General features: G+C 60.8%; 59 protein-coding genes (1 of these 59 cut by a window edge). 46 read left to right on the forward strand and 13 right to left on the reverse strand.

The genetic code is table 11. The annotated features are described in order from the left end of the window. Window positions 1-258 precede the first annotated feature (258 nt). The 5 genes from rpoB to V6765_RS06885 all read left to right on the forward strand — a co-directional run bounded on the left by rpoB (window position 259) and on the right by V6765_RS06885 (window position 13,082). Window positions 259-4,398: a DNA-directed RNA polymerase subunit beta gene (rpoB, locus tag V6765_RS06865; RefSeq protein WP_448427387.1), complete on the forward strand. Its 4,140-nt coding sequence runs from the start codon at window positions 259-261 to the stop codon at window positions 4,396-4,398. 193 nt (window positions 4,399-4,591) lie between these two features. Further along, the gene (gene rpoC, locus V6765_RS06870; protein WP_448427388.1) at window positions 4,592-8,806 is read left to right on the forward strand and encodes a DNA-directed RNA polymerase subunit beta'; all 4,215 of its coding nucleotides are present in this window, start codon (window positions 4,592-4,594) and stop codon (window positions 8,804-8,806) included. Between the two features lie 146 nt (window positions 8,807-8,952). Beyond that, window positions 8,953-9,570 carry a LysE family translocator gene (locus tag V6765_RS06875; RefSeq protein WP_448427389.1) on the forward strand — a complete coding sequence of 206 codons (618 nt, stop codon included), beginning with the start codon at window positions 8,953-8,955 and terminating at the stop codon, window positions 9,568-9,570. Window positions 9,571-10,157: 587 nt separating this feature from the next. Beyond that, window positions 10,158-11,723, forward strand: coding sequence for an EAL domain-containing protein (locus V6765_RS06880; RefSeq protein WP_448427390.1), 1,566 nt, complete (start codon window positions 10,158-10,160; stop codon window positions 11,721-11,723). 240 nt (window positions 11,724-11,963) lie between these two features. Next, window positions 11,964-13,082 (forward strand): linear amide C-N hydrolase, encoded by a 1,119-nt coding sequence (locus tag V6765_RS06885; RefSeq protein ID WP_448427391.1) that lies wholly within the window; start codon window positions 11,964-11,966, stop codon window positions 13,080-13,082. An 80-nt stretch (window positions 13,083-13,162) separates the two neighbouring features. Here V6765_RS06885 and V6765_RS06890 read toward each other — a convergent pair whose 3' ends face one another. Beyond that, complete coding sequence (locus V6765_RS06890; RefSeq protein ID WP_448427392.1) at window positions 13,163-13,459, reverse strand: transcriptional regulator; 297 nt, start codon at window positions 13,457-13,459, stop codon at window positions 13,163-13,165. A gap of 206 nt (window positions 13,460-13,665) precedes the next feature. Here V6765_RS06890 and V6765_RS06895 point away from each other — a divergent pair, with 206 nt between their 5' ends. Beyond that, window positions 13,666-14,313, forward strand: coding sequence for a glycoside hydrolase domain-containing protein (locus V6765_RS06895; protein WP_448427393.1), 648 nt, complete (start codon window positions 13,666-13,668; stop codon window positions 14,311-14,313). A 220-nt stretch (window positions 14,314-14,533) separates the two neighbouring features. On the opposite strand, the gene V6765_RS06900 is transcribed toward V6765_RS06895, so the two are convergent. Further along, window positions 14,534-16,564, reverse strand: coding sequence for an acyltransferase family protein (locus V6765_RS06900; RefSeq protein WP_448427394.1), 2,031 nt, complete (start codon window positions 16,562-16,564; stop codon window positions 14,534-14,536). A 486-nt stretch (window positions 16,565-17,050) separates the two neighbouring features. Here V6765_RS06900 and V6765_RS06905 point away from each other — a divergent pair, with 486 nt between their 5' ends. The 32 genes from V6765_RS06905 to rplQ all read left to right on the forward strand — a co-directional run bounded on the left by V6765_RS06905 (window position 17,051) and on the right by rplQ (window position 38,464). Next, the gene (locus tag V6765_RS06905; protein ID WP_448427395.1) at window positions 17,051-18,643 is read left to right on the forward strand and encodes an ABC-F family ATP-binding cassette domain-containing protein; all 1,593 of its coding nucleotides are present in this window, start codon (window positions 17,051-17,053) and stop codon (window positions 18,641-18,643) included. 428 nt (window positions 18,644-19,071) lie between these two features. Then, a complete protein-coding gene (gene rpsL, locus V6765_RS06910; protein WP_018065617.1) occupies window positions 19,072-19,443 on the forward strand; it encodes a 30S ribosomal protein S12 in 372 nt (123 codons plus the stop codon). Window positions 19,444-19,518: 75 nt separating this feature from the next. Next, window positions 19,519-19,989 (forward strand): 30S ribosomal protein S7, encoded by a 471-nt coding sequence (gene rpsG / locus V6765_RS06915; protein ID WP_018065616.1) that lies wholly within the window; start codon window positions 19,519-19,521, stop codon window positions 19,987-19,989. 27 nt (window positions 19,990-20,016) lie between these two features. Further along, window positions 20,017-22,116, forward strand: a complete 2,100-nt coding sequence (gene fusA / locus V6765_RS06920) for an elongation factor G (protein ID WP_448427396.1) — start codon at window positions 20,017-20,019, stop codon at window positions 22,114-22,116. Window positions 22,117-22,182: 66 nt separating this feature from the next. Next, the gene (gene tuf, locus V6765_RS06925; protein WP_448427397.1) at window positions 22,183-23,358 is read left to right on the forward strand and encodes an elongation factor Tu; all 1,176 of its coding nucleotides are present in this window, start codon (window positions 22,183-22,185) and stop codon (window positions 23,356-23,358) included. A 154-nt stretch (window positions 23,359-23,512) separates the two neighbouring features. Then, a complete protein-coding gene (gene rpsJ / locus V6765_RS06930) occupies window positions 23,513-23,821 on the forward strand; it encodes a 30S ribosomal protein S10 (RefSeq protein ID WP_018065614.1) in 309 nt (102 codons plus the stop codon). A 126-nt stretch (window positions 23,822-23,947) separates the two neighbouring features. Further along, a complete protein-coding gene (gene rplC / locus V6765_RS06935; RefSeq protein WP_448427398.1) occupies window positions 23,948-24,643 on the forward strand; it encodes a 50S ribosomal protein L3 in 696 nt (231 codons plus the stop codon). Continuing rightward, complete coding sequence (rplD, locus tag V6765_RS06940) at window positions 24,643-25,263, forward strand: 50S ribosomal protein L4 (protein WP_448427399.1); 621 nt, start codon at window positions 24,643-24,645, stop codon at window positions 25,261-25,263. Before rplC ends, rplD begins: the two co-directional genes overlap by 1 nt. Beyond that, the gene (locus V6765_RS06945) at window positions 25,260-25,553 is read left to right on the forward strand and encodes a 50S ribosomal protein L23 (protein ID WP_018065611.1); all 294 of its coding nucleotides are present in this window, start codon (window positions 25,260-25,262) and stop codon (window positions 25,551-25,553) included. The genes rplD and V6765_RS06945 overlap by 4 nt, the downstream gene beginning before the upstream one ends. A 41-nt stretch (window positions 25,554-25,594) precedes the next feature. Continuing rightward, window positions 25,595-26,431, forward strand: a complete 837-nt coding sequence (gene rplB / locus V6765_RS06950) for a 50S ribosomal protein L2 (RefSeq protein WP_448427400.1) — start codon at window positions 25,595-25,597, stop codon at window positions 26,429-26,431. Between the two features lie 15 nt (window positions 26,432-26,446). Further along, window positions 26,447-26,725 carry a 30S ribosomal protein S19 gene (gene rpsS / locus V6765_RS06955; protein ID WP_018065609.1) on the forward strand — a complete coding sequence of 93 codons (279 nt, stop codon included), beginning with the start codon at window positions 26,447-26,449 and terminating at the stop codon, window positions 26,723-26,725. 2 nt (window positions 26,726-26,727) lie between these two features. After that, on the forward strand, window positions 26,728-27,111 hold the full coding sequence (gene rplV, locus V6765_RS06960; protein ID WP_448427401.1) for a 50S ribosomal protein L22: 384 nt from the start codon (window positions 26,728-26,730) through the stop codon (window positions 27,109-27,111). After that, a complete protein-coding gene (rpsC, locus tag V6765_RS06965; RefSeq protein WP_448427402.1) occupies window positions 27,111-27,824 on the forward strand; it encodes a 30S ribosomal protein S3 in 714 nt (237 codons plus the stop codon). Before rplV ends, rpsC begins: the two co-directional genes overlap by 1 nt. A gap of 36 nt (window positions 27,825-27,860) precedes the next feature. After that, entirely contained in the window at window positions 27,861-28,274 is a 414-nt protein-coding gene (gene rplP / locus V6765_RS06970) for a 50S ribosomal protein L16 (RefSeq protein ID WP_018065606.1), read from the forward strand. A 12-nt stretch (window positions 28,275-28,286) separates the two neighbouring features. Beyond that, window positions 28,287-28,487: a 50S ribosomal protein L29 gene (gene rpmC / locus V6765_RS06975; protein WP_448427403.1), complete on the forward strand. Its 201-nt coding sequence runs from the start codon at window positions 28,287-28,289 to the stop codon at window positions 28,485-28,487. Between the two features lie 21 nt (window positions 28,488-28,508). Next, the gene (gene rpsQ / locus V6765_RS06980; protein WP_018065604.1) at window positions 28,509-28,754 is read left to right on the forward strand and encodes a 30S ribosomal protein S17; all 246 of its coding nucleotides are present in this window, start codon (window positions 28,509-28,511) and stop codon (window positions 28,752-28,754) included. Window positions 28,755-29,104: 350 nt separating this feature from the next. After that, complete coding sequence (gene rplN / locus V6765_RS06985) at window positions 29,105-29,473, forward strand: 50S ribosomal protein L14 (RefSeq protein ID WP_230722716.1); 369 nt, start codon at window positions 29,105-29,107, stop codon at window positions 29,471-29,473. A 13-nt stretch (window positions 29,474-29,486) separates the two neighbouring features. After that, window positions 29,487-29,798, forward strand: coding sequence for a 50S ribosomal protein L24 (gene rplX / locus V6765_RS06990; protein ID WP_448427404.1), 312 nt, complete (start codon window positions 29,487-29,489; stop codon window positions 29,796-29,798). Next, the gene (gene rplE / locus V6765_RS06995) at window positions 29,791-30,348 is read left to right on the forward strand and encodes a 50S ribosomal protein L5 (protein WP_448427405.1); all 558 of its coding nucleotides are present in this window, start codon (window positions 29,791-29,793) and stop codon (window positions 30,346-30,348) included. The genes rplX and rplE overlap by 8 nt, the downstream gene beginning before the upstream one ends. Window positions 30,349-30,381: 33 nt before the next feature. Further along, entirely contained in the window at window positions 30,382-30,687 is a 306-nt protein-coding gene (gene rpsN, locus V6765_RS07000; protein WP_448427406.1) for a 30S ribosomal protein S14, read from the forward strand. Between the two features lie 12 nt (window positions 30,688-30,699). After that, window positions 30,700-31,098: a 30S ribosomal protein S8 gene (gene rpsH, locus V6765_RS07005; protein ID WP_448427407.1), complete on the forward strand. Its 399-nt coding sequence runs from the start codon at window positions 30,700-30,702 to the stop codon at window positions 31,096-31,098. Window positions 31,099-31,140: 42 nt separating this feature from the next. Then, on the forward strand, window positions 31,141-31,674 hold the full coding sequence (gene rplF, locus V6765_RS07010) for a 50S ribosomal protein L6 (RefSeq protein WP_448427408.1): 534 nt from the start codon (window positions 31,141-31,143) through the stop codon (window positions 31,672-31,674). A 12-nt stretch (window positions 31,675-31,686) separates the two neighbouring features. Further along, window positions 31,687-32,049 carry a 50S ribosomal protein L18 gene (rplR, locus tag V6765_RS07015; RefSeq protein WP_448427409.1) on the forward strand — a complete coding sequence of 121 codons (363 nt, stop codon included), beginning with the start codon at window positions 31,687-31,689 and terminating at the stop codon, window positions 32,047-32,049. Between the two features lie 158 nt (window positions 32,050-32,207). Beyond that, window positions 32,208-32,777, forward strand: coding sequence for a 30S ribosomal protein S5 (gene rpsE / locus V6765_RS07020; RefSeq protein WP_018065596.1), 570 nt, complete (start codon window positions 32,208-32,210; stop codon window positions 32,775-32,777). An 11-nt stretch (window positions 32,778-32,788) separates the two neighbouring features. Beyond that, a complete protein-coding gene (gene rpmD, locus V6765_RS07025; protein ID WP_230722723.1) occupies window positions 32,789-32,992 on the forward strand; it encodes a 50S ribosomal protein L30 in 204 nt (67 codons plus the stop codon). Window positions 32,993-33,006: 14 nt separating this feature from the next. Then, window positions 33,007-33,483: a 50S ribosomal protein L15 gene (gene rplO / locus V6765_RS07030; protein ID WP_448427410.1), complete on the forward strand. Its 477-nt coding sequence runs from the start codon at window positions 33,007-33,009 to the stop codon at window positions 33,481-33,483. Between the two features lie 219 nt (window positions 33,484-33,702). Continuing rightward, window positions 33,703-35,040, forward strand: coding sequence for a preprotein translocase subunit SecY (secY, locus tag V6765_RS07035; RefSeq protein WP_448427411.1), 1,338 nt, complete (start codon window positions 33,703-33,705; stop codon window positions 35,038-35,040). After that, window positions 35,037-35,687 carry an adenylate kinase gene (locus V6765_RS07040; RefSeq protein WP_448427412.1) on the forward strand — a complete coding sequence of 217 codons (651 nt, stop codon included), beginning with the start codon at window positions 35,037-35,039 and terminating at the stop codon, window positions 35,685-35,687. The genes secY and V6765_RS07040 overlap by 4 nt, the downstream gene beginning before the upstream one ends. Before the next feature lie 231 nt (window positions 35,688-35,918). Then, window positions 35,919-36,287 (forward strand): 30S ribosomal protein S13, encoded by a 369-nt coding sequence (gene rpsM / locus V6765_RS07045; protein WP_018065591.1) that lies wholly within the window; start codon window positions 35,919-35,921, stop codon window positions 36,285-36,287. 204 nt (window positions 36,288-36,491) lie between these two features. Next, window positions 36,492-36,881, forward strand: coding sequence for a 30S ribosomal protein S11 (rpsK, locus tag V6765_RS07050; RefSeq protein ID WP_018065590.1), 390 nt, complete (start codon window positions 36,492-36,494; stop codon window positions 36,879-36,881). 98 nt (window positions 36,882-36,979) lie between these two features. Beyond that, window positions 36,980-37,990, forward strand: a complete 1,011-nt coding sequence (locus V6765_RS07055) for a DNA-directed RNA polymerase subunit alpha (RefSeq protein WP_018065589.1) — start codon at window positions 36,980-36,982, stop codon at window positions 37,988-37,990. A 45-nt stretch (window positions 37,991-38,035) separates the two neighbouring features. After that, window positions 38,036-38,464, forward strand: coding sequence for a 50S ribosomal protein L17 (rplQ, locus tag V6765_RS07060; protein ID WP_230722728.1), 429 nt, complete (start codon window positions 38,036-38,038; stop codon window positions 38,462-38,464). 230 nt (window positions 38,465-38,694) lie between these two features. On the opposite strand, the gene V6765_RS07065 is transcribed toward rplQ, so the two are convergent. The 7 genes from V6765_RS07065 to V6765_RS07095 all read right to left on the reverse strand — a co-directional run bounded on the left by V6765_RS07065 (window position 38,695) and on the right by V6765_RS07095 (window position 43,782). Beyond that, window positions 38,695-39,948 (reverse strand): RNA polymerase sigma factor, encoded by a 1,254-nt coding sequence (locus V6765_RS07065; protein ID WP_448427413.1) that lies wholly within the window; start codon window positions 39,946-39,948, stop codon window positions 38,695-38,697. 75 nt (window positions 39,949-40,023) lie between these two features. Further along, window positions 40,024-40,431 (reverse strand): YciI family protein, encoded by a 408-nt coding sequence (locus V6765_RS07070; protein WP_448427414.1) that lies wholly within the window; start codon window positions 40,429-40,431, stop codon window positions 40,024-40,026. Between the two features lie 108 nt (window positions 40,432-40,539). Further along, complete coding sequence (gene msrQ / locus V6765_RS07075) at window positions 40,540-41,208, reverse strand: protein-methionine-sulfoxide reductase heme-binding subunit MsrQ (RefSeq protein WP_448427415.1); 669 nt, start codon at window positions 41,206-41,208, stop codon at window positions 40,540-40,542. An 11-nt stretch (window positions 41,209-41,219) separates the two neighbouring features. Continuing rightward, window positions 41,220-42,197, reverse strand: a complete 978-nt coding sequence (msrP, locus tag V6765_RS07080) for a protein-methionine-sulfoxide reductase catalytic subunit MsrP (protein WP_448427416.1) — start codon at window positions 42,195-42,197, stop codon at window positions 41,220-41,222. Between the two features lie 148 nt (window positions 42,198-42,345). Next, complete coding sequence (locus tag V6765_RS07085; RefSeq protein WP_448427417.1) at window positions 42,346-42,885, reverse strand: helix-turn-helix transcriptional regulator; 540 nt, start codon at window positions 42,883-42,885, stop codon at window positions 42,346-42,348. Continuing rightward, on the reverse strand, window positions 42,882-43,520 hold the full coding sequence (locus tag V6765_RS07090; RefSeq protein WP_448427418.1) for a cytochrome b/b6 domain-containing protein: 639 nt from the start codon (window positions 43,518-43,520) through the stop codon (window positions 42,882-42,884). The genes V6765_RS07085 and V6765_RS07090 overlap by 4 nt, the downstream gene beginning before the upstream one ends. Before the next feature lies 1 nt (window position 43,521). Then, window positions 43,522-43,782: a PepSY domain-containing protein gene (locus V6765_RS07095; protein WP_448427419.1), complete on the reverse strand. Its 261-nt coding sequence runs from the start codon at window positions 43,780-43,782 to the stop codon at window positions 43,522-43,524. Between the two features lie 311 nt (window positions 43,783-44,093). On the opposite strand from V6765_RS07095, the gene ilvD reads away from it, so the two are divergent. Next, the gene (gene ilvD / locus V6765_RS07100) at window positions 44,094-45,929 is read left to right on the forward strand and encodes a dihydroxy-acid dehydratase (RefSeq protein ID WP_448427420.1); all 1,836 of its coding nucleotides are present in this window, start codon (window positions 44,094-44,096) and stop codon (window positions 45,927-45,929) included. A 91-nt stretch (window positions 45,930-46,020) separates the two neighbouring features. Next, window positions 46,021-46,839: a class D beta-lactamase gene (gene blaOXA / locus V6765_RS07105; protein WP_448427421.1), complete on the forward strand. Its 819-nt coding sequence runs from the start codon at window positions 46,021-46,023 to the stop codon at window positions 46,837-46,839. A 42-nt stretch (window positions 46,840-46,881) separates the two neighbouring features. Here blaOXA and V6765_RS07110 read toward each other — a convergent pair whose 3' ends face one another. Then, complete coding sequence (locus tag V6765_RS07110) at window positions 46,882-47,247, reverse strand: lysozyme inhibitor LprI family protein (protein ID WP_448427422.1); 366 nt, start codon at window positions 47,245-47,247, stop codon at window positions 46,882-46,884. Window positions 47,248-47,486: 239 nt separating this feature from the next. On the opposite strand from V6765_RS07110, the gene V6765_RS07115 reads away from it, so the two are divergent. The 3 genes from V6765_RS07115 (at window position 47,487) to V6765_RS07125 (ending at window position 50,508) form a co-directional block, all read left to right on the forward strand. Then, window positions 47,487-48,893, forward strand: a complete 1,407-nt coding sequence (locus V6765_RS07115; RefSeq protein ID WP_448427423.1) for a DegQ family serine endoprotease — start codon at window positions 47,487-47,489, stop codon at window positions 48,891-48,893. Further along, window positions 48,890-50,200 (forward strand): replication-associated recombination protein A, encoded by a 1,311-nt coding sequence (locus V6765_RS07120; protein WP_448427424.1) that lies wholly within the window; start codon window positions 48,890-48,892, stop codon window positions 50,198-50,200. The genes V6765_RS07115 and V6765_RS07120 overlap by 4 nt, the downstream gene beginning before the upstream one ends. Before the next feature lie 101 nt (window positions 50,201-50,301). Then, window positions 50,302-50,508, forward strand: coding sequence for a hypothetical protein (locus V6765_RS07125; protein WP_448427425.1), 207 nt, complete (start codon window positions 50,302-50,304; stop codon window positions 50,506-50,508). An 87-nt stretch (window positions 50,509-50,595) separates the two neighbouring features. Here the strand turns inward: V6765_RS07125 and gpt are convergent, their stop codons facing one another. The 3 genes from gpt to V6765_RS07140 form a co-directional block, all read right to left on the reverse strand. Next, entirely contained in the window at window positions 50,596-51,096 is a 501-nt protein-coding gene (gene gpt / locus V6765_RS07130; protein ID WP_448427426.1) for a xanthine phosphoribosyltransferase, read from the reverse strand. A gap of 70 nt (window positions 51,097-51,166) precedes the next feature. Then, complete coding sequence (locus V6765_RS07135) at window positions 51,167-52,009, reverse strand: universal stress protein (protein WP_448427427.1); 843 nt, start codon at window positions 52,007-52,009, stop codon at window positions 51,167-51,169. Between the two features lie 89 nt (window positions 52,010-52,098). After that, window positions 52,099-52,833: a competence/damage-inducible protein A gene (locus V6765_RS07140; protein WP_448427428.1), complete on the reverse strand. Its 735-nt coding sequence runs from the start codon at window positions 52,831-52,833 to the stop codon at window positions 52,099-52,101. A 187-nt stretch (window positions 52,834-53,020) separates the two neighbouring features. Here V6765_RS07140 and wrbA point away from each other — a divergent pair, with 187 nt between their 5' ends. The 3 genes from wrbA to mnmA all read left to right on the forward strand — a co-directional run. Continuing rightward, window positions 53,021-53,620, forward strand: a complete 600-nt coding sequence (gene wrbA, locus V6765_RS07145; protein WP_448427429.1) for an NAD(P)H:quinone oxidoreductase — start codon at window positions 53,021-53,023, stop codon at window positions 53,618-53,620. Between the two features lie 138 nt (window positions 53,621-53,758). Beyond that, a complete protein-coding gene (locus V6765_RS07150) occupies window positions 53,759-54,625 on the forward strand; it encodes an N-acetylmuramoyl-L-alanine amidase (protein ID WP_448427430.1) in 867 nt (288 codons plus the stop codon). A gap of 307 nt (window positions 54,626-54,932) precedes the next feature. Next, a protein-coding gene (gene mnmA, locus V6765_RS07155; RefSeq protein WP_448427588.1) for a tRNA 2-thiouridine(34) synthase MnmA crosses the window boundary here: on the forward strand, window positions 54,933-55,759 show its 5' portion. Its footprint extends 367 nt past the window's final position; only the first 827 of its 1,194 coding nucleotides appear in the window; it begins with the start codon at window positions 54,933-54,935; its stop codon lies beyond the right edge, outside the window.

The following is a 55,759-nucleotide window of genomic DNA, read 5'->3' on the forward strand; positions in this document are numbered from 1 at the left end:
TATAGCACTACACATAATATTAGTGGCGCCGGTTGGAGGCGGGGGGGGTTTTTTTTTTTTTTTTTTTTTTTTTTGGGGGGGGGGGCGGCCCCCCCCCCCCCCCCCACGACGACAACTGATGCGAAACCATTACCCAAAGTCCCTTTTCGGGCCTTTGGGTAATGGGTTCTCAAGAAGACCCTTAAATGACGACGGAGCCAATTGGCCATCGGTGACCGTCTGTTGCAGGCCCGGATGCAGATTGAAGGAGCTACCTGAATGGCTCAGACCCTTTCCTTTAACGGTCGCAGGCGCGTACGCAAGTTTTTCGGAAAGATCCCGGAAGTCGCGGAGATGCCGAACCTTATCGAGGTTCAGAAGGCCTCCTATGACCAGTTCCTCATGGTTGACGAGCCCAAGGGCGGTCGTCCCGACGAGGGGCTGCAGGCGGTGTTCAAGTCCGTCTTCCCGATGACCGATTTCTCCGGCGCTTCGATGCTCGAATTCGTGTCCTACGAATTCGAACAGCCGAAGTTCGACGTCGAGGAATGCCGCCAGCGCGACCTGACCTATGCCGCGCCGCTGAAGGTGAAGCTGCGCCTGATCGTGTTCGATATCGACGAGGACACGGGCGCGAAGTCCATCAAGGACATCAAGGAGCAGTCGGTCTATATGGGCGACATGCCGCTGATGACCAACAACGCGACCTTCATCGTCAACGGCACTGAGCGCGTCATCGTTTCCCAGATGCACCGTTCGCCTGGCGTGTTCTTCGACCACGACAAGGGCAAGAGCCATTCGTCGGGCAAGCTGCTGTTTGCCGCCCGCGTGATCCCCTATCGCGGTTCCTGGCTCGACATTGAGTTCGACGCCAAGGACATCGTTCACGCGCGTATCGACCGTCGCCGCAAGATTCCTGCGACGTCGCTCTTGATGGCGCTCGGCATGGACACCGAGGAAATCCTCGAAACCTTCTATGAGAAGGCTACCTACGAGCGTGATGGCGACGGCTGGAAAGTGCCGTTCTCGCCCGAGCGTCTGCGCGGCCAGAAGGTCGTTGCCGACCTGACCGACGCCGATACCGGAGAAGTGGTGGTCGAGGCCGGCAAGAAGCTGACCCCGCGCATGCTGAAGAAGCTTTCGGAAGGCGGCCTCAAGGCGCTCAAGGTCACCGATGAGGAGCTTTACGGCACATTCCTTGCCGAAGATCTCGTCAACATGGAAACCGGCGAGATCTATCTTGAAGCCGGCGAAGAGCTGGACGAGAAGAATCTGGCCGGCATCATCGACCAGGGCATCGATGAGATCGCGATCCTCAACATCGACCACGTCAATGTCGGCGCCTATATCCGCAATACGCTGGTTGCCGACAAGAACGAGAACCGTCAGGACGCGCTGTTCGATATCTATCGCGTGATGCGTCCGGGCGAGCCGCCGACCATGGAATCGGCAGAAGCGATGTTCAACTCGCTGTTCTTTGATGCCGAGCGCTACGACCTGTCGGCCGTTGGCCGCGTCAAGATGAACATGCGTCTCGATCTCGACGCCGAGGACACGGTACGCGTCCTGCGCAAGGAAGACATTCTGGCCGTCGTAAAGACGCTGGTCGATCTGCGCGACGGCAAGGGCGAGATCGACGACATCGACAATCTCGGCAACCGTCGTGTCCGCTCCGTTGGTGAGTTGATGGAGAACCAGTATCGTCTGGGTCTGCTCCGCATGGAGCGCGCGATCAAGGAGCGCATGTCCTCGATCGAGATCGACACCGTGATGCCGCAGGACCTGATCAACGCCAAGCCGGCGGCCGCCGCCGTGCGCGAGTTCTTCGGCTCCTCGCAGCTGTCGCAGTTCATGGACCAGATCAACCCGCTGTCGGAAATCACCCACAAGCGTCGTCTTTCGGCGCTGGGTCCGGGCGGACTGACGCGTGAGCGCGCCGGCTTCGAAGTCCGCGACGTGCATCCGACCCATTACGGCCGTATCTGCCCGATCGAGACGCCGGAAGGCCCGAACATCGGTCTTATCAACTCGCTCGCGACCTTCGCTCGCGTCAACAAGTACGGCTTCATCGAAAGCCCGTACCGCAAGATTTCGGATGACGGCAAGCTCACCGACGAGGTGATCTATCTGTCGGCGATGGAAGAGGCGAAGTACTACATCGCCCAGGCCAACTCGATCATGAACGATGACGGCAGCTTCGTCGAAGAATTCGTCGTCTGCCGTCACGCCGGCGAAGTCATGCTGGCCCCGCGCGAAAATATCAACCTGATGGACGTTTCGCCGAAGCAGCTCGTGTCTGTTGCCGCCGCTCTTATTCCGTTCCTGGAAAACGACGACGCCAACCGCGCGCTGATGGGCTCGAACATGCAGCGTCAGGCCGTGCCGCTTCTGCGCGCCGAAGCGCCGTTCGTCGGCACCGGCATGGAGCCGATCGTTGCCCGTGACTCCGGTGCTGCGATCGCCGCCAAGCGCGGCGGCATCGTCGATCAGGTGGATGCGACCCGTATCGTTATCCGCGCCACCGAAGACCTCGATGCGTCGAAGTCGGGCGTTGATATCTACCGGCTGATGAAGTTCCAGCGTTCGAACCAGAACACCTGCGTCAACCAGCGTCCGCTGGTGCGCGTCGGCGACGTTCTGAACAAGGGCGACATCATCGCTGACGGTCCATCGACGGACCTTGGCGACCTGGCGCTCGGCCGCAACGCGCTCGTCGCGTTCATGCCGTGGAACGGCTACAACTACGAGGACTCGATCCTGCTTTCCGAGCGGATCGTTTCGGATGACGTCTTCACCTCGATCCATCTGGAAGAATTCGAGGTCATGGCCCGTGACACCAAGCTCGGCCCGGAAGAAATCACCCGCGACATTCCGAACGTTTCGGAAGAAGCGCTGAAGAACCTCGATGAGGCCGGCATCGTCTATATCGGCGCCGAAGTGCATCCGGGCGACATTCTCGTCGGCAAGATCACGCCGAAGGGCGAAAGCCCGATGACGCCGGAAGAAAAGCTTCTGCGCGCGATCTTCGGCGAGAAGGCTTCGGACGTTCGCGACACCTCGATGCGCATGCCGCCCGGCACCTTCGGCACCGTGGTTGAAGTTCGCGTCTTCAACCGTCACGGCGTCGAGAAGGACGAGCGCGCCATGGCGATCGAGCGTGAGGAAATCGAACGCCTCGCCAAGGACCGCGACGACGAGCAGGCCATTCTGGACCGCAACGTTTATGCGCGTCTTTCCGACATGCTGCGCGACCAGACCTCGATCGCGGGCCCGAAGGGCTTCAAGAAGGGTGCTGTGCTGTCCGATGAGGTCATCAACGCCTATCCGCGTTCGCAGTGGTGGATGTTCGCCGTCGAGGACGAGAACCTTCAGGGCGAGCTCGAAGCGCTTCGCGGCCAGTACGATGAATCCAAGAACCGCCTTGAACAGCGCTTCATGGACAAGGTCGAAAAGGTCCAGCGCGGCGACGAAATGCCTCCGGGCGTGATGAAGATGGTCAAGGTCTTCGTGGCTGTTAAGCGCAAGATCCAGCCCGGCGACAAGATGGCCGGCCGTCACGGCAACAAGGGTGTGGTCTCCCGCATCCTGCCCGCCGAAGACATGCCGTTCCTGGAAGACGGAACCCATGTCGATGTCGTGCTGAACCCGCTTGGCGTTCCGAGCCGCATGAATGTGGGTCAGATTCTGGAAACGCATCTGGCCTGGGGTTGTGCCGGCATGGGCAAGCGCATCGGCGAGATGCTGGAAGCCTACAAGGAGACCAACGACATTGCGCCGCTGAAGGAAACGCTGACCGAGGTCTACGCTTCCGAAGCCCGCAACGAGGTCGAGTATTTCGATGATGACGGTCTGGTGCGTCTGGCCGAAGAAGCCAAGCGCGGCGTCTCGATCGCAACGCCGGTCTTCGACGGTGCGCATGAAGGCGACGTTTCGGAAATGCTGTCGCGTGCTGGCTTCGACCCGTCTGGCCAGTCGGTGCTTTACGATGGCCGTACCGGCGAGCAGTTCGACCGTAAGGTCACGGTCGGCTACATGTACATGATCAAGCTCAACCATCTGGTTGATGACAAGATCCATGCACGCTCGATCGGTCCGTACTCGCTCGTGACCCAGCAGCCGCTGGGCGGCAAGGCGCAGTTCGGTGGTCAGCGCTTCGGCGAAATGGAGGTCTGGGCTCTGGAAGCCTACGGCGCCGCCTATACGCTGCAGGAAATGCTGACCGTGAAGTCGGATGACGTTGCCGGTCGTACCAAGGTCTATGAAGCCATCGTCCGCGGCGATGATACGTTTGAAGCCGGTATTCCGGAGAGCTTCAACGTTCTCGTCAAGGAAATGCGCTCGCTCGGACTTTCGGTCGAACTGGAGAACTCCGCCGAGGAGCCGCAGCCCGACGTCGAGCTTCCGGACGCCGCGGAATAAGGATGAGAGCCGACGCGCCCCCTGTGAAAGGGCGGGCGCGTCGCCGGCGCTCGATGCTTATAAAGTAAGCTTCAAGTGTCAGTTTCGCCGCATTTCGCGGCCACAACCGTTTTAAAGGCAGGTCATCCGGTATCGGGGTTTTGACCGGATCGACTGCCAGCAAGGGCGATGCCGCCCAGTCAAGGAGACAGGCATGAACCAAGAGGTCATGAATCTTTTCAATCCGCAGGCGCCGGCGCAGGTCTTCGATTCGATCCGGATCTCGATCGCCAGCCCGGAGAAGATCCTTTCCTGGTCTTATGGCGAAATCAAGAAGCCGGAAACGATCAACTACCGTACCTTCAAGCCCGAGCGCGACGGTCTGTTCTGCTCGCGCATCTTTGGCCCGATGAAGGACTACGAGTGCCTGTGCGGTAAGTACAAGCGCATGAAATACAAGGGCATTATCTGCGAAAAGTGCGGCGTTGAAGTTACGCTGTCGCGCGTTCGCCGCGAGCGCATGGGCCATATCGAGCTCGCCGCGCCCGTAGCCCATATCTGGTTCCTGAAATCGCTGCCGAGCCGCATTTCGACGCTGCTCGACATGACGCTGAAGGATGTCGAGCGCGTTCTCTATTTCGAGAACTACATCGTCACCGAACCGGGCCTGACCGACCTGAAGGAGAACCAGCTCCTTTCGGAAGAAGAATACATGATGGCGGTCGACGAGTTCGGCGAGGACCAGTTCTCGGCCAATATCGGCGCCGAAGCGATCTATGAGATGCTTGCCAGCATGGATCTCGACAAGATCGCGGGCGATCTGCGCGCCGAGCTTGCCGACACCACGTCGGACCTGAAGCAGAAGAAGCTGATGAAGCGTCTGAAGATCGTCGAGAACTTCCTGGAATCGGGCAACCGTCCGGAATGGATGATCATGAAGATCGTTCCGGTGATCCCGCCGGATCTGCGTCCGCTCGTGCCGCTCGATGGCGGCCGTTTCGCGACGTCCGACCTTAACGATCTCTATCGTCGCGTCATCAACCGTAACAACCGCCTGAAGCGGCTTATCGAGCTGCGCGCGCCGGGCATCATCATCCGCAACGAGAAGCGTATGCTTCAGGAATCGGTTGATGCGCTGTTCGACAACGGCCGTCGCGGCCGCGTCATCACCGGCGCCAACAAGCGTCCGCTGAAGTCGCTGTCCGACATGCTGAAAGGCAAGCAGGGCCGGTTCCGTCAGAACCTGCTCGGCAAGCGCGTCGACTATTCCGGCCGTTCGGTCATCGTGACCGGTCCGGAGCTGAAACTGCACCAGTGCGGCCTGCCGAAGAAGATGGCGCTCGAACTGTTCAAGCCGTTCATCTACGCCCGTCTCGACGCCAAGGGTTACTCCTCGACCGTCAAGCAGGCGAAGAAGCTGGTCGAGAAGGAGCGTCCGGAAGTCTGGGATATCCTCGACGAGGTTATCCGCGAGCATCCGGTTCTCCTGAACCGCGCGCCGACGCTTCACCGTCTCGGCATTCAGGCGTTCGAGCCGATCCTGGTCGAAGGCAAGGCGATCCAGCTGCATCCGCTGGTCTGCACCGCCTTCAACGCCGACTTTGACGGAGACCAGATGGCCGTGCATATCCCGCTGTCGCTTGAAGCGCAGCTGGAAGCGCGCGTCTTGATGATGTCGACCAACAACATTCTGCACCCGGCCAATGGTCTGCCGATCATCGTGCCGTCGCAGGACATGGTTCTCGGCCTCTACTACCTCTCGATCATGAACGAGAAGGAGCCGGGCGAGGGCATGGTGTTTGCCGATATGGGCGAACTGCATCATGCGCTGGAAAACAAGGTCGTCACGCTGCACGCCAAGATCAAGGGCCGGTTCAAGACCGTGGACGAGGACGGCAATGTCGTCTCCAAGATCCACGACACGACGCCGGGCCGGATGATCATCGGCGAGCTTCTGCCGAAGAACGCCAACGTGCCGTTCGACACCTGCAACCAGGAAATGACCAAGAAGAACATCTCCAAGATGATCGACACGGTCTACCGTCATTGCGGCCAGAAGGACACGGTGATCTTCTGCGACCGGATCATGCAGCTCGGCTTCAGCCACGCCTGCAAGGCCGGCATTTCGTTCGGCAAGGACGACATGGTCATTCCGGACGCCAAGCACACCATCGTCGCCGAGACCGAGGCGCTCGTGAAGGAATACGAGCAGCAGTACAATGACGGCCTGATCACCCAGGGCGAAAAGTACAACAAGGTTGTCGACGCCTGGGGCAAGGCCACCGAGAAGGTCACCGAAGAGATGATGGCCCGCATTCGCGCGGTCGAATTCGATCCGGAAACCGGCCGCCAGAAGCAGATGAACTCGATCTACATGATGAGCCATTCCGGCGCGCGTGGTTCGGTGAACCAGATGCGTCAGCTGGGCGGCATGCGTGGTCTTATGGCCAAGCCGTCGGGCGAAATCATCGAGACCCCGATCATCTCGAACTTCAAGGAAGGCCTGACCGTGAACGAGTACTTCAACTCGTCGCACGGCGCCCGTAAGGGTCTTGCGGATACCGCCTTGAAGACGGCGAACTCGGGTTACCTGACCCGTCGTCTCGTTGACGTTGCGCAGGATTGCATCGTCAACACGGCGGATTGCGGCACCGACAAGGGCCTGACCATGACCGCCATCGTCGATGCCGGTCAGGTGGTGGCCTCCATCGGCCAGCGCGTTCTCGGCCGTGCCGCCCTCGTGGACATCGAGGACCCGACCACCGGCGAACTGATCGTCGAGGCCGGCCGTCAGATCAACGAGGCGGATGTGGCGCGGATTGAAGCATCCGGCATCCAGTCGGTGCAGATCCGTTCGGCGCTGACCTGCGAAGTCCAGACAGGCGTCTGCCAGGTCTGCTACGGTCGCGACCTTGCGCGCGGTACGCCGGTCAATCTCGGCGAGGCTGTCGGCGTTATCGCCGCGCAGTCGATCGGCGAGCCTGGCACCCAGCTCACCATGCGTACCTTCCACCTTGGCGGTACGGCAACCGTGGTCGACCAGTCGTTCCTGGAATCCTCCTATGAGGGTACGGTGCGCATCAAGAACCGCAACGTTCTGCGCAATTCCGATGGCGTTCTGGTGGCGATGGGCCGCAACATGGCGATCCAGATCCTCGACCAGCGCGATCAGGAGCGGTCTTCGCAGAAGGTTGCCTATGGTTCGAAGCTGTTCGTCGATGACGGCGATACGGTCAAGCGCGGCCAGCGTCTTGCCGAGTGGGACCCCTATACCCGCCCGATGATGACGGAAGTCGAAGGCAAGGTCGATTTCGAGGACCTGGTCGAAGGTCTTTCGGTTACCGAAACGACGGACGAAGCCACCGGCTTCACCAAGCGTTCGGTCATCGACTGGCGCTCGACCCCGCGTGGTGCGGACCTCAAGCCGGCAATCGTCATTCGCGGCGAGGACGGCGAAGTGCTGAAGCTGCCGCGCGGCGGCGAAGCCCGCCTGCCGCTCTCGGTTGACGCGATCCTCTCGGTCGAGCCCGGCCAGAAGGTCAGCCAGGGTGACGTGCTTGCGCGTTCGCCGCTGGAAAGCGCCAAGACCAAGGACATTACCGGTGGTCTGCCGCGTGTTGCGGAACTGTTCGAGGCCCGCCGTCCGAAGGACCATGCCGTGATCGCAGAGATCGACGGTACGATCCGCTTCGGCCGCGACTACAAGAACAAGCGCCGCATCCAGATCGAGCCTGCGGAAGATGGTGTCGAGCCGGTGGAATATCTCATTCCGAAGTCGAAGCCGTTCCATCTGCAGGATGGCGACTACATCGAGAAGGGCGACTACATCCTCGACGGCAACCCCGCTCCGCACGACATCCTTGCGATCAAGGGCGTCGAGGCGCTGGCTTCCTACCTCGTCAACGAGATCCAGGAAGTCTATCGTCTGCAGGGCGTGGTGATCAACGACAAGCACATCGAGGTGATCGTTCGCCAGATGCTGCAGAAGATCGAGATCACGTCTTCGGGCGACAGCGGCTATATCTCCGGCGATATTGTCGAGGCGATTGCCTTCGATAATCTCAACGAGGAACTGGTCGCGCAGGGCAAGAAGCCTGCGGAAGGCGAACCGGTGCTGCTCGGCATCACCAAGGCCTCGCTGCAGACGCCGTCCTTCTTCTCGGCGGCTTCCTTCCAGGAAACCACCAAGGTGCTGACCGAAGCGGCGATTGCCGGCAAGGTCGATACCCTGCAGGGCCTGAAGGAAAACATCATCGTCGGCCGTCTGATCCCGGCCGGTACCGGTCGCGCCATGTCGCAGGTCCGTCGCATCGCGACCACCCGCGACGACCTCATCATCGACGCCCGCCGCAAGGCTTCCGGCGCCGACGAGGCGACCCCGATGCTGTCGCAGATGAACGAGGAAAGCGAGCCGCAGCCGGGCGAATAAGCCTCTGCGTTGAAGCTAGCTGATCTGAAAGCCGCCGGTCTCGTGCCGGCGGCTTTTTCGTTATGCAGCCTACTGCCGCCCAACAGGCTTGCGAGGCGTTGCCAACGCGCATAACCTGCTTCTCGAACGTAGCGGGGACCACTTTGATGGCCGATCTTTCCGGTATTCTCGCCATCGCGGTGGCATTCTTTATTGTTGCCGTCTCGCCCGGTCCGGCCAATATCGCCGTCGCGACGATCGCGATGCGGTTTGGCAGAGCCGCGGGGCTTGTTTTCGGCGCCGGTCTTGCCGCGGGGCTTTCATTCTGGGGCGTTGTCGCTGCGACGGGCATGGGGGCGGCGCTTCAGGGATCTGTCTATTTCCTGAGCGTGCTTAAAGTGTTCGGCGGGGCCTATTTGCTCTACCTCGCCTTCCAGTCGGCGCGTGCCGCGGCAAAGTCTGGCATTGAGCCTGACGGGAAAACGACCACGGACGGGCGTTGGTTTCGCCGCGGTCTCGTCCTCAACCTCTCGAATCCCAAGGCCGTGCTGGTGTGGATGGCGGCGCTTTCCATCGGTGCGGACTCCGGCGGAAAGCCGATGATCGTCGCCACGGGGTTTTGCATGATCCTCGGGCTCGCCAATTATATGCTTTATGCTCTGGCGTTTTCGCTGTCCGGCGCGATGTCGGGTTATCAGCGTTTCAGGCGCTTTGTCGAAGGCGCGGTGGCCGGTCTGTTCGCCATGGCCGGTTTCGGTCTGATGCGTTCGGCCTTCAGCCGGTAGAACGCAGTCTGGCTCCTGCCTGCTGCGCGGTCTCCTCCGCTTCCGTCGCGGGCGGCGAGACTGGACCATTTTTGGGTCCAACTGAAATAGCGTTAGCCAAAACAACGCCGGACGCACACACTGAAGTGACTGTGGAGCGAGCGGTGATGAGGGATTCCAGTCTTTCGCTTCGCATGGAAAAATGGAGCACCTTGCGCGCTCTGATAACAAGGCCGGGACGGGGCGCCAGGTACATGACAAGGATGGTTATCGCGGCGCGTCCGCGACAATCTCATCATCAAGGCCCGCCGAGGGTTTCCGGCGGCGGCGAGGCGCCCCGGTGCTATCCGCGTTGAACCGGAAAGCCGGCCGCGGCCGGTAGATTGCCCCCGGCTTCGGATTTCCGGCCGTTTTCAGGCTTTTGTGTAAGAGGCCACCGACTTTCGGCGGTCTTTAACATTTATTCCTAAAATGCTAGCGATAGCATTTGCTGGTTACGCGGTCTTGTCGTCGGCAGTCGATCTCAGAGGGATTGACGGACGATTTGCGGCAGAGAAGGGCAGACCTGACGGGTCCCCTGATTTGCGCGGCGGCGGAAAGGAAGCGACATGGAGGCGGGTAGGCGGAGCATCTGGATCATCTGTCTTGTCTGGGTTTTTCTGGGCGGGATATGTTCGCTGGTGATTGCCGAGTTCATCCGCAACCATAACGCCGACGAATATGTCGAGTATTATGGCTCCGATGTCTTTCAAAACGCGGTCTCCGTCGCCGAAACCAGCCTGATGGTATTGCGCACCCTCGACCGATCTGACAACGCACCCTGTTCACCGGAGGATCTGGAGGCGATGCGCGGCGTCGTGTTTGCCGCCCCCTATCTTACCGATGTCGGTCGCTTGCGGGGCGGGTACCTGGTCTGCACCGGCATATGGGGCGAACTGGCGGAGCCGGTGGAGATGCCGTCACGTTTCCAGGTCGTGGGCGTTAACGGGGCCACGCTCTGGAAGGGCACAAGAGGCATCGCGCCGGCTGGCCTTGCGGCCGACATGGCCTCGTTCGGCAACAGCGTCGTGATGACGGCGCCGTCTGCCTTCGCCCGCTACGAAGACCCAGCCGAACGTCTGGCCGCCCTCGTGCTGACAAGCGATGCCGGCTACAACTATCAATCTTTCGGCGATACCGAAGGGCTTGCGACTTTGCTCGGAAGCAACAGTGATTGGTATCGCATAGCCCGGCGAAGGGTCTATTCGCGCTGCAATGACAAGACCGATGTCTGTGTCGTCGCCACCTATGACGCGCCTGCCCTTTTGAAAACGGCGCCGCTTGATTTCATACTTGTCCTGGCCGGCGGCGTTTCGGCCGGCGCCTTCCTCGGGCTTTGGCACGCCCATCTCTATCGTGAAAGCCGGTCCTGGCGTCAGAAGCTGGATCGGGCGCTCAATGATGACCGGCTCACCGTGCATTATCAACCGATCGTCAGGCTTTCCGACAACAGGATATGCGGGGCGGAAGCCCTTGCGCGGCTGGTGGATTTCGACGGGACGCTGATTCCGCCCGACCAGTTCATCCCCGCGGCGGAAACCTGCGGGTTGATAGGACGGATCACCCGCAGCGTCGTCAAACGGGCATTCACCGACATGGCGGCGCATTTTGCGGCCGATCCGGATTTCTATGTCAGCATCAATGTCGCCTCCGAGGACATACTGAGCCTGGAGTTTCTGGATTTTCTCGAGACCGAAACCCGATCCCACGGGCTTTCCGCCAGTCAGGTCGCGCTGGAACTGACGGAGCGCTCGACGGCGAGCCAGGACAGTCTGACCCAGGCGATGGCGGCTTTCAGCCGGCGCGGCTATCGCATCCTCATCGACGATTTCGGCACGGGCTATTCGAACCTTGCCTATATCGCCCGCATGCCGATCGCGGGCATCAAGATCGACCGGATGTTCACCCAGGCGCTCGACCAACAGGCAATCGGCGCGGTGATCGTCAGCAAGGTCTGTGAACTTGCCGCAGCGCTCGAGGTGACCCTGATCTGCGAGGGCGTGGAGACCAAAGGCCAGGCCGACCATCTCGTCGCCATCTATCCCGACATCTGTGTGCAGGGTTTCCTGTACGGACGGCCGATGCCGGTTGCGCAGTTTACGAGAGCATTTGCTGCGGCTCACAGCTCAGGTTGAGGTCAGGTCCGGAAATAGCTCCCGGAAAGCGGATTGAACGCTGCTGACCGGCTCCCTTCCGTGCGGAAAATATTCGCCGCCCCCCGCCCATCAGACAACCGGCCGCCTGGACCATTTTTGGGTCTAAGTGAAAATTTGTTGGCCAAAATAAGGGCGTAGGCACACAGTGAAGCGGTCGCGGAGCCAAAGGCGATCAGGGGATTTCATGACGTGGCTTCGCATGGAAGAAGGGAAACCATTATGCGTTTTGACAAAAAAAAGCTGGGACGGGGCGGCCGGTTGATGACGTGGGCGGTTGCCGCGTCGCTGATGCTGGGCTCCGTGGCGGAGGCATGCACCGGGATCGTGTTGACGGCCACGGACGGCACGGTGGTGCGAGGCCGGACCATGGAATTCGGGATCGATATCAAGTCGAATGTCATTCTCGTGCCACGCAACTTCGAAAAGGCCGGCACCACGCCCGATGAAAAGCAGGGCAAGACCTGGACAACGAAATATGCCAGCGTCGGAGCCAATGCGCTCGGCCTGCCTGTCATCATCGATGGTCTGAACGAGAAGGGACTTTCTGCCGGCATCTTCTACTTTATGGACTATGCCGACTATCAGCCCTATACGGCGGATGACGCTTCGAAGACCATCGCGCCGTGGGAAGTGGTCTCCTATATCCTCGACAACTTCGCCACCGTCGAGGAAGCTCGTGCGGGCATTCAGGAGGTAGTCGTCCCTGCCGTCATGTTCAAGCAGTGGAACATGGTGATGCCGGTCCATTATGTCGTGACCGATCCCTCCGGCGCCACGCTGGTCATTGAATATTCCGGAGGCAAGCTCCACCTGTATGACAATCCGGTAGGCACCATCACCAACCAGCCAACCTTCGACTGGCACCTGATCAACCTAAACAACTATCTGAATCTCGACCTCTGGAATTCCAAGCCGAAGAAGATCGGTGATCTGACCGTGCCGGGTCTCGGCGAAGGCACCGGCCTGCTTGGCCTGCCTGGCGATTTCACGCCGCCTTCGCGGTTCGTGCGCGCCGCCATTTACTCGAACGGCGTTTTCGACAGCGATGATGGTGAGGATGCCGTCTTCGAGATGTTCCATATCCTGAACAATTTCGATATCCCGCGCGGGGTGGTGAGAACCGGAAGGGAAAAGGACGAACACGGCAATATCATCGCTGACTATACCCAGTGGACCAGCAGTAACGACACCAAGAGCAAGACCTTCTACATCCGCACCTACGATGACTCCGCCATTCGCAAGGTATCGCTCGAAGGCCAGGATCTCGATGCGAAAGAGATCAAGACCTGGAAGCTGGATAGCGAGCAGCAGTTCTTCGAACTCGGTGCGCCGGAATAGAGCGTTTTCGCATTCATGATGACAGGGCCGGCTCCTTTGGAGCCGGCCATTCTTTTTTTGGCGGCCTTGCAGTCGCGCTGCTATTCCGCGCCGCTGAGCTTCACGATCGCGACTTCGCCTTCGAGGGCTGTCTGATAGGCTGACGCGTGGGGCTCCTCGTCGGGGATTTCGGAGATCATGCCGATCTGGTCGAGATCGGCTTCCGAATAGCCCTCGTTTGCAAGCGCGTTCAGCGTGTTGCGCACGGCGGTGTCCTCGTCCGGCGCGGCGATCAGGACATGGACCTCGGTATCGCCGTTCCACTCGTGATAGACCTTGCCGGTGATGATGAAGACCATGCGCTCGCCGTCGCTGGTGTAGCCGGGTATGGCAATCATGTCGGGCCTCTCTGTGATATCGCCGCCCTGATCCGCATCAGCATTTGCCGGGATAGGAGGCGCTTTCCGGTGTGGCGCGGAGCCTGTTTTACCGCATGATATCGCGATCCGGCCCCTAAATGCGACCATAGATTTTTAATCTGGTTGCTTTTGATGATTTAATATACCATAGGTTGCATTATCGGCTTTTGCCAGGATGGAGCGCTATGTACAGTATCATCGATACGCCGTGGAACACGACGGCCTATATTCCCCAACTGAAAAGCGGCGGCGTCGAGACAGTCATCCGCTATTACAATCTCGAGGACTCCGCGTCGCTGCCGCAGAAGCAATTTCAGCCGGCCGAGGCCAGCGCGCTTGCCGCCGCCGGTCTTACAATGGCGGTGGTGTTCGAGCAGACCGGCGGCGCGGACGGAAAGATTGACGATCTCGACCCGGCGAATGGAAGCCGCGATGCGACGCAGGCGCTGAAGCTTGCGGCCGCGATCGGACAGCCGCATGGCTCCGCGATCTATTTCTCCGTCGACTATGACTATGATGAAAGCGCCGATCTCCAGACCGTCGAATCCTATTTCGCCGCCGTGTCCAAGGCGCTGAAGGGCATATACAGGCTCGGGATTTATGGCTCCGGAACCGTGGCCTCCGCTGTGGTCGGCGCGGGCCATGCGGACCTGATCTGGCTCGCGGGCTCGACCGGCTGGTCCGGCACAGAGCAGATGCTTGGGACTGACAAATGGGCGCTGTTCCAGAGCGAGATGGATATTGCCGAGCCGTTGCCCCACGACGGGAACACCGCGTCGTCGGCATTTCCGAATTTTGGCCAGTTTACGCTTGGAAGCGGGCCGGCGGTTTGAAAGGCGGTCTGTGCACGCTGCGCGGCTTGTCTTGTCCGGATATGAAAAGCCACGGCAATGGCGTAGCATTTCAATCGAAAGAGGATGATGATTTCTTGCCCCAAACGCAGTTTTTCTATGTCTCAAAGAGAATTGTATTATCGGAGACGATCAGGCGGGCTCGTGAACGGTTGGTCCTGCATTGATCTCGCGAGCTTTCATTTGACCACCTGGCTTCTGCCTAATTGCCGGAAGATGAGCTTGAAGTTGGCGGAACGCGTCTGTCTTCCAGAAAGCTGTTGATCTCTGTTCCCAGAATGGTGCCGGCATAATCGGATATATGGTCGGTATAGCCATATAGCGGCCGACCATTTCTCGACATCGAGCACAGTCCCGCCTCACTGTCGCAGAGCACCGGAATCGTATCAAACAACTCCACTCTGCCGGGATGCCTCTCTGCAATTGTTTCTAACAACCTTCTGTACTGGGCAGAAAGCTCAAGCTGCCGTGCCACAGGTATCGCGCAGGCTTCATTGCGTGTTCGGCCCAGCAATTTGTTCAGCAGGGGAACGCCTGTTACACGGCTGATGCAGTCTTCCGGGGGAGGAAGCGTCGGGTTATCTATGAGCAGAATGATCCTCCTATCGCTATCTGTAAGCAACGCGCCGACAGCGCGGTCCAACCCGTCCAATGCATTGTTGAAGTTTGGGCTTTCCGGGAGGTCTTCGATATCTCTGTCGTTCTTCAGCCTGAACAGAGCACGGGTTGCCGTAGCGATCACCACGGTGTCGACCGACGAGTTCGCCTTGATCTGATCGATGGCCGATTGCACTGCGTCCTGTGGTACAGAGGCGTAAAACGGGTCGTCCGTCAGAACTGGTACAAGCGGACCGGAATCCCCCGACCCGAGAAATAGCCATCTTCCGCCAGGTTCCGACGTGCGCAAAATGCCCTCGTAAAGGGCACCTGCCTTGCTGTCACCCAGAAGGGCAAAGCGCGGCGGTTCGCGACCGTCCACAACGCAGTTGAAGAAAATCAACTCTTCTGAAGTCAGATTCGGACAGCGTATTGCTGAACTGGGAAGGCCTCCATCGAACTTGGCCTCGAGGTCCATATTGTTTTTTGCTACCGCTCGGTCCGAAAAGCCCTGGAAGTACATGGTCGCAAGGCCTGCAAGGCCAAGGCCGGCCATAGCCGCGATTAGCCACATATATGCGTTGCGAGCGAAATATTTTTGTCTGAAGGGGCGTTCTATCCAGTGATATGTCGCGCTGGCCAGCAGAAATGATATTCCTAAAAGCACTGCGGCCAGAAGCGGACCGGGAATCGCTTGCGTGTAAATTCGCGCAAAGGAAAGCAGCGGCCAATGCCAAAGATAGAGAGGATAGCTTACGAGCCCGACATAGATCATCGGACGAAGGGACAGCAGACTACGATTGGGTAGAGCCTTGGAGCCAGCGGCAATGATGAATACTGTTCCGAAAACAGGGAATAGCGCCTGCCATCCGGGGAACCCTTCTTCGCGCACAAACACTAGCGACGAGCCAATAAGAGCCAGCCCGGTCAGACTTAGTAACGCAGCGAACGGTTTCGATTGCTGCAAACCTTCCATCCAGGATGACATGGTTGTACGAGGCTTGGCCGAGACAATCGCGATTACAGCCCCAGCAAGAAGCTCCCAGAACCTGGTGAGAGGAGAATAAAAATCTGCCGTGCTGTTTGAAACGCTCTGGGCGATGTTCAGTATGAAAGAAGCGGCAAAGATGATGGCCGTCATCGTGGCAACGGATCGGTTACGCCGAAACGTCAGCCAAAGCAGAATTGGCCAGATGATATAGAACTGCTCTTCAACACCCAAAGACCAAAGATGGAGTAGGGGCTTTGTCTCTGCGGCGTTGTCAAAATAGCCGCTTTCGTTCCACAAAACGAGATTAACGCAGAAACTTGCCGCGGCAACGATATGCTTTCCAAGCTGGGCAAACTCTGCTGGCAGGAGAATAAACCAGCCAGCCAAGAAACTGAACAGAAGCACGGTCACGAGCGCGGGAAAAATCCGCCTGATTCGACGAATATAGAAATTCTTGAGAGAGTAGGTTCCTAGCTGAAACTCCGAAATGAGTATTCCCGAGATGAGAAAACCGGATATGACGAAGAAAATGTCGACGCCAACGAATCCGCCAGGAAAAGCGCCGGGAAAAGCGTGAAAAAGTAATACCGCCACGACAGCGATTGCCCGCAGACCGTCAATATCGGCCCTGTATTTTTCTGTCATAGCATTCGTACTCACTATTCACATGCATCTGCAAAAGTCCCTCGCGCTGGGAGCGCAGAGGGTCTTAGCTGCCAAGCCAGGTGAAAAAGGACATTTTACCCTTCACGGGTCGAAGCTTCATAGCGGCCTGGAGTGAAATGCGTCAAGAATACAACCCCTTTAAAAGTTTGCGGGATGTGAAAGCTACCTCGCTACTACTCTCCGCCAGCAGGGGCGCTGTTTCAGAGCGAGATGGATATCAACAAGCCTCTTCCTCACGACGGAAACACTGCCTCCTCGGCATTTCCGAATTTCGGCCAGTTTACGCTTGGCAGCGGGCTGATTTCCTGATCCGGCAAATCCTCAGTTCCGTTCCACCGGCCGCGGCCTTGAAACGGGCGGGAGAAGCGCGTATCTAGGGCTCACATCAATCGAAAGGGACACGCAGGACGATGATTTCTCACCTCAAGACAGCACAGATTCTGGCTTCGAGGGAGAATTATATCAATGCATGCGACCATCACGCTTTCCGGCCTGTCCTACAGCACTGCTGACGGCCACACGCTTTTCAAAGACATTTCCGCGGTTTTCAACGCCGGGCTGACTGGCTTCGTCGGCCGCAACGGCGTTGGCAAGACGACCCTGCTGAAGCTGATTTCCGGCGCGCTGTCGCCGACCTCCGGCAGCGTCGAGGTTGCCGGGCGCATTGCCGTGCTCGATCAGGCGGTTTCGGCCGGCGAGGGGGAGACGCTCGCCACGCTTTTCGGCATTGAGGCCATGCTGGCGGCCATCGAAAGTGCGGAGCGCGGCGAGGCCGATGCCGAAGCGCTTGCCGTGATCGATTGGACGGCGGAGGAGAGGGCGGTTGCCGCGCTTGCCCGGCTGGACCTCGCCGTGCCGCTCTCTACGCCCCTGGCAAGGCTTTCCGGCGGCGAGATCACCCGCGCCCGGCTGTCGGCGCTGGCTTTCGAAGCGCCGGATTTCATCCTGCTCGATGAACCCACCAACAATCTCGATGTCGCCGGGCGGGAAGCTCTCATCCGTTTCCTATTGGATTTTCGCGGCGGCGCGCTGGTGGTGAGCCACGACCGTGCGCTGCTGGAGCACATGGACGCGATCGTCGAGCTGACAACGCTCGGCATGACGCGCTATGGCGGCAATTTTAGCTTCTATGAGGCAGAGAAGGAGGCCGAGCGGCTGGCGCTGGAGCATGAGCTGCGCGATGCCCGCAAGGATGTCCGGAAGACGGCCCGCATCGTGCGCGAGCGCTCCGAACGCAAGGCGCGGCGCGATGCCATGGGTCGCCGGCTGCGCGCACGCCGCGATCAGCCGAAAATGGTGCTCGACGGCATGAAGGCGCAGGCGGAGGGGACCGGCGCGCGCGACAGGGCCTTGTCTGAACGCCAGCAGCAGGAGGCGGCTTCGGAACTGGCGAGCGCCCGCGCGAAAGTCGAGGTGGTCGCGCCGTTCACGGTAACCCTTGCGCATTCGGGGCTGGCATCGGGCAGAAGGGTGTTGCAGGCGGAGGGTCTCGCCGGCGGGTATGCGGCGGCGAAACCGTTGTTCCGCGATCTTTCCTTCGAGATGACAGGTCCCGAACGGGTGGCGATCGCGGGTCGCAACGGGGCGGGCAAGTCGACGCTGATCGCCATCATGACCGGCAGACTCGCCCCGCTCGGCGGCAGCGCCGAAATCCACGTGACCCATGCGCTGTTCGACCAGACGGTGTCGCTGCTTGATCCGGACCAGACCGTCCGCGAAAACTTCCGCCGCCTCAATCCCGATGATAATGAAAATGCCTGCCGGGCGGCACTTGCGCGTTTTCGGTTCCGCGCCGATGCCGCCCTGCAGTCCGTTTCGACGCTCAGCGGCGGCGAGCGGTTGCGGGCGGGGCTCGCCGCCGCGATCGGCGGTACGCGGCCGACCGAACTGCTGATTCTCGACGAGCCGACCAACCATCTCGACCTTGAGAGCCTCGCCACGCTGGAGGCGGGGCTCAATGCCTATGACGGTGCGATCCTGGTGGTCAGCCACGACGCGATGCTCCTTGAGAGAATCGGAGTCGCGCGCACGATCGACCTTGGCGGGCGGGCGTCATGATCGGCGAGTCATTTTATTGCGCGGAGCACTCCGCGCATTGCCAAAACTTGCCGCATCGGCGGGAAGGGCCCGCAAACCGCCGCCCCTCAAGGGTTTTGGTAAAGAAATTCCGGGCTGCAGGCTTGACGATGCATGGGTAAACGAGTATGTCCGCGCCAACAGAACCAAAGTGAGGTCTGGCCGTTCGGGAAGCCAAATGTCCCGGAGTTCACCTCAGACTAGGTTCTCATACAGCACGTTGAAGATCAAAATGCTGCACGCATGACGCGGCAAAGCGCCTGTGTCCTCTGCTTTTAGGTCCATCCGCCGGAAAGGCGGCTTGGGCCGTGCTTGTGCGCATATAGCGCTGAATGTGCTTCTTTTCGCCGGCGACGGCATAAATTATGCCCCGAAAAGGGCGATGAGACACGAAATCAAGGGATGGTTGAATGCCTACCGTAAACCAATTGATCCGCAAGCCGCGTCAGCCTCAGGTGAAGCGGAATAAGGTTCCGGCACTGGAGCAGAACCCGCAGAAGCGCGGCGTTTGCACCCGCGTCTACACCACGACGCCGAAGAAGCCGAACTCGGCTCTGCGTAAGGTTGCCAAGATCCGCCTGACCAACGGCTTTGAAGTCATTGGCTATATTCCGGGCGAAGGCCACAACCTGCAGGAACACTCCGTCGTGATGATCCGCGGCGGCCGCGTGAAGGACTTGCCGGGTGTTCGCTACCACATCATCCGTGGCGTGCTCGATACCCAGGGCGTCAAGAATCGTAAGCAGCGTCGTTCGAAGTACGGTGCGAAGCGTCCGAAGTAATTCGGTTTTCATTTCTCTGGCGCTGCGCGAGCTTCTCCGCGTTATAAGCGCCGCAACTGTTGAGAGACAAAGAACATGTCACGACGCCACAGTGCAGAAAAGCGTGAGATCAACCCGGATCCCAAGTTCGGCGACCTGGTGATCACCAAGTTCATGAATGCCGTCATGCTGCACGGCAAGAAGTCGGTCGCCGAATCGATCGTCTACGGCGCGCTCGACGCTGTTGAGGGCAAGCTGAAGCAGAACCCGGTTGAGGTTTTCCATCAGGCGCTCGACAACGTTGCTCCGCATGTCGAGGTTCGTTCGCGCCGCGTTGGTGGTGCAACCTACCAGGTTCCCGTCGACGTCCGTCCCGAGCGCCGCCAGGCGCTTGCTATCCGCTGGTTGATTGCTGCTGCGCGCAAGCGCAACGAAACCACCATGATCGAGCGCCTGTCCGGCGAGCTCATGGATGCTTCGAGCAATCGCGGCTCTGCTGTCAAGAAGCGTGAAGACACGCACAAGATGGCCGATGCCAACCGCGCATTCTCTCATTACCGCTGGTAATCAGAACACCGAGGAAGGCCTGATATCATGGCTCGCGACTATAAAATCGAAGACTACCGCAATTTCGGGATCATGGCGCATATCGACGCTGGCAAGACCACGACGACCGAGCGCATCCTGTTCTACACCGGCAAGTCTCACAAGATCGGCGAAGTCCACGACGGCGCTGCTACCATGGACTGGATGGAGCAGGAGCAGGAACGTGGCATCACGATCACGTCCGCTGCGACGACCACCTTCTGGGAAGGTCGCGACGGCAAGAAGCGCCGCTTCAACATCATCGACACTCCCGGCCACGTCGACTTCACCATTGAAGTCGAGCGTTCGCTGCGCGTGCTCGACGGCGCCGTTGCGCTTCTCGACGCCAATGCCGGCGTTGAGCCGCAGACGGAAACCGTCTGGCGCCAGGCCGACAAGTATCATGTTCCGCGCATGATCTTCTGCAACAAGATGGACAAGATCGGCGCCGACTTCTATCGCTCGGTCTCCATGGTCAAGTCCCGTCTCGGTGCGACCCCGGTTGTGATCCAGCTGCCGATCGGCGCTGAAAACGACTTCGCCGGCGTGATCGACCTGATCGAGATGAAGGCTCTCGTCTGGGACGGCGAGCATCTTGGCGCGCAGTGGGACGTCACCGACATTCCGGCTGACATGAAGGAAAAGGCCGAAGAGTACCGCGAGCTGATGATCGAGACGATCGTCGATATCGACGAAGAGGCCATGGAAGCCTACCTCGAAGGCAACATGCCCGATAACGACAAGATCCGCGCACTCATCCGCAAGGGTACGATCAACGTCGACTTCTTCCCGATGCTGTGCGGCTCGGCGTTCAAGAACAAGGGCGTTCAGCCGTTGCTCGATGCCGTTGTCGACTTCCTGCCGTCGCCGGTCGAAATTCCCGCGATCAAGGGCATCGACGTCAAGACCGAAGCCGAAATCTCGCGTAAGGCCGATGACAACGAGCCGCTGTCGATGCTGGCGTTCAAGATCATGAACGACCCCTTCGTCGGCTCGCTGACCTTCTGCCGCGTCTATTCCGGCACGCTCGAGAAGGGTTCGGGCGTTATGAACACGGTCAAGGAAAAGCGCGAACGCGTTGGCCGCATGCTGCAGATGCACTCGAACTCGCGTTCGGACATCGACGTGGCGTATGCAGGCGACATCGTTGCTCTGGCCGGCCTGAAGGAAACCACCACCGGTGACACGCTCTGCGATCCGCTGAAGCCTGTTATCCTGGAACGGATGGAATTCCCCGAGCCGGTTATCCGGATCGCGATCGAGCCGAAGACCAAGGCCGACCAGGAAAAGATGGGTCTTGCCCTCAACCGTCTGGCCGCCGAGGATCCGTCCTTCCGCGTTGCCACCGACGAAGAATCCGGCCAGACCATCATCGCCGGCATGGGCGAGCTTCACCTCGACATTCTCGTCGACCGCATGAAGCGCGAGTTCAAGGTCGAGGCCAATGTCGGTGCGCCGCAGGTGGCCTACCGCGAAACGATCACGCAGGCTCACGAGGAAGACTACACCCACAAGAAGCAGTCGGGTGGTTCGGGTCAGTTCGCTCGCGTCAAGATCATTTTCGAACCCAATCCGGATGGCGAGGATTTCGTATTCGAATCCAAGATCGTCGGCGGTTCCGTTCCGAAGGAATATATTCCTGGCGTTCAGAAGGGTATCGAAAGCGTTCTGTCCTCCGGTCCGCTGGCAGGCTTCCCGATGCTCGGCATCAAGGCCACGCTGGTTGACGGCGCCTACCATGATGTAGACTCGTCGGTTCTCGCCTTCGAAATCGCATCGCGCGCCTGCTTCCGTGAAGCCGCCCGCAAGGCTGGCGCACAGCTTCTCGAGCCGATCATGAAGGTCGAGGTCGTGACGCCTGAAGACTACGTTGGCGATGTCATCGGCGACCTGAACTCCCGTCGCGGTCAGATCCAGGGTCAGGAACCGCGCGGCAACGCGACGGTGATCGAAGCCCAGGTTCCGCTCGCCAACATGTTCAAATATGTCGACACGCTTCGCTCGATGTCGCAGGGCCGCGCCCAGTATTCGATGGTCTTCGACCACAATGCGCCGGTGCCTTCGAACGTCGCACAGGAAATTCAGGCGAAGTACTCCGGTCAGAAGTGACCGGGGTAGGGCCGCAAAAATAACGAGATTAACCCCTCGCGGGTTTGACAGGAATAGGAGCCTAAAATGGCAAAAGCAAAGTTTGAGCGGAGCAAGCCGCACGTAAACATCGGCACGATCGGCCACGTTGACCATGGCAAGACGTCGCTGACGGCAGCGATCACGAAGTTCTTCGGCGATTTTCGCGCGTATGACCAGATCGACGCCGCTCCGGAAGAAAAGGCCCGCGGCATCACCATCTCGACGGCCCACGTCGAGTATGAAACCGACAAGCGTCACTACGCCCACGTCGACTGCCCCGGCCACGCCGACTATGTGAAGAACATGATCACCGGTGCTGCCCAGATGGACGGTGCGATCCTGGTCGTTTCGGCCGCCGACGGCCCGATGCCGCAGACCCGCGAGCACATCCTGCTTGCCCGTCAGGTTGGCGTTCCGGCGATCGTCGTGTTCCTGAACAAGGTTGACCAGGTCGATGACGAGGAGCTTCTTGAGCTCGTCGAAATGGAAGTTCGCGAGCTGCTCGACTCCTATGAGTTCCCCGGCGACGAAATCCCGATCATCAAGGGTTCGGCTCTGGCCGCTCTCGAAGATTCGGACAAGAAGATCGGCGAAGACGCCGTTCGCGAGCTGATGGCCGCTGTTGACGACTACATCCCGACGCCCGAGCGTCCGGTTGACCAGCCCTTCCTGATGCCGATCGAAGACGTCTTCTCGATCTCCGGCCGCGGCACGGTCGTGACCGGTCGCGTCGAGCGCGGCATCATCAAGGTTGGCGAGGAAGTCGAGATCGTCGGCATCAAGGACACCCAGAAGACCACGGTTACCGGCGTTGAAATGTTCCGCAAGCTGCTCGACCAGGGCCAGGCCGGCGACAACATCGGCGCGCTCATCCGCGGCGTTCAGCGCGATCAGGTCGAGCGCGGCCAGATCCTCTGCAAGCCCGGTTCGGTTACCCCGCACACCGTGTTCAAGGCAGAAGCCTACATCCTGACGAAGGACGAAGGCGGCCGTCATACGCCGTTCTTCACCAACTATCGTCCGCAGTTCTACTTCCGCACCACGGACGTGACCGGTGTTGTCACGCTGCCGGAAGGCACGGAAATGGTCATGCCGGGCGACAACGTCACGGTTGACGTCGAGCTGATCGTTCCGATCGCGATGGAAGAAAAGCTGCGCTTCGCCATCCGCGAAGGCGGCCGCACCGTCGGCGCCGGCATCGTCGCCTCGATCATCAAGTAAGCGGCTGGCCCTGTGGGCTTGACGCAAATATGCCAGGGGCGGGTCAGCCGCCCCTGCAGATGTTTGAAAAAGCCGGCAAGCCCGGGCTGCAAGTTAGCAACGCGCCTGATCGAAGAGAGATGGCGGAGATAAGAACAAGACAAGGACGAGTCGCATGAACGGCCAGAATATCCGCATCCGCCTGAAGGCGTTTGATCACCGGATCCTTGATGCCTCCACGCGTGAGATCGTTTCGACGGCAAAGCGCACGGGCGCCAATGTTCGCGGTCCGGTTCCGCTTCCGACGCGGATCGAGAAGTTCACGGTCAACCGTGGCCCGCATATCGACAAGAAGAGCCGCGAGCAGTTTGAAATGCGCACCCACAAGCGCTTGCTCGACATTGTCGACCCGACCCCGCAGACCGTTGACGCGCTGATGAAGCTCGATCTGGCTGCCGGCGTGGACGTTGAAATCAAGCTCTGATTTTCAGGGTTAGGGATAACTAAACGGGACCAATCGCTGGGCGCTTTATGGAAGCGCGCATGATGTCCCAAAAAGAGACACGCCGGAGGCTTTGCCGAAGGCCGGAACTCTAAAAGGAACGAACCGATGCGTTCAGGTGTGATAGCACAGAAGGTGGGAATGACCCGCGTCTTCACAGACGCAGGAGAGCATATCCCTGTAACAGTTTTGCGAATGGAAGGCTGCCAGGTCGTTTCCACGCGCACCAAGGAAAAGAACGGCTACACCGCCGTTCAGCTCGGCGCCGGCCGCTCGAAGGTCAAGAACACCTCGAAGGCCCTGCGCGGTCACTTCGCCGCCGGCTCCGTCGAGCCGAAGGCCAAGCTTGTCGAATTCCGCGTGTCGGAAGAGAACCTGCTCGATGTTGGCGCCGAACTGACGGCCAGCCACTTCGTTTCGGGCCAGCTCGTCGACGTGACCGGCACCACCATCGGTAAGGGTTTTGCCGGTGCCATGAAGCGCCACAACTTCGGCGGTCTTCGCGCCACCCACGGCGTGTCGATCTCGCACCGCTCGCACGGCTCGACCGGTTCCAACCAGGACCCGGGCAAGGTCTGGAAGGGCAAGAAGATGGCCGGTCACATGGGCCAGACCCGCGTCACCACGCAGAACCTCGAGGTTGTCCGCACCGATGAAGAGCGCGGCCTGATCCTCGTCAAGGGCGCCGTTCCCGGTTCGAAGGGCGCCTGGATTACGGTTCGCGATGCCGTGAAGTCCGGTGTTCCTGAAAATGCGCCGCGGCCTGCCGGCCTCCGTGCGGCTGAAACCAATGGAGCCGAATAATGGATCTCACAGTTAAAACACTTGAGGGCAAGGACGCCGGTAAAGTCAGCCTGAAGGACGAGATCTTCGGCCTTGAGCCGCGCGAAGACATTCTCGCCCGCATGGTACGCTACCAGCTCGCTGCCAAGCGTCAGGGCACGCACAAGGTCAAGGGACGCTCGGAAGTGTCGCTGACCGGCGCCAAGATGTACAAGCAGAAGGGCACGGGTAACGCCCGCCACCACGCAAAGCGTGCGCCGCAGTTCCGCGGCGGTGGTGTTGCTCATGGCCCGGTCGTTCGCGATCACTCGCACGATCTGCCGAAGAAGGTTCGCGCGCTTGCCCTGAAGCATGCGCTGTCGACCAAGGCGAAGTCCGAAGACCTGATCATCATCGATGACCTGGTCGCCAAGGAAGCCAAGACCAAGGCGCTGCTCGCGCAGTTCACCGGTCTCGGCCTTGACAACGCGCTGATCATCGGCGGTTCCGAAGTCGACGGCAACTTCAAGCTGGCGGCCCGCAACATTCCGAATATCGATGTTCTGCCGGTCCAGGGCATCAATGTGTATGACATCCTGCGCCGCGGCAAGCTCGTACTGTCGAAGTCTGCGGTCGAAGCTCTGGAGGAGCGGTTCAAATGAGCGATATCCGCCATTACGACGTGATCGTTTCGCCGGTCATCACTGAAAAATCGACCCTTGTTTCCGACAACAACCAGGTCGTGTTCAACGTTGCCAAGACTGCAAGCAAGCCCGAGATCAAGGCCGCCGTCGAAGAACTCTTCGGCGTCAAGGTCAAGGCGGTCAACACGCTTGTACGCAAGGGCAAGATCAAGCGCTTCCGGAATTTCTCCGGCAAGCAGAAGGACGTCAAGAAGGCGATCGTCACCCTGGCTGAAGGCCAGTCCGTGGACGTGACGACCGGCGTTTGAAACAGACCCGTTAGGGTAAAGACCCAATAGGGAATGAGAAAATGGCATTGAAAACATTCAATCCGACAACGCCGAGCCAGCGCCAGCTGGTGATCGTCGAGCGTTCGGAGCTTTACAAGGGCAAGCCCGTCAAGGCTTTGACGCAGGGCCTGTCTTCGAAGGGTGGCCGTAACAATTATGGCCGCGTGACGGCGCGCTTCCAGGGCGGTGGCCACAAGCGCACCTATCGTATGATCGACTTCAAGCGCCGCAAGTTCGGCGTCGAGGGCACGGTCGAGCGTCTTGAGTACGACCCCAACCGGTCGGCCTTCATCGCGCTCATCAACTACGCCGACGGCGAACTGGCCTATATCCTTGCTCCGCAGCGTCTGGCTGTCGGCGACAAGGTGCAGGCTGCCGAAAGCGCGATTGACGTGAAGCCCGGCAATGCGATGCCGCTGCAGAACATTCCGGTCGGCTCGATCGTGCACAACGTCGAGATGAAGCCGGGCAAGGGCGGTCAGATCGCCCGTTCGGCAGGCACCTATGTTCAGCTCGTCGGTCGCGACCAGGGTATGGCGATCCTTCGCCTCAACTCCGGCGAACAGCGTCTGGTGCCGGGCTCTTGCCTTGCAACGATCGGCGCTGTATCGAACCCCGATCACTCCAACACGAATGACGGCAAGGCCGGTCGTTCGCGCTGGCGGGGCAAGCGTCCGCATGTTCGCGGCGTCGTCATGAACCCGATCGACCACCCGCACGGTGGTGGTGAAGGCCGCACGTCGGGTGGCCGCCACCCGGTCTCGCCCTGGGGCAAGCCCACCAAGGGCAAGCGTACGCGCAAGAACAAGTCGACCGACAAGTTCATCATGCGTTCGCGCCACCAGAAGAAGAAATAAGAGAGGTAGTCTGAAATGGCTCGTTCAGTATGGAAGGGACCGTTCGTTGACGGCTATCTTCTCAAGAAGGCTGAGAAGGTTCGTGAAGGCGGCCGCCACGAAGTGATCAAGATCTGGAGCCGTCGCTCCACGATCATGCCGCAGTTCGTCGGTCTCACCTTCGGCGTCTACAATGGTTCGAAACACATTCCGGTCTCGGTATCGGAAGACATGGTCGGCCACAAGTTCGGCGAATTCGCGCCGACCCGTACCTATTATGGTCACGGCGCCGACAAGAAGGCGAAGAGGAAGTAACAATGGGCAAGGCAAAAGCCGCGCGCCGGCTTAAGGAAAATGAGGCGCAGGCCGTTACGCGCACCATCCGCGTCAGCCCGCAGAAGCTCAACCTCGTCGCCGCCATGATCCGCGGCAAGAAGGTTGACCGGGCGCTGGCCGAACTCGAATTCTCGCAGAAGCGGGTTTCGGATACGGTCCGCAAGACGCTGGAATCGGCGATCGCGAATGCAGAAAACAACCACGATCTCGACCCTGACCAGCTCATCGTCGCAGAAGCCTATGTCGGCAAGTCGATTGTCGCCAAGCGCTTCATGGTTCGTGGCCGGGGCCGCGCATCGCGCATCCTGAAGCCGTTCTCGCACCTGACGATCGTCGTTCGCGAAGTCGAAGAGGAGGCCGCATAATGGGTCAGAAAATCAATCCGATCGGCTTCCGCCTCGGTATCAACCGCACCTGGGACAGCCGCTGGTTCGCAGACAACCATGAATATGGCAAGCTTCTTCACGAAGACCTGAAGATCCGCAACTATATTCAGAAGGAACTGAAGCAGGCCGGCGTTTCCAAGGTCGTGATCGAGCGTCCGCACAAGAAGTGCCGCGTGACGATCCACTCGGCTCGTCCGGGCCTGATCATCGGCAAGAAGGGCGCTGACATCGAAAAGTTGCGCCGCAAGCTCGGCACGATGACGGATTCGGAAATGCACCTCAACATCGTTGAAGTGCGCAAGCCGGAAACCGACGCCACGCTGGTTGCACAGTCGATCGCTCAGCAGCTCGAGCGCCGTATCGCGTTCCGCCGCGCCATGAAGCGTTCGGTTCAGACCGCCATGCGCATGGGCGCCGAAGGCATCCGTATCGTTTGCGGCGGCCGTCTCGGCGGCGCGGAAATCGCGCGTACCGAATGGTATCGCGAAGGCCGCGTTCCGCTTCACACGCTGCGCGCCGACATCGACTACGGCACGGCCGAAGCTGAAACCGCATACGGCATCTGCGGCATCAAGGTCTGGATCTTCAAGGGCGAAATCCTTGAGCACGATCCGATGGCCTCCGAGCGTCGCGCGACCGAAGGCGACAACAAGGGTAACAGCGGCAACAATCGCCGCCGCGAGAACGCCTGATTACAGGCGTTCGGCGAAGTTCGGAGATAAAAGAAAATGTTGCAGCCAAAGCGTACAAAGTACCGCAAGCAGTTCAAGGGCCGCATCCATGGCGTTGCCAAGGGCGGCAGCGACCTGGCTTTCGGTGAATATGGGCTGAAGGCGCAGGAACCCAACCGCGTCAACGCACGCGAGATCGAGGCGGCCCGCCGCGCGATCACCCGTCACATGAAGCGTGCCGGCCGTGTATGGATCCGTATTTTCCCCGACGTTCCGGTCACTTCCAAGCCGACCGAAGTGCGTATGGGTAAAGGTAAGGGCGGCGTCGACTATTGGGCAGCCAAGGTCAAGCCCGGCCGGATCATGTTCGAAATTGACGGCGTGAGCGAAGACATTGCCCGCGAAGCCCTGCGCCTCGGCGCTGCCAAGCTTTCGGTCAAGACGCGCTTCATCCAGCGCATCGCCGAATAAGGAGTGGTACTGATGAAAACCTCTGACGTACACGCCATGAGCGAAGACCAGCTCAAGGACAAGCTCGCCGAGCTGAAGAAGGAGCAGTTCAATCTGCGCTTCCAGAAGGCGACCGGCCAGCTGGAGCAGACGGGCCGCATCAAGCAGGTTCGCCGCGACATCGCGCGTGTAAAGACAATCGCAAGCCAGAAGGCTTCGGCCTCCAAGGCCTGAACGTAAGGGACCGACAAGAAAATGCCTAAACGCATCCTGCAAGGCGTTGTCGTTAGCGACAAGAACGATAAAACGGTCGTCGTCCGGGTTGAGCGTCGTTTCGCCCACCCGCTGCTTCAGAAGACCGTACGCCGCTCGAAGAAGTACAAGGCGCACGACGCCGAGAACCAGTATAAGACCGGGGATACCGTATTCATCGAAGAATGCGCTCCGGTTTCCAAGGACAAGCGCTGGAAGGTGGTTTCCACCGTTTCCGCCGACGCCTGATCCGTAAATACCGGCAGTATTTCGCCGCGGCCCTTGCGCTTTGGCGAAATTTCTGTATGTAGCACGGCAGATGTGCAAAGGGCGTCCGGCAACGGGCGGCCTTTTCCGTAAGGGCGCTGCCCAGGTTTGGGCCGGATCCTCGATCCGCATGGCGATCCTGAAAGACGCTACACCAAGACGCTCCGGCTCTTGACCTCGCATCGCCTCAAGGCGTCGCGATGGGCCGGGTAGGGAATTTGAGCGGCCGCAGGCTCCAGAGGTTGGGGCAGGCGGGCGCTTCGTACGTGTCGATTAAGCTGGTCTAGGGGGTGTTCCCAACCGGGCCGGTAACAACAAGAAGGCGACCTGATATGATTCAGATGCAAACAAACCTCGACGTGGCGGATAATTCCGGCGCACGTCGTGTCATGTGCATCAAGGTTCTGGGCGGCTCCAAGCGTAAATATGCCTCGGTCGGCGATATCATCGTCGTATCCGTGAAAGAGGCTGTTCCGCGCGGACGCGTCAAGAAGGGCGATGTGATGAAGGCCGTCGTCGTGCGCACGGCGAAGGACATCCGCCGCGCTGACGGCTCGGTCATCCGCTTCGACGGCAATGCCGCCGTTTTGATCAACAACAACAAAGAGCCGATTGGTACGCGTATCTTCGGGCCGGTTCCGCGCGAGCTGCGTGGCAAGAGCCATATGAAGATCATCTCCCTGGCTCCTGAAGTTCTGTAAGGGAGCGCGGACAATGCAGAGAATCAAGAAGGGCGACAAGGTCGTCGTCATCGCCGGCAAGGACAAGGGTCGCACCGGTGAAGTGGTTGCGGTTTCCCCGAAGGATGACCGCGCCGTCGTTTCCGGCATCAATGTCGTGCGTCGCCACCAGCGCCAGACGCAGACCACCGAAGCCGGCATCATCGCCAAGGAAGCGCCGATCCATCTGTCGAACCTCGCGATCGCCGATCCCAAGGACGGCAAGCCGACCCGCGTCGGCTACAAGGTCGAAGGCGAGAAGAAGGTCCGCTATGCAAAGCGTTCGGGAGAAGTGATCGATGGCTGAAGCTAAGTACGAGCCGCGCCTGAAAAAGGTTTACGGCGAAAAGATCCGCGCCCAGCTGCAGGAGCAGTTCTCCTACGCCAACGAAATGATGATCCCGCGTCTGGACAAGGTCGTGATCAACATGGGTGTCGGCGAAGCCGTTGGCGATTCGAAGAAGCCGGCCAATGCCGCTGCCGATCTGGCCGCGATTTCCGGTCAGAAGGCGGTCGTCACCCATGCCCGCAATTCCATCGCAGGCTTCAAGGTCCGCGAAGGCATGCCGATCGGCGCCAAGGTGACGCTGCGCGGCAACCGCATGTATGAATTCGTTGACCGCCTCGTCAACATCGCGCTTCCGCGCGTTCGCGACTTCCGGGGCCTCAATCCGAAGAGCTTTGACGGGCGTGGCAACTTCGCCATGGGCGTCAAGGAGCACATCGTGTTTCCCGAGATCGAATACGACAAGGTCGATCAGATGTGGGGCATGGATATTATCGTTTGCACGACGGCTGCAACGGACGACGAAGCACGGGCGCTTTTGACGGCGTTCAACTTCCCGTTCCGCAAGTAACCGTAACGACGAGCGTAGAAAAGGAACAACGACATGGCGAAGACAAGCGCAGTCGAAAAGAACAAGCGCCGCCGCGAGACGGTTGCCCGGGATGCTGAAAAGCGTGCCGCGCTGAAGGCGATCATCAAGGACCAGAAGCTTCCGATCGAGGAGCGCTTCCGCGCGACCCTGAAGCTTGCCGACATGCCGCGCGACGGCTCCAAGACGCGCATCCGCAACCGTTGCGAAGTATCGGGTCGTCCGCGTGCGTATTACCGCAAGCTGGGCATGTCCCGTATCGCACTTCGTGACCTTGGCAACACCGGCAAAGTGCCGGGCGTCGTCAAGTCGAGCTGGTAAGGAGGCGTCCCCATGGCAATGTCCGATCCCCTGGGCGATATGCTCACCCGTATCCGCAACGGCGCCTCGCGCCGCAAGACGTCCGTGACCACGCCGGCTTCCAAGCTGCGCGCGCGCGTTCTCGACGTCCTGCAGTCTGAAGGCTACATCCGCGGCTACACCCAGACCGACTTCGACAACGGCAAGTCCGAGATCGAAATCGAGCTGAAGTACTACGAAAACGCGTCCGTGATCCGCGAGATCGCCCGCGTTTCCAAGCCGGGCCGCCGGGTCTATGTCTCGGTCAAGTCCATTCCGCAGGTCGCAAACGGTCTGGGTATCACGATCCTCTCCACCCCCAAGGGTGTGATGGCTGATCACCAGGCGCGCGAACAGAATGTTGGTGGCGAGGTTCTCTGCTCGGTCTTCTAAGGCCGCAGCAGATCCTCCTAGCGAAACAGACAGGTAAAACAAATGTCTCGTATCGGTAAAAAGCCCGTTCAGGTTCCCAAGGGTGTGACTGCGTCGGTGGACGGCCAGAAGATCACAGCCAAGGGCCCGAAGGGCGAACTGTTCTTCGTCGCCAATGACGAAGTCAGCGTTTCGATGGAAGACGGCGCGATCGTCGTCACTCCGATCAACCAGTCCAAGGAAGCCCGCTCCAAGTGGGGCATGTCGCGGACCATGGTTGAAAACATCATGAAGGGCGTCACCGACGGTTACGAGCGCAAGCTCGAGATCAACGGCGTTGGTTACCGCGCGGCGATGCAGGGCAAGAACCTGCAGCTCTCGCTCGGCTTTTCCCACGAAGTTGTCTATCAGCCGCCAGAAGGCATCACGCTTGCTTGCCCGAAGCCGACGGAAATCACCGTTTCCGGCATCGACAAGCAGGTTGTCGGCCAGGTCGCTGCGAACATTCGCGAATATCGCGGTCCCGAGCCCTACAAGGGCAAGGGCGTGAAATACGCGGAAGAGCGCATCGTCCGCAAGGAAGGCAAGAAGAAGTAAGGATCACGCGTTATGGCAAGCAGGAAAGAAACCATTGCACGCCGCGCCAGCCGCGTGCGCCGACAGCTCAAGAAGGTCGCCAACGGCCGTCCGCGTCTGTCGGTCCATCGTTCTTCGAAGAACATCTATGCCCAGATCATCGATGATGCCGCCGGCCGTACGCTGGCTGCCGCCTCGACGCTCGACGCTTCGCTCAAGTCTTCGCTGAAGACCGGCGCGGACCGTGACGCGGCCGAAGCCGTTGGCAAGCTCGTCGCCGAGCGCGCCACCAAGGCCGGCGTCAAGGAAGTCGTGTTCGATCGCGGCGCCTACATCTTTCACGGTCGCGTCAAGGCTCTGGCCGACGGCGCCCGCGAAGGCGGTCTGAGCTTCTGATGAAGCTTTGAGGCGCGCGTTGCAGCGCGTCTCGCACCGGGCGGGCAGATACTGCTCTTCAAGAGCCAAGTCTCCCGACCGTTCGCCGGCCGCCACGCTTGAGGCTAGCGGCCTTTCCATATGCCGATTGCACCCGGAAAAGAAAAAGGAACAGGACAATGGCACAGGACAGAAGGGGATCGCGCGACGATCGCCACAACAGGGATGAGCGCGACAGCGAATTCGTTGACAAGCTCGTTGCCATCAATCGCGTTGCCAAGACCGTCAAGGGCGGTCGCCGCATGGGTTTTGCCGCTCTCGTCGTCGTTGGCGATGGCAAGGGCCGCGTCGGCTTCGGCCACGGCAAGGCGCGCGAAGTGCCGGAAGCCATCCGCAAGGCGACGGAAGCCGCCAAGCGCGAAATGATCTTCGTGCCGCTGCGCGACGGTCGTACGCTGCATCACGACATCAAGGGCCGTCACGGCGCCGGCAAGGTATTGCTGCGCACCGCCAAGGCCGGTACCGGCATCATCGCCGGCGGTCCGATGCGTGCCGTTTTCGAAACCCTGGGTGTTGCCGACGTCGTCGCCAAGTCGACCGGCTCGTCCAACCCGTACAACATGGTTCGCGCCACGTTTGATGCCCTGAAGAGCCAGATGCATCCGAAGGACATCGCAGCCCAGCGCGGCCTGAAATACGCCACGCTTCAGGCTCGCCGCCAGGCCGCTGGCGCTGTTGTCGACGAGTAAGGGAGGCAACCATGGCCAAAGCAAGCACCAAGAAGAAGACTGTCACCGTTGAGCAGATCGGCAGCCCGATCCGCCGTCCCGCCGTACAGCGCCAGACGCTGATCGGCCTCGGCCTCAACAAGATGCATCGTGTGCGCACCCTGGAAGATACGCCTTCCGTTCGCGGCATGATCAACAGCATTCCCCATCTCGTCCGCGTCGTCGACGAGAAGTGAGACGGGAGAACATCATGAAACTGAACGAAATCAAGGATCGCGAAGGCGCGACGCATTCGAAGAAGCGTCTCGGCCGCGGCATCGGTTCCGGCTCCGGCAAGACCGGCGGTCGCGGCGTCAAGGGTCAGAAGTCCCGTTCGGGCGTTGCCATCAACGGCTTCGAAGGCGGTCAGATGCCGATCTACCGTCGCCTGCCGAAGCGCGGCTTCGTCAACATCTTTTCGAAGGACTTCGCTGAAGTATCGCTCGGCCGCCTCCAGGCTGCCGTCGATGCCAAGAAGCTCGACGCCAAGAAGACGGTCAATGCTGAAGCGCTCAAGGAAGCCGGCGTGATTCGCCGCGTCAAGGATGGCGTACGCGTTCTGTCCGACGGCGAACTGAAGGCCAAGCTGACGCTCGAAGTGGCAGGCGCCTCCAAGGCCGCGATCGAGAAGATCGAAAAGGCCGGCGGTTCGATCACCGTTGCTTCCGGCGACAAAAACGCCGAATAATTCAGCTTCTATTTTAAAAATCTACGCCCGGAGTGCTTCACACCGGGCGTTTTTTCTTCCATATGTGCCTCGGCCACCCGGCTGGCTTGCCAATCTTGCCTTGCGGGTGGTTCATCGTGAAGACGGCCCGCATTCGAATAGAGCGATGTCGCCAGTTACGATCGGGCAATTTTTCGCACCGGGCGCTTCCTGCGGCCGTGCGGCGACGCGGAGATACGCATGGCTTCTGCAGCGGAACAACTCGCATCCAATCTGAACTTCTCGACCTTTGCCAAGGCAACGGATCTGAAGAAGCGGATCTGGTTCACCCTTCTGGCCCTTCTCGTTTACCGGCTGGGTACGCATATCCCGCTTCCCGGAATCAATCTCGATGCCTACGCGCAGGCCTTCCAGGGCCAGTCCGAGGGCATTCTCGGCATGTTCAACATGTTCTCGGGCGGCGCGGTGCAGCGCATGGCGATCTTCGCGCTCGGCATCATGCCCTACATCTCGGCCTCGATCATCGTGCAGCTCCTGACCGCCGTCGTGCCGTCGCTGGAAGCGCTGAAGAAGGAAGGCGAGCAGGGCCGCAAGATCATCAACCAGTATACCCGTTACGGCACGGTGGTGCTGGCCACGGCGCAGGCCTATGGCATTGCGATCGGCCTGCAGTCCGGCAACAATCTCGTGACCGATCCGGGCTGGTTCTTCATCCTGTCGACCGTCGTCACGCTCGTCGGCGGCACCATGTTCCTGATGTGGCTCGGCGAGCAGATCACCTCGCGCGGTATCGGTAACGGCATCTCGCTGATCATCTTCTCGGGCATCGTCGCGGGCCTTCCGGCGGCCGTCGGCAATATGCTGGAGCTGTCGAGCGTCGGTTCGATCTCGGCTTTCGTCACGATCCTGATTCTCGTCGTTGTCATCGCGGTGTTCGCGCTGATCGTCTTCGTGGAACGCGCCCAGCGCCGGCTGCTGATCCAGTATCCGAAGCGCCAGGTCGGTAACCGCATGTTCCAGGGCGATACCTCGCATCTGCCGCTGAAGCTCAACACCTCGGGCGTCATTCCCGCGATCTTCGCGTCCTCGCTGCTTCTGCTGCCGGCGACGCTTGCAGGCTTCACCTCCTCGGAGCTGCCGAGCTGGGCAACGGCGATCATCGCATCGCTCGGCCATGGCCAGGCGCTCTACATGATCGTCTACGGTCTGCTGATCGCGTTCTTCGCCTTCTTCTACACCGCCATCGTCTTCAACCCGAAGGAGACGGCGGATAACCTGAAGCGCCATGGCGGCTTCATTCCGGGTATCCGCCCGGGCGAGCGCACCGCCGAATACATAGACTATGTTCTGACTCGCATTACCGTTGTCGGTGCGATCTATCTGGTGTTCGTCTGCATCCTGCCGGAGATCCTTGTGGCCCGCACCGGCGTATCGCTGGCGCTCGGCGGTACCTCGCTGCTGATTATCGTGAGCGTGACGCTGGATACCGTGTCGCAGATCCAGGGCCACCTGATCGCCCAGCAGTATGAGGGGCTGATCAAGAAATCGAAATTGCGGGGAGGAAAGAGGGGACGATGAGACTTATACTTCTGGGACCACCGGGCGCCGGCAAGGGGACGCAGGCGCAACGCATCGTTGCCAATCACGGCATTCCGCAGCTTTCCACGGGCGATATGCTGCGCGCGGCCGTGGCTGCGCAGACCGAGGTCGGCAAGAAGGCCAAGGCGGTTATGGATGCCGGCGGGCTGGTATCCGATGACATCGTCATCGCCATCGTGTCCGAGCGAATCGATCAGGAAGACTGCAAGGACGGTTTCATTCTCGACGGCTTTCCCCGCACCCTTGTGCAGGCCGATGCCACCGAGAAGATGATGGCGGCCAAGGGCATCGCGCTCGACGCCGTGATCGAAATCCAGGTGAATGACGAAACGCTCGCCGAGCGGATCGCCGGTCGCTATAGCTGCGCCAAATGCGGCGCGGGCTATCACGACGAATTCCACAAGCCCAAGGTGGAAGGCGTCTGCGACGTTTGCGGCTCAACCGACTTCAAGCGTCGTCCGGACGACAATCGCGAGACGGTCGAGAAGCGCCTGAAGGCTTATTACAAGGAAACCGCGCCGCTGATCGGCTACTACTATGCCAAGGGCAAGCTTTCATCGGTGGACGGCATGGCGAGCATGGACGATGTGACCGCCAGCATCGAGAGGGTTCTCGGCGGGCTCTGACGCTCGCAAGGCCCATAAAAATAAAGGAATCGGTTGCAATGGGCTGCCGTTTCCGCTATGAGCGCTCCAACTCGCGACATGGGGCAAGGCTGTCAAAGTCCTTTTGAATTCGATCAGGACGCGTCTTGTCACGGATATAAGTTGCGGCCGAGCAATGACAGGCGGGTTATCCGCCAGGGAAACCGGCAGTTTCTCGCAAGCTGCCAATAGAAGATGTTAAGGAGAATCGGCGTGGCTCGTATTGCTGGCGTCAACATCCCGACTGCCAAGCGCGTTGTAATCGCGCTGCAGTATATTCATGGGATCGGACCGAAATTCGCGCAGGAAATCTGCGAAAAGGCTTCCATCCCGGCCGAACGCCGCGTGCATGAGCTGACGGACGCCGAAGTCCTTCAGATCCGCGAAGCGATCGACCGTGACTACATGGTTGAAGGCGACCTGCGTCGCGAGAATTCCATGAACATCAAGCGCCTGATGGACCTCGGCTGCTACCGCGGCCTGCGCCATCGTCGCGGCCTGCCGGTTCGCGGCCAGCGCACGCACACCAATGCCCGCACCCGCAAGGGCCCGGCAAAGGCGATTGCAGGCAAGAAGAAGTAAGTTTTACGGGACATTTTGTTCCGGATGAGCCGGCGGGTTTGCGCCGGCTTTCTGCGTAGATGACCGGGCCGCAAAAGGGCCGGTATGCGGTGAGCGCAAATGCCGCCGTGACGAGAAGGATCAGGAGGGTTTTCGCTCACGGCGAAACTTTCCCGGTGGAGCCGCTGGCGTTACGGCGGTGTCGAGATCAACGAAAGGAATACCATGGCCAAGGAAGCCACCCGCGTTCGCCGTCGCGAACGTAAGAATATTTCGTCGGGCGTTGCCCACGTGAACTCCTCGTTCAACAACACGATGATCACCATCACCGACGCACAGGGCAACGCGATTGCCTGGTCGTCCGCTGGCGCCAAGGGCTTCAAGGGCTCGCGCAAGTCGACGCCGTTCGCTGCCCAGATCGCTGCCGAAGACTGCGCCAAGAAGGCTCAGGAGCACGGCATGAAGTCGCTGGAAGTCGAAGTCTGCGGTCCGGGTTCGGGTCGTGAGTCGGCCCTGCGCGCGCTCCAGGCTGCCGGTTTCGTCATCACCTCGATCCGCGATGTGACGCCGATCCCGCACAATGGCTGCCGCCCGCGCAAGAAGCGTCGCGTCTAATCATCTGTCAATTTGCTCCGGTGGCCTCGCAAGAGGTCCCGGTTCTACGAAGGTCGGCCGTCACGATTGGATAGTGCGGCGAACGAAAGGTAGAAATCATGATACAGAAAAACTGGCAGGAACTGATCAAACCGTCGAAGGTGGAATTCACCTCGAGCGGTCCGAAGAAGGCGACGCTCGTCGCCGAGCCGCTGGAACGCGGCTTCGGCCTGACGCTCGGCAATGCGCTGCGCCGCATCCTTCTGTCCTCGCTGCGCGGCGCTGCCGTGACCGCGGTTCAGATCGATGGCGTTCTGCATGAATTCTCGTCGATCCCCGGCGTTCGCGAAGATGTCACCGACATCGTCCTGAACATCAAGGAAATCGCCATCCGCATGGAAGGCGATGAGGCAAAACGCATGGTCGTGCGCAAGCAGGGCCCGGGCGTTGTCACCGCCGGCGATATTCAGACGGTTGGCGATATCGAGATCCTGAACCCCGATCTCGTGCTCTGCACGCTGGACGAAGGCGCTGAAATCCGCATGGAATTCACCGTCAACAACGGCAAGGGCTATGTGCCGGCCGAGCGCAATCGCGCCGAAGACGCGCCGATCGGCCTGATCCCGGTCGACAGCCTCTATTCGCCGATCCGCAAGGTCTCCTACAAGGTTGAGAACACCCGTGAGGGCCAGGTTCTTGACTATGACAAGCTGCTGATGACCATCGAGACCGATGGTTCTGTCACCGGCGAGGATTCGGTCGCATTCGCCGCCCGCATCCTGCAGGATCAGCTCTCGGTCTTCGTGAACTTCGAAGAGCCGCAGAAGGATACGGAAGAAGACGACGTCACCGAGCTCGCCTTCAACCCGGCCCTTCTCAAGAAGGTCGACGAACTCGAACTTTCGGTCCGTTCGGCCAACTGCCTGAAGAACGACAACATCGTTTACATCGGCGATCTCATTCAGAAGACCGAGGCGGAAATGCTGCGCACGCCGAATTTCGGCCGCAAGTCGCTGAACGAGATCAAGGAAGTGCTGGCCTCCATGGGCCTGCATCTGGGCATGGAAGTGCCGGCCTGGCCGCCGGAAAACATCGACGACCTCGCCAAGCGGTACGAGGATCAGTACTAACACGTCATACTGCAGGTGGATGCCTGCAAGTGAAGGAGAATAGCAATGCGCCATAAAAGTGCAGGCCGCAAGCTGAACAGAACGGCAAGCCATCGCAAGGCGATGTTTGCCAACATGGCCGTCTCGCTCATCGTGCATGAGCAGATTGTCACGACGCTGCCCAAGGCCAAGGAAATCCGTCCGATCGTCGAGAAGCTGATCACGCTCGGCAAGCGCGGCGATCTGCATGCCCGCCGTCAGGCGATCTCGCAGATCAAGGATGTCGACGCCGTCAAGAAGCTGTTCGACGTTCTGGCATCGCGCTACGTCGACCGCAATGGCGGCTACACCCGCATCATGAAGGCCGGCTTCCGCCACGGCGACAACGCCCCGATCGCCGTCATCGAATTCGTTGACCGCGACGTTGACGCCAAGGGCGCCGAAGACAAGGCCCGCGTTGCTGCCGAAGCCGAATCGGAAATGGAAGCCGCGTAAGCAGCGCTTTCAGTTGAGATGAGTTGAACGGCCGGGTGCGAAAGCGCCCGGCTTTTTCGTTGGTGATGGCCCAGATTCTTCAGGTGCTTTGGGTGGCGCTGGGATTCAATGACGTTGCAGCCAGCCACCTGTCCGACGACCACAATATCGGCTTCTCCGCAACATCCGCCATATTCCCTCGCGTTGTGACAGCAATCCTATCGCAGTAGGATTTACCGGCGAGAATAAGGCTATGAGCCGCAAGCGATGATTTGTCTTTTCAGCCAGGCCCTTTCCGCATCGTTTTTCGAAAGCGAGGCGGCCTTTTCGAAAAGCGCTTCCGCCTGGATATTCTCGCCCGCACGCAGCATGCAGTCTCCCTTCGCAGCATAGAGCGGCGCGTAGGCCGCCAGTGCGGGCAAGTGCTCGATTTCGGCTAGCAGCAGCAGGCCAAGCTCCGGTCCCGTCGCCATGCTATGGGCGATCGCCCGGTTGAGCGCGACGATGGGGGTGGGGAGAAGGTCGACAAGCCGGTCGTAGATCGCGGCAATCGTAGCCCAGTCTGTGGCGGCCGCTGTCGGCGCGCGACCATGACAGGCGGCAATCGCGGCCTGCAGCGTATAGGGGCCGGGGTTGCCAGCAGCGAAAGCATGGTCCAGAGCGGCGAGACCGTGGGTCAGCAGCAGCCTGTCCCAGCGTGTCCGGTCCTGTTCGGTGATGGGCACGGGCATGCCATTGCGGTCCACGCGGGCGGGAAAGCGAGCGGCCTGCAACTCCATCAGCGCCAACAAACCCAGCACTTCCGCCTCTTCGGAAAGAAGGGTTGCCAGGATGCGGCCAAGCCGCATCGCCTCCTCGGCAAGCGGCGGGCGCAGCGCGGCGGATCCGGAAGTGGCTGCATAGCCCTCGTTGAAGATCAGATAGATCACTTCAAGGACCGAGGCGAGGCGCTGGTCGCGCTCAGGCCCATGCGGAACCTCATAGACGACGGGTGCTGCGCCGAGCTGATTCTTGGCCCTCAGCACACGCTGCGATGCTGTCGCCTCGCTGGTGACGAAGGCGCGGGCGATCTCGGCGGTGGAAAGGCCGGCGACCACCTTCAGCGTCAGCGCCACACGCGAGGATGGCGGCAGGGCCGGGTGGCAGGCGGTGAAGATCAGCGCCAGCCTGTCATCGCGGATGTCATCATCCATCGCGGTCTCCACCAGGTCCTGCTCGCTTGCGTCGGGCTCGTAGAAGATGCGGGTGACATCTCCTTCCTTTTTCGCCTCAGTCGTGCGTCTGCGCATATGGTCGATGGCGCGGCGCTTGGCCGTCACCATCAGCCATGCGGCGGGATTTTGGGGAATGCCGGTCCTCGGCCATGCGGAGAGGGCTGAAAGCAGCGCCTCCTGGGCGCACTCCTCGGCCAGCGACAGATCGCGCATATAGGCTGCGAGCCCGGCGACAAGCCGGGTTCGCTCGATGCGGTAGACCGTTTCGATGGTCCTGCTTATGTCTTCCATGCGCCGACTATGGCCGATCCGCCATGCCGGTCAATCCCGCTTCACAGCATCATCGGGCGATGATCGCTCGCCGCTTCAAACGTTGCGGCCTTCGAAGCGGTCGCGCTGCTCGTCGGTGATCACATCAGCGAAGTCTTCCATTTCGTAGAATGGGCGGATTTCGAGTTCGCTCGGGCCAGGCATCGGGTTGGGGCAGCGCTTGGCCCATGCGATCGCCTCGTCCATGTCCTTGACCTGCCAGATCCAGTAGCCGGCGACCAGCTCGCGGGTTTCGGCAAACGGACCGTCGATCACGGTGCGGCTCGGCCCGTCGAACGCGATGCGCTTGCCGACCGCCGAGGGCTTCAGCCCGTCGCCGGCCATGATGATGCCGGCCTTCATCAGCTCCTCATTGAACTTTCCCATGGCGTCGAACATTTCCGGCTCCGGCATGATGCCCTTCTCGCTGTCTTCCGTCGCCTTTACAAAAACCATGACACGCATTGTCTTCTCCTGTTGTTCAGGGCGCTTCATGCGCTCCCGACATCCCGACGCGCGAGCATGGCGGAATCCGACAATGGGTGCAAAATTTTTCCGAGGGGAGGGCCTGCACTATCTCGCGCCCTTCTGCATCCGCGCTGCCTTCTTCCTCGCGCGCTTGCGCTCCATGATCGTGGGCCGCGCGAAGCGATAGCCCAAGAGCAGCACGGCGATCGCGATGTAGAGCAGGATCTCCGGGCCGATGACCTTGCGCGACATCGCGAAGTGGAGGGTGGCGAGGGCGGTGATCTCGTAGATGAAGGAGTGGATCAGGATCCAGCCCTTCTTCAATGTGCGGATCGACCAGTTGTTGGAGGTGACGGCGAGCGGGACCAGCATGACGAGCGCCATCATGCCGAAGGTGATGAAGGGCCGCTTGATGATGTCCTCGATCACCATGGAAATATCCATGCGCTGGTCGAGCACGAGATAGACCAGAAAGTGGAAGCAGACGTAATAGAAGCCGAGTAGGCCCAGCGCCCGGCGGTAGCGCATCAGGTTGATCTCGGCGAGATCGTGCAGCGGCGTGATGCAGAGCGTGGCGAGGATGAACCGCAGCGCCCAGATGCCCAGCACATGCTCGAAGGTCTTGACCGGGTCGACGCCAAGCTGGTTGGTGGCGCCGAGATAAAAATACCAGACGGCCGGCGCCAGCCCGAGCGCGTAGAGCGCCCAGACGGAAGCCGGACGCCACCAGTGGGTTTTGGCGGCCGGGCGTTTTCTGGCTGCGATGTCGGTCATCTTGCCGGTGCTCAATAGTTGGCCTTGAGGTCCATGCCGCTGTAGAGGCTCGCCACCTCATCGCCATAGCCGTTGAACTTCAGCGTCGGAATCCGCTCGCCGCCGAAGAATCCGCCGCCTTCGCCGATCACGCGTTCGGAGGCCTGGCTCCAGCGCGGATGCGGCACGTCGGGGTTCACATTGGCGTAAAAGCCGTATTCGCTCGGCTGCAGCAGGTTCCAGCTATTGGGCGGCTGCTTGTCGGTGAGCGTCATCTTCGTGATCGACTTGATGCCCTTGAAGCCGTATTTCCACGGCACCACCAGACGCATCGGCGCGCCCGACTGGTTCAGGAGCGTCTTGCCGTAAAGCCCGACCGCGATGATGGTCAGCGGATGGTTGGCCTCGTCGAGCCTGAGCCCCTCGACATAGGGCCAGGGCATGGGCTGGCCGAAACCGCGCTGGCCCGGCATCTGTTCCGGTCGCACCACGGTCTGGAAGGCGACATATTTCGCCGAGCCGGTGGGCTCCGCCATGTCGAGGATCGATTTCAGCGGGATGCCGACCCACGGGATCACCATCGACCACGCCTCGACGCAGCGCATGCGATAGGTTCGGTCTTCAAGCGGAAACTTCGTCAGCAGGGTATCGATATCGACCCGCTGGGGCTTCTGCACCATGCCATCGATTTCGAAGGTCCAGGGGTAGGGCTGGAAGTCGCCGGAGTTGCGATAGGGGTCTTCCTTGCCGGTCCCGAACTCGTAGAAATTGTTGTAGTGCGTGATGTCCTCGTAGCTCGTCACCTTGCGATCGGCGGGGGCGGGGAACGGACCCTTCACCGTTTTCAGCGCCTCGCCCTGGGAAAGGTCGTCGCCGGCGGCAAATGCGCCGGGGGCCGCGGCAAAGGTGGCGCCTGCAGCAAGGCCCGCCAGAAGCGAGCGACGCTTCAGGTAGAGATGCTCCGGCGTGATCTCAGAAGAGGGGATATGGGGCGGCTTGTAAGCGGACATCGAAATGTCTCCCGTAATGTTCGTCATGAACCATTACGTCGGAAGATCGCCGATAGTTTCACCTTTCACAAGAAACTTCCCGACCACATTTTTGTGTAGCGGGCGTGAGGGCAGGGGCGGCATGCCCGGAACAGCACCCGGTTGCCTCTCAGGTCGCCGGCTCTTTCTCTCCGGCGTCTTTCGGAGAGATGCTGTCACCCAGAAGCTCCTCGACGAACCATGCCGCAAATTGCGCGCGACCCGAAACGCCGGCCTTGGCATAGATGCGGGTCATCTGAGCGCGCACCGTGCCCTGGGCCGAGCCCCGAAGGCGCGCGATCTCCGCCATGTCGATGCCCTTCAGCGCCAGCATGCCCACCTCCCGCTCTGCCGCCGTCAGACCCCAGATGTCGAACTGGGTTTCGATGATGCGGACGAAATCGCCGCGGGCAATATCGAGCGCGCGCCCCTGTGCCGCCATGCGCTCCAGCGTCAGCCGGAGCTGCCAGCCGGCCATGAAGATACCGAGCACGAGAACGAAGGCCGTCAATGCCTCGATGACCGACTCGGCGTTCACCGGCGCATCGGCAAGGTCTCGAACGGCGTCGGCGACGAAGAAAAGCGCTGCGACGCTCTGCAGCATCATGAACAGCGCAAGGGCGATCGTCTGCGACCGCCCCTGCCGTGTTGTTTTCCGGGTTTTCGTCAACGCGGTGGACCCTTGATCATCGGGCGCACAAGGTTTCTCCTGAGCGCATAGCTTTCCGCCGCAACGCCTGCGACATGGATGAGCGCCAACACTAGCATGAGATTGGCCGCTGTCTCGTGGATCTCTTTCACGATTTCTCCGGAGTCTTCGGCGGGTTCCTCGCCCTCATCGTCCCCGGCAAGCACAGACCAGTCGCCCTGTTCGACCGCCGCGCGTTCATTGGCGATGGTGATTGGTGTTTTTGCGTCGGTCAGGATTAGTCCCGTTGCGATCACTGCGGCAAGACAGGCCCAGAGCGCATAGACCATGATCGCGCCGGCCGGGTTGTGCGAGGGATATTCCTTCGGCTTGCCGCGCACCAGCGAGAAGAGATGCGAAACCGCAGCGCGCGGATCAGGAAGGAAGGCGGTAAACCGGGCTTCCCTTGGGCCGATGAACCCCCAGACCAGCCGAATGACCAGCACTGCCATTGCGATCCAGCCGATCCAGATATGGATTGCGCCGCCCGGTTCCGATATCAGGCCGTTGATGATGACAGCGGCGGCGATCAGCCAGTGACTGAGGCGCACCACCGGGTCCCACGGGTCGGGCGGGGCAATCGCTGCCCCGGACCCTGTTTGTCTACCGGTCGGCATGTCAGTCCTTCCCGGAAATCCTGGCGATCGCGCCGGTCTTCGGGTTTATGTAAACCTCGTGCATCACATTGTCCTGATCATAGCATTTCGCCTCGATCATGCCGCCCTCGGCCTCGAAGCCCTTGAGGGTGCAGCCTGCCTTCTCAAGTGCTGCGGCGGCATCCGCCGGGTTGGTGCCGACAACGTCGCCAACGGCGGGCATGGCGAATGCCGCGACAGGGGCTGCAATGACGGCAACCGCGAGAAACATGGAACGGATCATGGTAATTTCCTCTCTTGGAAAGGCGCGCCGGATGTGGAGCGCAACGACCCCGATCTGCTGTCTGCCTGCCTCGCCGTCCATCTGCTTATGGCTGAAATGGTCCCGCGTAAGCGTTTGCTTAGGGCCTCCAAGCTCTTTTATTGACTAACCGTACCGGAGAGTACCGTTTTGCCGCCAACCGATAGTGACAGCCCGCGTGATATGGGTTACCACCACCACAAGCGGCGATGCCTGCGCAAGGCGCAGGAGCACATTGAGGAGGACCCAAGGGGTCATATGTGCCGAACGCCGGATTTAAGAAAGGAAGCCCCATGCCTGCCTATCGTTCAAGAACGACGACCCATGGTCGAAACATGGCCGGCGCGCGCGGTCTCTGGCGCGCAACCGGCATGAAGGATGGTGATTTCGGCAAGCCGATCATCGCCGTCGTCAATTCTTTCACCCAGTTCGTACCCGGTCACGTGCACCTAAAGGACCTCGGCCAGCTTGTCGCCCGCGAGATCGAAAGCGCCGGCGGCGTCGCCAAGGAATTCAACACGATCGCCGTCGATGACGGCATCGCCATGGGCCATGACGGCATGCTCTATTCGCTGCCCTCGCGCGAAGTTATCGCCGACAGCGTCGAATACATGGTCAATGCCCATTGCGCCGATGCCATGGTCTGCATCTCCAACTGCGACAAGATCACCCCCGGCATGCTGATGGCGTCTCTGCGTCTCAACATCCCGACGATCTTCGTTTCCGGCGGTCCGATGGAAGCCGGCAAGGTGGTGCTGAACGGCAAGGAACAGGCGCTCGATCTGATCGACGCCATGGTCGCCGCCGCTGATGACAAATATTCCGATGACGACGTTCAGGCGATCGAGCGTTCGGCCTGCCCGACCTGCGGCTCCTGCTCCGGCATGTTCACCGCCAATTCGATGAACTGTCTGACGGAAGCGCTTGGCCTGTCGCTGCCGGGCAATGGCTCGACGCTTGCCACCCATGCCGACCGCCGCCGCCTGTTCGTCGAGGCCGGCCACCAGATCGTCGATCTCGCGCGGCGCTACTACGAACAGGACGACGAATCCGCGCTGCCGCGCAATATCGCCAGCAAGGCCGCGTTCGAGAACGCCATGACGCTCGATATCGCCATGGGCGGCTCGACCAACACCGTGCTGCATATTCTTGCCGCCGCCTATGAGGCGGAGCTGGATTTCACCATGGACGACATCGACCGGCTGTCGCGCCAGGTGCCGTGCCTCTGCAAGGTCGCGCCCGCCAAGAACGACGTCCATATGGAAGATGTCCACCGCGCCGGCGGGATCATGGCGATCCTCGGCGAGCTGGACCGGGCAGGGCTGATCAAGCGCGACAGCCCGACCGTGCATTCGGCGACACTGGGCGATGCCATCGACCAGTGGGATATCGTGCGCACCAATTCCGAAAGCGTGCGGAAATTCTACATGGCAGCCCCCGGCGGCGTGCCCTCGCAGCAGGCCTTCTCGCAGGAGCGTCGCTGGGCCGAGCTCGATCTCGACCGCGTTTCGGGCGCCATCCGCAGTGCCGAGCATCCCTTCTCCAAGGATGGCGGGCTCGCCGTGCTGAAGGGCAATATCGCGCTCGACGGCTGCATCGTGAAGACAGCGGGCGTTGACGAGAGCATCCTGAAATTCTCCGGCCCGGCGGTCGTCTATGAAAGCCAGGACGCGGCGGTGAAGGGCATCCTCTCCAACGAGGTCAAGGCCGGCGATGTCGTCGTCATCCTCTATGAGGGCCCGAAGGGCGGGCCGGGCATGCAGGAAATGCTGTACCCGACCAGCTATCTGAAGTCGAAGGGGCTCGGCAAGGATTGCGCGCTGATCACCGACGGTCGCTTTTCGGGCGGCACCTCGGGTCTGTCGATCGGCCACGTCTCGCCGGAAGCCGCTCAGGGCGGCGCGATCGGTCTTGTCCGCAATGGCGACATGATCGATATCGATATCCCCGGCCGCACGATCAGTCTGCGCCTCTCGCCGTCGGAGCTTGAAGCCCGGCGTTCGGCGCAGGATGAGAAGGGCTGGAAGCCGGAAGCGCCTCGCCGCCGCAAGGTGACGACCGCGCTCAAGGCTTACGCCGCCTTTGCCGCCAGCGCCGACAAGGGCGCAGTGCGGATCCTGCCGGAGTAAGAGCGGCTTTCCCGCGCCGCATGTGGGTCTGTGAAAGCGTTCGGGCCGTCCTGCAAGGGTCGGCCCGAAACTTTGCGTGGTGGAGGCGAAAATGCTGCGATTGTTCGTTGGTCTCGTATTGCTCCTGTTGCCGGTGCTGGCGCGCTCCGCCGAGGCGGCCCCCGTCTGCACCCTTGTGATGAACGCACAATCCGGGGCGGTTCTGCTGGAGGAGGGGGATTGCCGATCAGAAGTCACGCCGGCATCGACCTTCAAGGTGGCGCTGGCGGTGATGGCTTTCGATGCCGGTATTCTGCAGGATGCGCATCACCCGGTCATGGCCTATCGCGCAGGCGATCCCGACTGGGGCGGCGCGGCATGGAAACAGGACACCGATCCCGAGCGCTGGATCCGCTATTCCGTCGTCTGGTATTCACAGCGCCTGACCCATAGTCTCGGAGCAGCGACGCTCACACGCTACGGCGAGGCCTTTGGCTACGGCAATGCCGATTTTTCCGGCGATCCGGGCTACGGCAACGGGCTCGACCGCGCATGGATTGCATCCTCGCTGAAGATTTCGCCGTATCAGCAGGCCATCTTCTTGCGTGGGCTGGTGCTTGGCACGCTGCCGGCCAGCCAGGACGCCATGGCGAAGACGCGCGGCCTGCTGGAGCAGAACAACGTGGATGGCTGGCTCATGCGCGGCAAGACCGGCGCGGCTTATCCCCGGCGCGCCGATCGCAGTTTCGACTACGCGCATGGCTGGGGCTGGTATGTCGGCTGGGCAGAACGCGGCGACGACGCGCTGGTATTCGTGACGCTGACACAGACGGAGCAGCGCGGCAAGCAGTCGCCGGGGCTTCTCACCCGCGAGGGTCTCCTGGAGCAATGGCGGGCTTTGTCACAGCGGGCGCTGAACGCGCCACGCTGATATGTGGGGAAGGGAAATTTGGCGTTCCCCCGGGACCTGCCGTCAAATCGGCTTGTCGATCCCGTCATAAAGCTTCTGCAACTGGTCGATGCGGGTGTCATAGGCTTTTTCGATGCAGGCGACATCGGTGCCGCAGGCTTCGCGTTCCTTCAGCCATGCCTTCTGGTCGTCCGCCATGTTTCCGGACATACCCATGGCGAACAGACCCTTCAGCATGGTGTACATCGTCGCCATCTTCACGTCGTCATCGTTGAGCGTGAGGTTGGCGCAGATGGTCTTTTCGTTCGGCGTCAGGCCGGAGGCGCTGCAATCGAAGCTCGCGGCGGAGGCCGGTGTTGTCATCAAGGCCGTCCCGCCGACGATGGCGAGCGAAGCCGCAAGAGCGAGTGCTGTGGGAGCGTGTTTCATGGAATTACCTCCTTCTGGTTGCGGCCGGAGCCTGAACTCGGCGCCCGGCAAATTTGTGGCGGGCGCTCATCGCCCTATGGTGGCGGCAATCTTCCGCTCCATTCGTGAATGTGAAATGAATAGGCCGACAAACCGCGCCTGTTTTATCGCATCTGCCGCTTTTTCACCCTATATCGGGCGATGATGGTGGTGCATCCTCCGGGTTCTCCGGATGAATTTCATGAAGAGACAGGTGACTGATGACGGCACACTTCACACGCATTTCCGCCGCGGCTCTTTTCGCCGGTGTGGCCCTGACCATGCAGCCCGTGCTCGCTGCCGACAGAGTGGTTCCCGGCAGTGCTGCGGAACTTCAGTATTCCTACGCCCCGCTGGTGAAGGAGACCGCGCCGGCGGTGGTCAATGTCTATGCGGAGCGCATGGTGACGCGGCGCATGTCGCCGCTTTTCTCCGATCCGTTTTTCGGCCAGTTCTTCGGCCAGCAGATGCCGGGCCGCTCGGAAAAGCAGGTCTCGCTCGGTTCCGGCGTGATCGTGGAGAAGAACGGCATGATCATCACAAACAATCACGTCATCGCCGGCGCTGATGATGTGCGGGTCGCGCTTGCCGACGGGCGCGAGTTTCCCTGCAGCGTGCTCCTGAAGGACGACCGCTATGATCTGGCGGTGCTGAAGATCAAGTCGGACGAGGAGTTTCCGGTAATCCCGATCGGCGATTCCGATGCCGTCGAGGTCGGCGACCTTTCGCTGGCCATCGGCAACCCGTTCGCGGTCGGCCAGACGGTCACGAGCGGCATCATTTCGGGGCTTGCGCGCAATTCGATCACCGACGGCGAATTCGGCTTCTTCCTGCAGACCGACGCGGCGATCAATCCCGGCAATTCGGGCGGCGCGCTGCTCGACATGCAGGGCGAACTGATCGGCATCAACACCGCGATCTTTTCCAAGGGCGGCGGATCGAACGGCATCGGCTTCGCCATTCCGGCCAATATGGTCAAGGTTTTCCTGGCGGCCGCCGATCGGGGCGAGGAGCGGTTCCAGCGTCCCTATGTCGGCGCGACCTTCGGCCCGGTTACATCCGATATGGCCGAGGCGCTGGGCCTGAAGGCCGCGCGCGGGGCGATCATTTCCGCCGTCAATGCGGCAAGCCCCGCCGAAAAGGCCGGGCTTCAGTCCGGCTCGGTCATCACCGCTGTCAATGGCGTTCCGGTCGAGCATCCCGACGCCCTGCTTTATCGCCTCACCGTGATCGGCATCGGCGAGGAGGCCGACCTCACGGTGGAGCGAGACGGCAAGACCAGCCATATCGCCCTGCCGCTCGCGCTCGCGCCGGAGGACCCGCCGCGCGATACCCGCACGATCGACGGCAACAGCCCGTTTTCCGGCCTGACGGTGGAAAACATCTCGCCGCGCGTGGTCGAGGAGTTGCGCCTGCCCGACATATCTGATGGTGTCGTCGTCGCGGACGTTGAAGCCGGCTCGCCCGCCGCCCGTATCGGTTTTGCCCGCGGGGATGTGATCGTTGCCGTCAACGGAACCGAGATCGACACGACCGGCACGCTGGAAGATCAGGCCGCCGCCAGTCCCGGCCTCTGGCGCCTTTCCATTAATCGCGGCGGCAGGATGATAAACCAGATCTTCAGATGAGCGACCTGTTTGCCCCCAAAGTTCCCGACGATATCGAGCGCAAGCGGCCGCTGGCCGACCGGCTGCGGCCGAAGCACCTTGCCGAGGTCACCGGCCAGCCGCATCTGACCGGCCCCGATGGCGTGCTGACGCGGATGATCGCGTCCGGCTCGCTCGGCTCGATGATCTTCTGGGGGCCGCCGGGCACCGGCAAGACCACGGTCGCGCGGCTGCTGTCGGGCGAGGCGGAGCTTGCCTTCGAGCAGATTTCCGCGATCTTTTCCGGCGTGGCCGATCTCAAGAAAGTGTTCGAGGCTGCCCGCGCCCGGCGCATGAATGGCCGTCAAACCCTGCTGTTCGTGGACGAGATCCATCGCTTCAACCGTGCCCAGCAGGACAGTTTTCTGCCCGTTATGGAAGACGGCACGATCATCCTTGTCGGCGCCACCACCGAGAACCCGTCCTTCGAGCTCAACGCCGCTCTTCTGTCGCGGGCGAGGGTGCTGACCTTCCGCCCGCATGACGCCGAAAGCCTCGCCGAACTCGTCGCCCGTGCCGAGGAGACGGAGGGCAAGAAACTGCCGCTTGATGAGGCCGCCCGCCAGACGCTGCTGATGATGGCCGATGGCGACGGGCGGGCGATCCTGACGCTTTCCGAAGAGGTCTGGCGCGCCGCGCGCGAGGGCGAGATGCTCGATCCGCAAAGCCTGCTCAACATCGTCCAGCGCCGCGCGCCGATCTACGACAAGGGCCAGGACGGCCATTACAATCTGATCTCGGCGCTGCACAAGGCGGTGAGGGGCTCCGATCCCGATGCCGCGCTCTATTATCTCGCGCGCATGTTCGATGCCGGCGAGGACCCGCTGTTTCTCGGCCGCAGGCTGGTGCGCATGGCAACTGAGGATATCGGTCTTGCCGATCCGCAGGCGCTGGTCGTCGCCAATGCCGCCAAGGATGCCTATGATTTTCTCGGTTCGCCGGAAGGCGAACTGGCGCTGGCGGAGGCCTGCGTCTATCTCGCCACCGCGCCGAAATCGAACGGCGTCTACACCGCCTTCAAGGCGGCGATGCGGGCGGCGAAGGAAAACGGCTCGCTGCTGCCGCCCAAGCATATCCTGAACGCGCCGACCAAGCTGATGAAGTCGGAAGGCTATGGCGATGGCTATCGCTACGACCACGACCAGCCCGATGCCTTCTCCGGACAGGATTATTTTCCTACCGAAATGGGCCGCCAGAAATTCTACAATCCGCCCGATCGCGGTTTCGAGCGCGAGATCAACAAGCGGCTGCAATGGTGGGACAAGCTGCGCAAGGAGCGCGGCGGCTGAAACGGCCGCTTCCTCCGTGATCGATCGCGAAAAGCGCCGCGCCGAGGGAACCGTTTTCTTCACTTCGCGTTTACCATGCAACAGAACATGGAGAACTCGAAATGGAAAATCTGCCCTTACGCGTTCTTGCCTATGCCGTTATCGCGCTGTGCTGCGCAATGGTTGTTGGCATCATCCTGACGGTGCCGATGCTCTACGATGCCAGGATTTTCCTGCTGCCCGCAATGCTGCTGATAGCCTGGGTCTCCGGCCCGCTCCTGACCCATTATCTGGCTCCCCAGGAAGCCCCCCGTCTCCGCAAGCGGTAGTCCCCCCGGCCGCGCGAAGCGAACGCCTGACCAGAAGGGAAGCTGGTCAGGCGTTCGTTGTTTTTGGCAATGTGAGTAAAGCGGAAGCTACTTTTCCGAAGGGCTCTTCTTGATCGGCGCCTGATAAGTGAAGCCCATGTCCCAGGGGAAGTAGATCCAGGTGTCCTGGCTGACCTCGGTGACGAAGGTGTCGACCATGGGCACGCCCTGCGGCTTGGCGTAAACGCAGGCCAGATGCGCATTTGGCAGCATTTCGCGCACTTCACGGGCGGTATTGCCGGTGTCGGTCAGATCGTCGATGATCAGCACGCCTTCGCCGCCATTCTTCTTCAGCTCTTCGGAAATGCCCTTCAGAAGCAGCGTCTCCCCCTGATCGGTGTAATCATGATAGCTCGCGATGCACACCGTTTCGATAAGGCGGATTTCCAGCTCGCGCGAGATGATCGCGGAGGGAACGAGGCCGCCGCGGGTGACGCAGACGATCGCCGTGAAGGTCTGTTCAAGGCCGGCAAGACGCCAGGCGAGCGCGCGGGCGTCTCGGTGGAACTGGTCCCACGAAACGGGGAAGGCTTTTTCGGGTAGGGACATGGCAGGCTCCGCAACAAACAATGCGGGCTAATAGCCGCATTCGCGGCGCTATTGCAAGGCCTGCGCTGTCTTACCGCGACATCAGCGTTGCCGCCGTCATCGAGCCGAGAAGCGTGCGGGTGACGCCGCCGAAAAGCAGTTCCCAGAGTCTCGAATGGGTATAGGCGCCCATTACCAGCAGATCGACGGAGTTGTCGGAAAGCCGGTTCTCGATGATCTCGCCGGCCTTGGCCTTGTCGGCATGGGCGGTGGTGGCGACGACATTGATGCCGTGGCGGGCAAGCGTTGCCGCGATTTCAGCACCTGAGAGCCCGCTGTCCTCATCGGCGCTCTCGCGCGGATTGACCGAGAAGATTTCGACTTCATCCGCCTTCTTGAGGAAGGGCAGGGCGTCGAAGGTCGAGCGCGCGGCCTCACGCGAGCCGTTCCAGGCGACCATCACCTTGGAAAACGGCTTGGCGGCCTTGGCCACATGCGGCACCATCAGCACCGGACGGCCGCTTTCAAACAGGAAGTTCTCGAAATTGGTGCGGATGTCGCCGGGCGCGTCGGAGGCAAGCTGCGGCGCGATGATCAGATCGGCCGCGCGCGCGCTGTCGACCACCGAGGGGCCGGCGAAGCCGGATGCCGATACGATGTTGCGCCAGTCGCAGGAAATGCCCTCCCGCTCGGTGCGGGTGCGGAAGATATCGCCGATTTCCGCGCTGCGCTTTTCCGCAAGTTCCTGCAGAGACTGCACCGAGACCGGATCCGGAATTTCCATCGGCGCGACGATCGGGGTCGGCGTGACGGCCTCGGCGTGGAGACCGATCAGATGTGCATCGAAGCTGCGCACGACCTCGAAGGTGAAATCGAGAAATCCGCCCTGCTGCGCGGGAGATTCCATCACCGCCAGAATGGTCTTGTAGCTCATATAGGCCTCCTCACGAATAATGCCGGGTAATCTCAGTGTAGCGTTGGTATCCTTGATTGCGAAGGACAAAGCATTGACCGGCGTCAAATTCATCCCTGAAACGAGGCAATCATGCTCCGGATGGCGTTCGCGGCGGCATCGACATGCGCGCGCTCGCGGGCGCGGACAACGAGCTGGGTGTTGAAGCCCTTTTCGGAAAAGCGCGGATAGGAACCGATCGCGGTGTCGGGATGCGCCTTTTGGATCGCGGCAAGCTGGGTGCCGATATCGCCCTCGCCGAAGGGGCAGTCGATCGCCTCCGAGATGATCGCGACGCCGCCCTGGAGCGTGGGGATGACATTGGCGAGCATTGCCTGGAACACCTGCGGCACGCCGGCCATGACATGGACATTGCCGATAATGAAACCGGGCGCGGTGGAAACCGGATTGTCGATCAGCGTCGCGCCTTCCGGCATGCGAGCCATGCGCTGGCGCGATTCGTTGAAGTCGAGGCCGCGTCTTGCATAATTCTCCGCCAGTCGCCTCATGGCCTCGTCATCATAGATGCACGGCAGGCCGAAGGCAGCCGAGACCGAATCCGCGGTGATGTCGTCATGGGTGCCGCCAATGCCGCCGGAGGTGAAGACATAGGTGTAGCGGGTCCTCAGCGCATTGACGGCTTCCACGATGGCCTGTTGGTCGTCGGCGACGATCCGGACTTCCTTCAGTTCGATGGCCGCAAGCGTCATGGCGTCCGCCAGATAGCCGATATTCTTGTCTTTTGTCCGTCCGGACAACAATTCGTCGCCGATGGCGAGCATGGCTGCGGTGGGCTGCTGGGTCATGTCGATCTGGTCCGTGATATGCCGGGGAACTGATTTCTGGACCCTTCGGCAATTTTGTTCAAGCATCCATTTTCGCGGGCGGGCTCAAGACTGTGAACAGTGCGTCTATGGCCGCTCGTCTCGACAATTGCCTCGTCCGCGCCATATCAAGGGACAACCTTTCAAACAGTGAAACCGGAGCAATCAAATGGCAAAAGTTCTCGTCCTCTACTATTCCGCTTATGGCCACATCGAAGCCATGGCCAAGGCCGTTGTCGAAGGCGCGAAAGCCGGCGGTGCCGAGGTAACCCTGAAGCGCGTGCCCGAACTGGTGCCGGAAGAGGTCGCCAAGAACTCCGGCTTCAAGCTGGATCAGGAAGCGCCGATCGCCGAACCCAATGAACTGGCAGACTACGACGCCATCATCTTCGGCTGCGGCACCCGCTACGGCACCATGGCCTCGCAGATGCGCAACTTCGTGGACCAGACCGGCGCGCTTTGGGCCGAGGGCAAGCTGGTTGGCAAGGTCGGATCGGTGTTCACCTCGTCGGCCACCCAGCATGGCGGCCAGGAATCGACCATTCTCGGCTTCATCCCCACGCTGCTGCATCACGGTATGGTCGTCGTCGGCCTGCCCTACGCCTTCGCCGGCCAGATGGGCGTTGAGGAAGTCAAGGGCGGCTCGCCCTACGGCGCCTCCACCATCACCGATGGCGACGGCTCGCGCATGCCGTCCGAAACCGAACTCGCCGCCGCCCGCTACCAGGGCGAGCACGTGGCCAAGATCGCTGCCAAGACGGCAGCCTGATCGACGCAATCCTGCCGGATTTAGAAGCGCGGCCTTCGCGGGCCGCGCTTTTTTGTGCCCGTTTTTCCCCGCGAAATCCCGCCGCCAGCGCCGCCCTTACGATTCCGGTCATCGCGAACCGTATCGAAAGGCAGGGTCATGCGCATCGAGAACCACAGAATTCCGGGCATCTGGTACAGGCAATCCTCCAATATCGGCGCCGCGCGCGAAAAGCCGCCGGTTGTCATCGTGCTGCACTACACCACCGGCTGGAACGGCAAGGCCAGCCGCGACTGGCTGATGGGCGAGGCGGGCGGCACGAGCAATCGCGGCTCCAGCGCGCACATTGTCGTCGACCGTGACGGCACGGCCTGGCAGATCGCCCCGTTCAACCGCACGGCCTGGCATGCGGGGCCATCACGCTATGGCGAGCTGCAGGGCCTCAACAGCCATTCGGTCGGCATCGAATTCGTCAATGCCGGCTGGATGAAGCCGAACGGCCTTGGCGATTACATCGATGCCTATGGAAGGCGGATGAACGACCGCGCCCTGAAAAAGGCCGGCGGCTATCTGCTGGCCCCGCATGCCCGCGTCGGCTCGGGCAACTTCGCCTGGCCGCTCTATCCGGAAGCCCAGCTTGAAACCGGGCTGGAGATCGTGCAAGCGCTCATTGCCGCCTATCCGATTGCCGCGATCGTCAGCCATGAAGAGATCGACACGCGCGGCTGGAAAACCGATCCGGGACCAGCCTTTCCGATGGCCCGGTTTCAGGGCCTGATGGGCGAGGCCGCCGACCGCGAGGAAGCCTATGTGGTGACCGCCGGCCGCCTGAACCTGCGCGGCGGGCCCGGTACCTCGTTCGAGAAGATCGTGCCGCCCGGCATGCTGCTGCGCGGCACCCGGCTTCGGGTTCTGAAGCGCGAGGGCGACTGGGCCTTCGTCGCGCCCGAGCGGGCCGACGGCGAGGAGGGGGCGATACGCGGCTGGGTGCATGGCGGCTATATCGCGCCGATGATCGCGGCCTGAACGCCGGCAGTTTGTTGATAAACCTGTCCTCAAATTCGGCGTCATCCTCGTGCTTGACACGAGGATCCAGGCAGCGCGGCAAGGCTTCACAATAGCTCTTATTATCAAATTCAGTGGCTTGAACCGCCTGGATGCCCGGATCAAGTCCGAGCATGACCCCTGTGAGGAAGGTATCAAACTGCACATTCAGGGTTTCTCAACAGTCTGGCGGTCTGAGGACCGGCATTCTTGCGTCTTTGGCGCAAGGCCTCTATATCAGCGGCAAATTATGGGATTCACATCCAACCTTGAACTGGACTGGCGGATCATGAACACACTCGGTTTTGACAAGAAGCCGCAGGACACGCGCGTTGTCGTGGCGATGTCCGGCGGCGTCGACAGCTCGGTCGTGGCCGGGCTGTTGCAGCGCGAGGGCTATGACGTCCTCGGCATCACGCTTCAGCTTTACGATCACGGCGCGGCCGTGCACCGCGCCGGCTCCTGCTGTGCGGGGCAGGATATCGATGACGCGCGCCGCGTCAGCGAGCGCCTCGGCATTCCGCATTACGTGCTCGACTACGAAGCGCGGTTTCGCGAAACGGTGATCAATCCGTTCGCCGAGGCCTATATCGCCGGCGAAACGCCGATCCCCTGCGTTGCCTGCAACCAGACGGTCAAGTTCGCCGACCTGTTGACGACGGCGCGCGAACTGGGGGCCGATGCGCTGGCGACCGGCCATTATATCCGCTCCGCACCCAATCCGAGCGGCAACCAGCCGATGCGCCGGGCGCTTTACCGCCCGGTCGATGCCGAGCGCGACCAGAGCTACTTCCTGTTTGCGACCACGCAGGAGCAGATCGACTTTCTGCGCTTTCCGCTTGGCGGCCTGTCGAAGGCCGAGACCCGCAGGCTTGCCGAGGAAATGGGCCTGATCGTCGCCGACAAGCCGGATAGCCAGGACATCTGTTTCGTGCCGCAGGGCAAATATTCCGATGTCATCGCCAAGCTCAAGCCGAATGCCGAGCTTTCCGGCGAGATCGTCCATCTCGACGGCCGTGTGCTCGGCCGCCATGAAGGCATCGTCCGCTACACGATAGGCCAACGCAAGGGGCTTGGGGTTGCCACCGGCGAGCCGCTTTACGTGGTTCACCTCGA

It is taken from the genome of Martelella sp. FOR1707, assembly GCF_053484265.1.

Excerpts from the sequence above, each read along its gene's own strand:
- V6765_RS07115 (WP_448427423.1), top strand. The coding sequence starts at position 47,487 with ATGACGGCACACTTCACACGCATTTCCGCCGCGGCTCTTTTCGCCGGT.
- V6765_RS06875 (WP_448427389.1), top strand. The coding sequence starts at position 8,953 with ATGGCCGATCTTTCCGGTATTCTCGCCATCGCGGTGGCATTCTTTATT.
- V6765_RS07055 (WP_018065589.1), top strand. The coding sequence starts at position 36,980 with ATGATACAGAAAAACTGGCAGGAACTGATCAAACCGTCGAAGGTGGAA.
- rplE (WP_448427405.1), top strand. The coding sequence starts at position 29,791 with ATGGCTGAAGCTAAGTACGAGCCGCGCCTGAAAAAGGTTTACGGCGAA.
- msrP (WP_448427416.1), bottom strand. The coding sequence starts at position 42,197 with ATGTCCGCTTACAAGCCGCCCCATATCCCCTCTTCTGAGATCACGCCG.
- rpsL (WP_018065617.1), top strand. The coding sequence starts at position 19,072 with ATGCCTACCGTAAACCAATTGATCCGCAAGCCGCGTCAGCCTCAGGTG.
- rplD (WP_448427399.1), top strand. The coding sequence starts at position 24,643 with ATGGATCTCACAGTTAAAACACTTGAGGGCAAGGACGCCGGTAAAGTC.
- V6765_RS06890 (WP_448427392.1), bottom strand. The coding sequence starts at position 13,459 with ATGATTGCCATACCCGGCTACACCAGCGACGGCGAGCGCATGGTCTTC.
- V6765_RS07040 (WP_448427412.1), top strand. The coding sequence starts at position 35,037 with ATGAGACTTATACTTCTGGGACCACCGGGCGCCGGCAAGGGGACGCAG.
- rpsQ (WP_018065604.1), top strand. The coding sequence starts at position 28,509 with ATGCCTAAACGCATCCTGCAAGGCGTTGTCGTTAGCGACAAGAACGAT.
- rplV (WP_448427401.1), top strand. The coding sequence starts at position 26,728 with ATGGGCAAGGCAAAAGCCGCGCGCCGGCTTAAGGAAAATGAGGCGCAG.
- V6765_RS06945 (WP_018065611.1), top strand. The coding sequence starts at position 25,260 with ATGAGCGATATCCGCCATTACGACGTGATCGTTTCGCCGGTCATCACT.
- rpsC (WP_448427402.1), top strand. The coding sequence starts at position 27,111 with ATGGGTCAGAAAATCAATCCGATCGGCTTCCGCCTCGGTATCAACCGC.
- rpsK (WP_018065590.1), top strand. The coding sequence starts at position 36,492 with ATGGCCAAGGAAGCCACCCGCGTTCGCCGTCGCGAACGTAAGAATATT.
- rplP (WP_018065606.1), top strand. The coding sequence starts at position 27,861 with ATGTTGCAGCCAAAGCGTACAAAGTACCGCAAGCAGTTCAAGGGCCGC.
- V6765_RS07065 (WP_448427413.1), bottom strand. The coding sequence starts at position 39,948 with ATGGAAGACATAAGCAGGACCATCGAAACGGTCTACCGCATCGAGCGA.
- rplQ (WP_230722728.1), top strand. The coding sequence starts at position 38,036 with ATGCGCCATAAAAGTGCAGGCCGCAAGCTGAACAGAACGGCAAGCCAT.
- wrbA (WP_448427429.1), top strand. The coding sequence starts at position 53,021 with ATGGCAAAAGTTCTCGTCCTCTACTATTCCGCTTATGGCCACATCGAA.
- rpsN (WP_448427406.1), top strand. The coding sequence starts at position 30,382 with ATGGCGAAGACAAGCGCAGTCGAAAAGAACAAGCGCCGCCGCGAGACG.
- rpsH (WP_448427407.1), top strand. The coding sequence starts at position 30,700 with ATGGCAATGTCCGATCCCCTGGGCGATATGCTCACCCGTATCCGCAAC.
- rplR (WP_448427409.1), top strand. The coding sequence starts at position 31,687 with ATGGCAAGCAGGAAAGAAACCATTGCACGCCGCGCCAGCCGCGTGCGC.
- V6765_RS06885 (WP_448427391.1), top strand. The coding sequence starts at position 11,964 with ATGCGTTTTGACAAAAAAAAGCTGGGACGGGGCGGCCGGTTGATGACG.
- rpsS (WP_018065609.1), top strand. The coding sequence starts at position 26,447 with ATGGCTCGTTCAGTATGGAAGGGACCGTTCGTTGACGGCTATCTTCTC.
- rpoB (WP_448427387.1), top strand. The coding sequence starts at position 259 with ATGGCTCAGACCCTTTCCTTTAACGGTCGCAGGCGCGTACGCAAGTTT.
- rpmC (WP_448427403.1), top strand. The coding sequence starts at position 28,287 with ATGAAAACCTCTGACGTACACGCCATGAGCGAAGACCAGCTCAAGGAC.
- V6765_RS07140 (WP_448427428.1), bottom strand. The coding sequence starts at position 52,833 with ATGACCCAGCAGCCCACCGCAGCCATGCTCGCCATCGGCGACGAATTG.
- secY (WP_448427411.1), top strand. The coding sequence starts at position 33,703 with ATGGCTTCTGCAGCGGAACAACTCGCATCCAATCTGAACTTCTCGACC.
- V6765_RS07150 (WP_448427430.1), top strand. The coding sequence starts at position 53,759 with ATGCGCATCGAGAACCACAGAATTCCGGGCATCTGGTACAGGCAATCC.
- V6765_RS07125 (WP_448427425.1), top strand. The coding sequence starts at position 50,302 with ATGGAAAATCTGCCCTTACGCGTTCTTGCCTATGCCGTTATCGCGCTG.
- rplO (WP_448427410.1), top strand. The coding sequence starts at position 33,007 with ATGAAACTGAACGAAATCAAGGATCGCGAAGGCGCGACGCATTCGAAG.
- V6765_RS07120 (WP_448427424.1), top strand. The coding sequence starts at position 48,890 with ATGAGCGACCTGTTTGCCCCCAAAGTTCCCGACGATATCGAGCGCAAG.
- rpsE (WP_018065596.1), top strand. The coding sequence starts at position 32,208 with ATGGCACAGGACAGAAGGGGATCGCGCGACGATCGCCACAACAGGGAT.
- V6765_RS06895 (WP_448427393.1), top strand. The coding sequence starts at position 13,666 with ATGTACAGTATCATCGATACGCCGTGGAACACGACGGCCTATATTCCC.
- fusA (WP_448427396.1), top strand. The coding sequence starts at position 20,017 with ATGGCTCGCGACTATAAAATCGAAGACTACCGCAATTTCGGGATCATG.
- V6765_RS07070 (WP_448427414.1), bottom strand. The coding sequence starts at position 40,431 with ATGCGTGTCATGGTTTTTGTAAAGGCGACGGAAGACAGCGAGAAGGGC.
- V6765_RS07095 (WP_448427419.1), bottom strand. The coding sequence starts at position 43,782 with ATGATCCGTTCCATGTTTCTCGCGGTTGCCGTCATTGCAGCCCCTGTC.
- ilvD (WP_448427420.1), top strand. The coding sequence starts at position 44,094 with ATGCCTGCCTATCGTTCAAGAACGACGACCCATGGTCGAAACATGGCC.
- rplN (WP_230722716.1), top strand. The coding sequence starts at position 29,105 with ATGATTCAGATGCAAACAAACCTCGACGTGGCGGATAATTCCGGCGCA.
- rpoC (WP_448427388.1), top strand. The coding sequence starts at position 4,592 with ATGAACCAAGAGGTCATGAATCTTTTCAATCCGCAGGCGCCGGCGCAG.
- rpsJ (WP_018065614.1), top strand. The coding sequence starts at position 23,513 with ATGAACGGCCAGAATATCCGCATCCGCCTGAAGGCGTTTGATCACCGG.
- V6765_RS06905 (WP_448427395.1), top strand. The coding sequence starts at position 17,051 with ATGCATGCGACCATCACGCTTTCCGGCCTGTCCTACAGCACTGCTGAC.
- V6765_RS06900 (WP_448427394.1), bottom strand. The coding sequence starts at position 16,564 with ATGACAGAAAAATACAGGGCCGATATTGACGGTCTGCGGGCAATCGCT.
- V6765_RS07090 (WP_448427418.1), bottom strand. The coding sequence starts at position 43,520 with ATGCCGACCGGTAGACAAACAGGGTCCGGGGCAGCGATTGCCCCGCCC.
- blaOXA (WP_448427421.1), top strand. The coding sequence starts at position 46,021 with ATGCTGCGATTGTTCGTTGGTCTCGTATTGCTCCTGTTGCCGGTGCTG.
- V6765_RS07110 (WP_448427422.1), bottom strand. The coding sequence starts at position 47,247 with ATGAAACACGCTCCCACAGCACTCGCTCTTGCGGCTTCGCTCGCCATC.
- msrQ (WP_448427415.1), bottom strand. The coding sequence starts at position 41,208 with ATGACCGACATCGCAGCCAGAAAACGCCCGGCCGCCAAAACCCACTGG.
- tuf (WP_448427397.1), top strand. The coding sequence starts at position 22,183 with ATGGCAAAAGCAAAGTTTGAGCGGAGCAAGCCGCACGTAAACATCGGC.
- V6765_RS06880 (WP_448427390.1), top strand. The coding sequence starts at position 10,158 with ATGGAGGCGGGTAGGCGGAGCATCTGGATCATCTGTCTTGTCTGGGTT.
- rplF (WP_448427408.1), top strand. The coding sequence starts at position 31,141 with ATGTCTCGTATCGGTAAAAAGCCCGTTCAGGTTCCCAAGGGTGTGACT.
- rplC (WP_448427398.1), top strand. The coding sequence starts at position 23,948 with ATGCGTTCAGGTGTGATAGCACAGAAGGTGGGAATGACCCGCGTCTTC.
- rpsG (WP_018065616.1), top strand. The coding sequence starts at position 19,519 with ATGTCACGACGCCACAGTGCAGAAAAGCGTGAGATCAACCCGGATCCC.
- V6765_RS07135 (WP_448427427.1), bottom strand. The coding sequence starts at position 52,009 with ATGAGCTACAAGACCATTCTGGCGGTGATGGAATCTCCCGCGCAGCAG.
- rpmD (WP_230722723.1), top strand. The coding sequence starts at position 32,789 with ATGGCCAAAGCAAGCACCAAGAAGAAGACTGTCACCGTTGAGCAGATC.
- gpt (WP_448427426.1), bottom strand. The coding sequence starts at position 51,096 with ATGTCCCTACCCGAAAAAGCCTTCCCCGTTTCGTGGGACCAGTTCCAC.
- rplX (WP_448427404.1), top strand. The coding sequence starts at position 29,487 with ATGCAGAGAATCAAGAAGGGCGACAAGGTCGTCGTCATCGCCGGCAAG.
- rplB (WP_448427400.1), top strand. The coding sequence starts at position 25,595 with ATGGCATTGAAAACATTCAATCCGACAACGCCGAGCCAGCGCCAGCTG.